This is a genomic window from Micromonospora sp. NPDC023814, from assembly GCF_040639595.1.
Classification (GTDB): Bacteria; Actinomycetota; Actinomycetes; order Mycobacteriales; family Micromonosporaceae; genus Micromonospora.
Genome location: NZ_JBFAAF010000013.1, coordinates 64,998 through 121,975, shown reverse-complemented (window position 1 = coordinate 121,975; position 56,978 = coordinate 64,998). Strand labels below are relative to the sequence as shown.

The window sequence follows — 56,978 nt, the reverse complement described above, 5'->3', positions numbered from 1 at the left end:
AGGTCATCGCCGGGGTGGACTGGGTCACCGCGAACGCGGTCCGGCCGGCGGTCGCGCTGCTGGCGCTCGGCGGCGGGGCCAGTGCGGCCCTCGACTCGGCCGTGAACCGGTCGATCTCGTCCGGCGTCACCTACGTCGTCACGGCCGGCAGCTCGAACGCCAACGCCTGCAACTACTCTCCCGCCCGGGTGCCGGCGGCGCTCACCGTGGCCGGCACCACCAGCACCGACGGCCGGATGCCGAGCGGCAACTACGGCAGTTGCCTCGACCTGTACGCCCCCGGCGCCAACATCACCTCCACCTGGCACACCAGCGACACGGCGGTGGCCACCATCAGCGGCGGGTCGATGGCCGCCGCGCACGTCGCCGGGTGCGCCGCGCTCGCCCTCTCGGCCAATCCCACCTGGACCCCCGCCCAGGTGGCCGCCTACCTGAACGGCAGGGCGACCACCGGGGTCGTCAGCGGCGTGGTCGCCGGCACCCCGAACCGCCTGCTCTACTGCGGCGCCTGACCTGGGAACGCCGGGGCCACCGGCACCGGCGCCGCCGAGCCGGCGCCGGGCGGTCATCCTGCCGGCGCTCGGCCGGGTCACCCGCATCCCGACGTCCGCCCGCGCGACCCGTCGATCCCGCGGCCGCGCGGGCGGATCGTCCGCCCGAACGGTCGACACCGGCGATCGGGCCGGGGTCGATGCGGTACCGGCACGAGGACGGTCGCACCTCCGGCATGGCGGCGGGCGGTCCGCCGGGCACCGGGTACGCCTCGCCGGCGGCGCGGCGACGGCCGCGCGCAACATCGATGCTCATCGACGGTTGTCGCTGAAGACGTCTGCGGCTACCGTCGAATCCAGTGACGATCGACTATATGGTCATCGGCGCGGGCATCGCGGGCGCCAGCGCCGGACACCACCTCGCCGCGTACGGCAGCGTGCTGCTGGCCGAGATGGAACACGTCCCCGGCCAGCACTCCACCGGCCGCTCGGCCGCCCTGTTCTCCGAGTACTACGGCGGGCCGGTGGTGCGCGGGCTGACCCGGGCCAGCCGGGGCTTTCTCAACGCCCCGCCGCCGGGGTTCGCCGACCATCCGCTGCTCACCCCGCGCGGCGTGCTCAGCCTCTGCCCGCCGGGCGCCGAGGACGAGTTCGACGCGGCGCTGCGCGACGGGGCCGACGTGGACCCGCCGGCCCGCGAGATCGACCTGGCCGAGGTGGCCGCGTACTGCCCGGTGGTGCGGCCCGGGTGGTGCCGGCGGGCGATGGTGAAGCCGGCCGCCCGGGACCTCGACGTCGCCGCGCTGCACCAGGGATACCTGCGGGGCATCCGCGCGGCCGGCGGCCGGGTGGTGTGCGGCGCCCCGGTCCGCCGGCTGCGGCGGGCGGGCGGGGCGTGGCGGGTCACCACCGACGCCGGCGAGGTCACCGCGCGGGTCGTCGTCAACGCGGCGGGCGCCTGGGCCGACGAGGTCGCCGCGGCGGCCGGCGTACGACCGGTGGGGCTGACCCCGCTGCGGCGCACCGCCTTCCTCGTGGACGCGCCGGCCGGCGTCCCGGCGACGGACTGGCCGATGGTCAACGACGTGGCCGGCACCTTCTACTTCAAGCCGGAATCGGGGCGCCTGCTGGTCTCCCCGTCCGACGCCACCCCGGCGCCGCCCGGGGACGCCCGCCCCGACGACCTCGACGTGGCGATCGGCGCCGAGCGGGTGCAGGAGGCCACCACGCTGAGCTTCCGCCGGGTCCACCGGGCCTGGGCCGGTCTGCGGACCGCCGCCCCGAACGACGTGCCGGTGATCGGCCCGGCGCCCGAGGCGCCGGACTTCCTCTGGCTGGCGGGGCTGAGCGGCTACGGCGTCCAGACGGCGCCCGCGGCGGGCGCACTGCTCGCCGCGCTGGCGGCCGGCGCCCCACCACCCGTCGACCCCGCCCCGCTCTCCCCCGCCCGCTTCCCCTGACCACCCGAGGGGTCAGTGGGGGCGTTGGCCCACCAGCGAGCGACGGGGCAGCATCGTCCACGCCGAGATGCCCGCCGACACCAGCGCCGCCAGCAGCATCACCTGGAAGACCGCCGGATAGCCGGCCGCGCTGGCGACCAGGCCGGCCAGCGGCGCCCCGGCCACCAGGCCCAGGTCCCAGAACGACGTGAACGCGCCGAGCGCCGCCCCCTGGTGCGCCGGGTCGGTCCGGTTGATCACGAGCAGGGCCAGCGCCGGGAAGAGCAGCGAGAGCCCGGCGCCGATCACCAGCCCGCCGACGACCGCGACCACGAGATTCGGCGCGACCGCGACCAGGAACAGCCCCACCGCCTCCACCAGCGCCGATGCGACCGCCACCCGGCCGGCGCCGAGCCGGTCGGGCAGCCCGCCCACGAACAGCCGGACCCCGACGTAGGTGAAGCCGAACGCGTTGAACGCGGCGATCCCGTTCTCGATGCCCCGGTCGGCCAGGTGCAGGGCGACGAACGCGGCCAGTGCGGCGTACCCGAACCCGGCCAGGGAGAGCGCGACGCCCGGGGCGACCGCGCTGCGCGGCAGGATGCCGGCCGGGCCCTTCGGTTCCGGCTGCTGCGGCCGGGGGCGGACGGCCACGAGCGCGGCCCCGGCCAGCGCCGCCAGGACCGCGAACAGCCACACGGCGGGGTAGCCGCCCGAGGTGCGCAGCAGCACCGCGCCGAGCAGCGCGCCGAGCGTGATGCCCAGCCACATGTGGATGCCGTACAGGCCGACGACGCGGCCCCGCCGGTCGGCCGGCGCGAGCGCCACCAGCCAGGCGGCGCCTGCGGTGTAGACGGCCGCCTCCCCCACACCGTGCAGGACCCGGACGCCGACCAGCACGCCGACGTTGCCGGCCACCAGGTAGGCCGCGGCGGCGGCCGCGCACACGGCCGCCCCGGCCAGCATCACCGTGCGGTACCCGTGCCGGTCGCCGAGCCGGCCGGCGATGGGCCGGGCGATCACGGCGGAGACCGCGATCGCGGCGATCACCACGCCCACCTCGACCCGGTTGCCGTCGAGTTCGTCGAGGACGTAGAAGGGCAGCACGGCCAGGGACGCGCCGACGCCGAGCAGGCAGAGGAAGATGGCGCCGAACAGCGGCACGATGGGCCGGTAGAACGAGAGTTTCCCGCCGGTCGTGGTCATGCGGTGACGCTCCTAGGCCGGTACGACGTGGAAGAAGTGGGTCGGCAGATGCACGGCCAGGCCCTCGTGGATCTCGGCGCAGACGGCCGGGCCGTCGGTGGCGAAGGTGCCCGGCGGCGGGGTCGCCACGCGGATCGCGGAGCGCCCGGCGTCGAGCAGGCGCGCCGCCATCGCGAAGTCGCCCACCACCGCCTCGCCCGGCGCCACCATCCGGGTACGGCTGATCAGGACGCCGTTGCGGTGCAGGTCCGCCAGCAGCGCGTCGCGCCCGAGCAGGTGGGTGTAGTAGTCCCTCGGGTTGACGATCATCGCGTGCGGGGTGGCGCCGGTCTGCTCGATCTCGTCGCAGGCGGCGAGCAGGCCGGTCAGCCAGTCGTGCCGGTACGGCAGTCGCCCGATCTCGGGGTGCCGCAGCAGGCCGTGCTCGCCGATGGTCAGCGCCTGGTTCTCGGCCGTGGCGAGACGGACCAGCAGCCGGTAGTCGACGAAGACGGCCAGCCCCTCCGGGTCGTCGGCGAGTTCCTCGGGGATGCGTACCCAGGCGCGGATCGGGTGCACGGCGGCCGAGGCGGTGCCGAACCGAAAGGCCGCCTCGCGGCGCAGGCCGGCCTCGTGCACTGCGGCGGCCTCCCCGGCGTCGGGCCGGCCCTCGCACCAGAACCGCACCGGGTCCATCCCCACGGACCGCTTGCGGAACAGGTTGCGGACGGTCACCCGGGGGCGTTCCTTGGTCGGCTGGAAGGCGTCCGTGATGGTGTAGTCGAAGCGCACCTCGGCACCGGCCGGGTCGGCGGCGTACGCGCGGGCGAACACCTCGCCGGGCGACATGGTCGACGACGCGGTCACGGGCGGCGCGGCGGTGGTGGTCATGAATCCTCCCCGATGGCGATGGCGTGCCGGATCAGCCGCTGGTAGAAGGGCTGGTGGTGGTCGTGGTACGAGCGAAGGGTGTCGTCGTTGTCGACCGTCACCGCGAAGGACTTGGCGACCGGCGAGAAGCCGGAGGTGTGCTCGACGTCGAGGTGCCACTTGCGGGTGCGCCGCCACTCGGCGCGCTCCCCCGGCGCCCAGTTCAGTGCCTCCGGCCGGAACGGCAGCCCCACGGCGGCGCACCAGGCCGCCACCGTGTCCGCGGGCCGGCGCAGCAGGTCCTCGGCCCGGATCACCACCGGCGGCCGGCGCGCGGTCCGGCGGACCAGGTCGAACAGCTCCCACTGGTGCTCGAAGCCGATCTCGGGGCAGGTCACCGTGGGTTTGATGGCGTAGTGCGAGCTGATCGTGCGGGCCGGTTCCCGGACGATGAAGGTGTGCGTGACGTCGGCGATCGCCTCGGGATCGTCGAAGAGGTGCCGGTACCGGTACTCGAGGGTGTCCTTGACGAAGACCGTCCGGTCCCGGCCCAGCCCGGTCAGGTGCGCGACGACGTCGGCCGGGTCGGTCACGGTGACGGTGCCGCCGTCGGCGGTGGGCAGGTCGACGTGCCCCTCGTCGACGAGGGTGACCAGCGGCTCGTGCACGACCGTCACGTCGCCGCGGGCGATCATCATGCGCAGGAACGCGGTGGAGAGCGCCCGCGGATGCGCCCACATGGCGATCACCGGCATACCGGCCCCCCGTACCGCGCGGCCCGCCGGACCGGCGTACCGCCGGGGTGGTGGACGGGCCTCACTGGGACCACCAGGTCGGCTTGCGGTCCCAGCGGTGGCCGCGCAGCCGGTCCAGCAGCCCGGCGTCCAGCGGCGCGCCGTCGCTGACGGCCAGGTTGGCGCGGACGTGCTCGACCCGGCGCATGCCGGGGATCACCGTGCTCACCGCCGGGTGGTGCAGGATGAACCGCAACGCCAGCTCCGGCATGGTCGTCCCCGGCGGCACGTCGGCGGCCAGCCGCTCGGCGCGCTCCACGCTGGGCAGCAGGTTCTCCGGGCCGAAGTACGTGCTGCGCCAGTCCTCCTCCGGCCACGTGCTGTCGGCGGTCAGCGTGCCGGTCAGCGTCCCCTCGTCGAACGGCACCCGGGCGATGATCCCGATGTCGTCGCGCTGCGCGCGGGGGAACAGCTCGTCCTCGGGCGCCTGGTCGAAGATGTTGTAGATGACCTGGACGACGTCGATCAGCCCGGTGTCGAGGGCGGCGTGGCAGTTCGTCGGTTCCCACCGGTTGACGCTGATCCCGACGCCGTCGACCAGGCCCTCGCGCTTGAGGTCCGCGACGGTCTCCTGCCAGCGGCCGTCGGCCGCCCAGCGGTCCTCCCAGACGTGGAACTGGAGCAGGTCGATCCGGTCCACCCCGAGGTTCTCCAGGCTGTGCCGGGTGTACTCGCGGATGTGGTCGGCCGGGAAGACGTCGTCCAGGGTGTCCTGCGGGCCGGGCGGCCACTCCCGGTTCTTCGGCGGGATCTTGGTGGCCAGGTAGAGCCGGCGGTCCGGGTGCCGGCGCACGAGGGCGCCGAGCAGCCGCTCGCTGACGCCCCGCCCGTAGACCCAGGCGGTGTCGAAGAAGTTGCAGCCTCGTTCCACCGCCTCGTCCAGGCAGGCCGGCGCGGTGTCGTAGTCCCAGCCGGTGAAGCCGCCCGGTCCCCCGCCGATGCCCCACATCCCGTACCCGACCTCGCTGACCTGCCAGCCGAGCCGACCCATCCTGCGGTATCGCATTCCACTCCCTCGTCCGTGCCGATCGCCGCGCCGCGCGGCTGGTCACCCTGGTCCGGCCGGCAGCAGCAGCCGGTCGGTCGCCCGTCGCTCGTGCTCGCCCAGCCACGCCCGGTAGGCGCCGACGGACGGCCCGAGCCGGTGGTCGGTGAAGCCCCGGCGCCGTTCCAGCTCCGCGCAGCCGTCGCGGCGGAACAGCCGGGGGTTGTCGGTGAGCAGCGTCGCGAAGACCGCCCGCAGCCGTTCCTCGTCGGCACCGGCCCCGGCCGGGAACAGCGCGAGCAGCACGGCGGCGGCCCGGTCGCCGTCGGTCGCCGCCTCGCGCAGCGCCGCCACGAAGCGCACGCAGCTCACCCGGGGCAGGGCGTCCGCGCCGGCCAGCGGCAGGTCGGTGAAGTCGACGCTCACCGGGTGCAGGACGTGCAGCGTGCCGCCCCACAGCCGCGGGTCGACGACGGCGGCGACGATCCGCCGCGCGGCCCAGTCCACCGGCGTCCAGTCGGAGCGGACCGGCGCTTCGGGGCGCATCCGCATCCGGTGGCAGGCGGCCAGCAGCAGGTGGGTCAGCGCCCGGGGGTTGGGCTGCCCGTCGTCGGCGGCGGGCATCACCTCCCCGAGACGCAGCACGGTGACGGTCGCGCCGCGCCGCCGGGCCTCGGCGAGATACCGCTCCGCCACCCACTTCGACCGGCTGTAGCCGCTGGTGGGCGGGACGACGAGGGCCGGGTCGCACCCTTCCGGCAGCGGGTCGGGGCGGCGGGCGGCCTCGGTGTCGAGGACGCCGAGGGTGGAGACGTGGTGCAGCGGCTTCGGCCGGCCGGTCAGCGCCAGCCGGAGCAGCTCGGCGGTGCCGAGGACGTTCGCCTGGCGGTGGGCCCGGTAGTCGAACAGGAAGTTGACCAGCGCTCCGGCGTGCAGCACGAGGTCGCAGTCGTGGGCCAGCCGGGCCCAGGTCTCCGGGTCCAGGCCGAGGGCGGGGCGGGCCAGGTCCGCGGCGTACCCGTGCAGGCGCAGGCCGTGGCCGGGCCGCCACAGGCCCCGCTCGGCCAACGCCCGGACGACGCGGGCGGTGGCCTCGGCGTCGTCGGCGGCCCGCGCGAGGCACAGCACCCGGACGTCGGTGGTGGCGAGCAGTTCGTGGACCAGCCGTGCGCCGACGAACCCGGTGGCGCCGGTGACCAGGACGGTGCGCGGAGACCGGCGCCGGGCGACGGGGCGCACCGGCAGGTCGGCCGGGACGGCCGCGTCGCGTTCCACCAGCTCGGCCTCGGTCTCGGCGGGGTCGGCCGCGCGCAGACGCGCCGCGACCACCCGGGCGAGCCGGGCGGCGGTGGGGTGGGCGAAGAGGTCCTGGACGCCGACCCGGACGCGGTGGTCGGCGCCGAGCGCGGTCACCACGTCGAGCGCCTGGAGCGAGTCGCCGCCGGCGTCGAGGAAGTCGGTGTCCGGGTCGAGGTCCGGCCGGCCGAGAACGGTCCGGAACACGGCCAGCACCCGGTCCGGCAGCGTACGCGCCTCGGCCCGTGCGGCGGTCGCCCGCGCCCGCTCGGCGAGCGTACGGTCGAGCCAGGTCTCCAGGGCCCGCCGGTCGACCTTGCCGTTGCCGGTCAGCGGCAGCGCGTCCCGCACCACGACGTGCCGGGGCACGTGGGGCCGGGGCAGCAGCCGGCGCAGGTGCGCCCGCACCGCCGGCTCGGTCACCTCCGGGTCGGCGGCGACGAAGAGGGCCAGCGACTTCCCCCGGCCCTCCCCGGCGAGGAGGACCTTCGCCTGCCGCACCCCGGGCAGCCGGGTGGCGGCGGTCTCGATCTCGCCGGCCTCGATCCGGACGCCGTTCACCTTGAGCTGGAAGTCGCGCCGGCCGACGAAGTGCAGCCGGCCGTCGGCGGCGAGCCGGCCCAGGTCCCCGGTGCGGTAGAGCCGGGTGCCGGGGATGCCGGGCAGCGGGTTGGGGACGAACACCTCGGCGGTGCGGGCCGGGTCGCCGAGGTATCCCTCGCCGAGGCAGACCCCGCCGATGACGATCTCGCCGGTCGCGCCGGGCGGCAGCGGGCGCAGCTCGGCGTCCACCACCGCCGCGTAGCAGTTGTCGATGGGCCGGCCGATGGGGATGACGTCGCCGTCGGACCGGGTGACGGTGTGGAAGACCATGCCGATGGAGGCCTCGGTCGGGCCGTACCCGTTGGTGGCCGACACTCCCGGCACCAGGTCGGCCAGGCGGTGCACCGCCCACGGGTCGATCTCCTCGCCGCCGACGATCACGTGCCGCAGCGTGGCGACGGCGCGGCGGGCCGCCGGGTCCCGGTCCAGGACCGACACCAGCGCGCCGAGCACGCTCGGCACGAAGTCGGTCATCGTGACGGCCTCGTCGGCGATGGTGCGGACGGTCCGTTCGACGTCGAGGAAGCCGCCCTCGACGGGCACCACCACCCGGCCGCCGGTGGTCAGCGGCCAGAACATCTGCCACACCGACGAGTCGAAGGTGTGCCGGCTGTTCTGCAGCACCACCTCCGCGCCGGTGGCGGCGAAGTAGCGGGTCATGAAGCGGAACCGGTTGGCGATGCCGTCGTGCCGGTTGACGGCGCACTTCGGGGCGCCGGTGGTGCCGGAGGTGAAGATGCCGTAGATCAGGTCGCCCGGGCCGACGGGCGTCCCGGGCCGGCGGCGGGTCGGGGTGATGTCGTCGAGGTCCACCGGCAGGCAGGGAACGTCCCCGGTGTCGGGACGCGGGTCACCGCCCCGGACCACCGCGAGCCGGGGCCGGATCACCGCCAGGGACGCGCGCAGCCGGTCCGCCGGCCAGCCGGGGTCGACGGGCACGAAGGCCGCGCCGAGCTTCATCAGGGCCAGGTCGACGACGGGGAGTTCGAGGCCGTCGGCGAGGAGCACGGGCACCACGTCGCCCCGCCCGATCCCCCGGCCCGCGAGGACGGCGGCGACGCCGTTGGCCAGGTCGTCCAGTTCGCGGTAGGTCAGCGAGCGCCCCCGGAACGACACCGCCCGGCGCTGCGGATGCAGGTCGACGCGGTGTTCGATCATGCGCGGCACCGCCACGAAGGGACCGTCGTCGTGCCGGCGGCCGGCCCGCTCCACCAGCGCCCGGGAGGCGGGCCCGAGGGCCGGCGCCGTCGACGTGGGCGACGCCGGGTCGGCGAGCAGGGCGGCGAGCAGTTCGGCGTACATCTCCGCCACGGCGGCGGCATCGGCCGACCACGGATCGTCGGCGGCGCAGCGGAGCACGACCGCGACCGTCGTGTCGGTGACGTCGGCGGTGAGCAGCACGGGTGGCGCGCCGGCGGACGGTGCCGGCGAGCCGCCGTCGAGGAGCACGAGGACGTGGTCGACGCCCTCGTGGTCGAGCGCGGCGGCGCACGTGCGGACCGTGGCGCGCGCCCGGTCGCCGGGCATCCGGTGCAGGTCCGCCGGCCAGACCGGCAGGTCCAGCATCTCCGCGCCGGCCCGGACCCGCACCGGTATCTGCCGGCCCAGGCGGTCGAGCAGTTCCACGGCGGCCAGGGCGGCCGTGGACACCCGGGCGCGGCTGCCGTCGGCTGCGCTGCCCAGGTCGGCCGCGGGGTGCGGCCCGGCGGCCGCCGGGCGGGTGGCGGTGTACCGGTAGGTCGACCCGTCCGAGACGGGAACCGGTGCCGCGGACCCGCTGTCGCCCGACCTCATCACGCCTCCTGTCCCGAGCCCGTGCGGCTGCCGGTCGCAGCCGCGGACGGAGCTGTGTCGGCCCGCCGCACGCCGACAGTGATCGGCGTCGGTCAATGGACGGCCGCTGGCCATGGACACTAGAGGGCTGATCGACGGTAGGGAATATGCAACTTTCTGCTACATCGATGTCTGTCACTTTCCTGCGTCGGTGCCGGTCGCCGCGCCCCGGACCCGCGACCGTCCGGGAAACCGGCCCCGCGACCAGCAGATCCTCCGGCCCCCGCCGGCCGGGCACGACGATTTCGCACCCGCCGCAGCCCGGGCGGCCGGAGCCGGGACGCAGGCACGCGGCACACTCTCGTCACCCGATCGATCAGGGCGGATCACGTCCGGTAGTCGGCGTCGCGAGGGCGGACACGCGCGGGGACCCGGCCGGACGGGCCGGCCGGGTCCCCGCACACCGTTCCCGCGACTAGCCGCCGAGGCTCGCCGCCGCCGAGGCGATCGCCGGGGCGAAGGTGCTCACCTGGGTGTAGACGCCGGGATAGTTGGGCCGGGCGCAGCCGTTGCCCCAGCTCGTGATCCCGACCTGGATCCAGGCGTTGGTCGCGTCCCGCCGGAACATCGGGCCGCCCGAGTCGCCCTGGCAGGTGTCGACCCCGCCGCTGGCGTAGCCCGCGCAGATCTCCTCGCTCGGGATGATCTGGCCGCCGTAGTAGGAGTTGCAGGTGGCGTCGCTGACGAACGGCACGGTCGCCTTGCGCAGGTAGCGCTGCTGCGCGCCGCCCTCCCGGGTGGCCCCCCACCCGGCGACCGTGAAGGTGCCGTTGTCGTACGCGGTGCTGGTGGCGATCTTGAGCGTGGACAGCGTGGTCACCGGGGTGGCCAGCCGGATCAGGGCCCAGTCCTTGCCGTTGCCGTTGTAGCCGGGCGCCCGGTAGACGTAGTCGGACCGCACCTGGATCCGGCTCGACGACTGGAGGTCCACCACGCCGAGGGTGGCGGTGATGCTGGTGTTCGCGCCGGTCCCGCCGACGCAGTGCGCGGCGGTCAGCACCAGCCGGGGGCTGTAGAGGGAGCCGCCGCAGCCCATCGAGAGCCGGACCATGAAGGGGAACTCGCCCTGCGCGGCTAGGGTGCCGCCGACGACGTACGGCGTCACGTCCGACGCGGGCCTGGCACCGGCCGGAACGGCCAGGACGAACGAGCCGGCGGTGACCGCCACCAACGCGGCGGCCAACCGGCCGATGAGTCTGCGCCAACGGACCATGGGAGCCTCCCCGAGCTTCGCGGCGCGCGGGGGTCGACGCGCCGGCATCCGATGGCGGGATCCTATGGACACATATCGATGACTGGCAATGTTCGGGCCCATCCCGCGTCGGTCATACCGCCGCGCACCGGGCGGCGACATCCCCGCGGGAGCCCGCCCGTTTTGCGTCGGGACCGCCCGGGTACCGCAGCCCCATGGACACGAACACGAAGGCACACCTGGTCGGCGGCCCCCGGGACGGCAGCACCATCGACGCGGGCGGCGACGCCCTCGTGGAGGTGGAGATCGACGGCATGATGCACCGCTACATCCGCACCACCAGGCAGCACGGCGAGGACGGCACGATCTACAACTACGACGGGATGGTCGCGCCGGACGGCGGGCAGCCCGGCGCCGAGGACCCGGCCGCCCGGGTGGCCTCCCCGAAGGCGGACGCGGAGGGCCACGGCGGCAAGCACTGACCGCCGGGTCAGGCCGGCCTGGGCGCGGATGAACCGCGACCCGCCGGGTAAGCAGCGGCCGACCTGGTGGAGTGGAGAACGACCGGGGTCGCGACACCCCGCGACCGGGCGCGCGGGCGGGCGGCGGACGCCGACCCGCCCGGGCGTGCGGCCAGTCCCGGGGTGATGCGTTTCTCCGGTCGGTCCCGGGTGCTGCCCGCTGTCCGGTCAGTTCCCGCTGATCCAGTTCCAGGCCGACACGACCCACTCGGTCTGCTGCAGGTAGGCGATGCCGAGGCCGGCCAGGAAGACCGCCGTGACCAGGTGCGCCCCGCGCGCGCTGCGGCGCACCCGGCCCAACTGCCGCTCCAGCACCACGCGGCCGAGCAGCCGGGCCAACGCGAAGAGACCGGCCGCCACCAGCAGGCTCAGCACGAAGATCAGCAGCGGCCCGGCCAGGTCGCCGCCGCCCGAGATCGCCCAGATCCCCCAGCAGACGAACGCGAAGAGCGCCCCGGCAGCGCTCCACTCGCCGCCGCGCTTGAGCTGCGCGACGTGCCAGCTCAGCGGGCGCCGCGGCGCCGGCCCGTCGGGCCAGCCCGTGCCGGTCGGCTCCTGCCCGACCACGGGGAACGGTTCGGTGCGCGGAGTCCGGGGCTGCCCGACCGAGGCCACCCCCCGCCGGTACGCGTCGCGCTGCGGCGGCACCCCGACACCGGGCTGCGGCGGCGGCACCTCGACGGTCCGCTCGGCCCACGGCTGTGTCTGGTCGGCCATCTCGTCCCTCCCCTGGACCGACGGCGACCACCGGCCACCGTCCGGCTTCGAGGGTAGCCAGCCGGCAAATCGGTCGCCGAGCCCGCACCGATCGGCTAGACACAGCGGGGTGACGAAACCCCCACTCGCGGTCGGGACCGCCCGGGCCGATGACTTCGACGAGCTGGCCCGGCTGCTCGGCCACCTCTTCCACGCCCCGCCCGACCCCGAGACGCACGAGATCGAGCGGGCGCTCTTCGAGCCCGAGCGCACGCTGCTGGTCCGGGACGGCGGCGAGGCGGTGGCGACCGCACGGGCGTTCACCCGGGAACTCACCGTGCCGGGCGCGCGGGTGCCGGCCGCCCACGTCAGCGGGGTGGGCGTCGCACCCACCCACCGACGCCGGGGACTGCTCACCCAGCTCATGGTGCGACAGTTGCGGCAGGTGCGCGACGAGGGCCGGGAACCGGTGGCGGTGCTGTGGGCCAGCGAGGGCGGCATCTACCCCCGCTTCGGCTACGGCCTGGCCGCCCAACGGCTCTCCGTCCAGTGCGCCACCGTGGCGCTGCGGATGCCGGACCCGACGCCCGCGGAGGGCCGGCTGCGCCTGGCCGCGCCTGCCGACTGCCGGGCCGAGCTGGCCGGGGTGTACGACCGGGTGCGCCCCGAGCGTCCCGGCTGGTCCAGCCGCGACGAGGCGTGGTGGCGGTACGTGCTGGGCGACCAGGCCGACCGGCGGGGCGGCGCCACCGAGCGCCGGGCGGTGCTGCACGAGGGGCCGGACGGCGTGGACGGGTACGGGCTCTTCCGTACGCGCGCGAACTGGGAGAGCACCGGGCCGAACGGGATCACCACGGTCGACGAGGTGGTGGCCGCCACCCCGGCGGCGTACGGGGCCATGTGGCGGATGCTGCTCTCGCTCGACCTGGCCGGGCAGCTCTCCTTCGGGGCGGGCGCGGTGGACGAGCCGCTGCTGCGGCTGGTCAACGAGCCGCGCCGGCTGGGCGCGCAACTGGTCGACGCGCTCTGGCTGCGGGTGGTGGACGTGCCCGCCGCGCTCGCCGCCCGCCGGTACGCGACCGGGGTCGACGTGGTGATCGAGGTCACCGACGAGTTGCTCCCGGAGAACGCCGGCCGCTGGCACCTGAGCGGCGGGCCGGAGCGGGCCGGGTGCGCGCCGACGGACCGGCCGGCCGAGCTGGCCTGCGACGTGCGCTGCCTCGGCGAGCTGTACCTGGGTGGCGCCGGGCTGGCCGCGCTCGCCGCCGCCGGCCGGGTACGCGAGCTGCGCCCCGGCGCGTTGGCCGCCGCGGGCCCGGCCTTCGGCTGGCACCGGGCCCCCGCCGGCATGGACGTGTTCTGACCACCAGGCCGCCGGCGCGGGCGGGCCGGCGGCGGTGGGCCTCGGGCGGTACGGTCGGCTGATGGGGGACGTGGAGCGACGGCGCCGCCGGCTACGGCACTCGGGCGGCGACCCGGGCGCGCCCGAGGGGCCGCAGGCCACGACCCCGGGCGTGCACGACGGCGGCGCCGAGCCCTCGCGCGGTCGCCGGGGCGGCCCGGGCGACGAGGGGGAGCGCGGCCTGCGCGGCCTGGTCGGCTCCGGCTCGTCCCAGGTGAGCGTGACGGCCGCGATGCGGGCCCGCGACGCCGCCCAGCCGACCGACGAGGACCTGGCCGCCGCCGAGGAACGCGTGGTGGTCATCCGCCGGAACTGGACGCCCCGCGAGGACCTTCCCCGCCGCTGACGCCGAACCGCAACCGACGCCGACCCACGCCGCCCGCTCCCGCCCGGCGATCCTGGTACGGAGGTGACCCCACAGGGGCCGCTCCGCACCAGGACCCGGGACAGGCGCCGTCAGGTGCGCTCGGCGGGGACGGCGCAGGGTGGGAGGCGGCGGGTCAGGGAAGGGCGGGCAGTTGGCGGGTGCGCTCGTAGTCGGCCATCTGGCCGATCCGGCGGGCGTGCCGCTCGTTGCCCGAGAACGGAGTGGTCAGGAACGCCTCGACGATGGCCGTCGCCTCGTCCAGGGTGTGCTGGCGCGCGCCGACCGCGACGATGTTCGCGTCGTTGTGCTCGCGGGCGAGCTGGGCGGTCTCGATGCTCCAGGCGAGGGCCGCCCGGACCCCGGTCACCTTGTTCGCGGCGATCTGCTCGCCGTTGCCGGAGCCGCCGATGACCACCCCGAGGCTGCCGGCGTCCGCCACCACCCGGTCACCCGTGTGCAGGCAGAAGGCCGGGTAGTCGTCGTCCGGGTCGTAGGCGTGCGGGCCGACGTCGACGACGTCGTACCCCTCCTTGGTCAGGTGGTTGACCAGGTGCACCTTCAGCTCGAAACCGGCGTGGTCGGATCCCAGGTAGACGCGCATACCGCGCAGTCTGTCAGGGCGCGCGCCCGGGACGCCGCGCGGGCGGCGCCCCGGGGCGGATTCGTCACAACTCAGCGGGACAGCTCGGCGACCACGAGGCCACCGCGCGCCTTCGGGGTGAACCAGGTGCTCTTGCGCGGCATCTTCTCCCGCGCCAGGTTGACGGCCACGAAGTCGTCCACGGTCACCGGGGCGATCAGGACGGCCAGCTCGGCCCGACCCGCGTGGACCTCTCCGGTCAGCCAGCTCGCCGGGTAGTCGCCGCCGACGTAGGTGATCCGCTTGTCGCCCGGGTCGAGCCCGAGGGCGTCGCGCAGCAGCAGCCGCTCGACCAGCGCGTGGTCCAGGTTCTCCAGCCGGCCGCCGCCCACCTGCGGCAGGGTGACGGCGTACCCCCGGTTGGGAAGGCGGAGGTGGACGGTGCCGCCGGCCGCCGGGACCTCGACCGGTCCGTCGATCGGGGTGACCTCGGCGCCGGCGGCGCGGAGCCGGTCGAGCAGCTCGTCGGCGGTGGTGGTCAGCTCGCTGACCAGCCGGTTGTAGGGCTGGATCGCCACCGACGCCGGCGTCGTGATCACCGACAGGAAGCGGGGCAGCCCGCCGGTCTGCGCGGCCAGGCTGCGGTGGTTGCCGTCGGCCACGACCAGCTCCCCGCCGCCCGCGAGCGCGGTCAGCTCGTCCTGCTGCGGGCCGGGGCCGAGCAGCCAGATGGCGTGGGTGCGCCCGGCCTGGTCGGTGTCGGTCGCCGCGGGCGCCCCGGCCGCGTCGGTCGCCGCCGCGAGCGCGGCGTGCAGCTCGTCGCCGCGCCCGGTCTGCAGCAGCAGTACGGGCGAGAGGAGGTGACCCAGCGCCTCGGCCAGCGCCACCCGCTCCCGCACCTTGGCGATGAAGACGTCCTCGTTGCGGATGACCAGACCGGGTTCGTCGGCCCGGGTGGAGATCTGGTCGGTGTCGGTCATGGCCCAGAGCCCGTACGCCGTCTCCTCCCCCGGCGCGCTGATCCGGTAGAGGACCACGACCTGCTCGGCCGGGGTGTAGCTGCCGTCGGCCTTGGCCTCGGCGAGGCGGGTCACCGCGTCCGGCAGGGCGTCGAGGAAGGACTTCCCCAGGCTCTCCGGCGCCCGGTGCGGCATCTCGATGCCGAGGGCACTGTGCGGGTTCGCCTCGATGATCGCGGTGATCTCCGCGTCGTCGGCGAACTCGTCGTAGTTCTGCGCGCCGGTGCCGCCAGTGGTGATCCAGGCCCGGGCGATCGGATGCACGACCGTCATGTGCGACCACGCTACCGGCGACGCGGCCGCCGGCGCGGCGGGACCCACGCGGCGTCCACCAGATGAAAGAGCGAGCCGTGCCGGGGCCGCCGGTTCGGGTGGTGCGGCGGCCCCGCCGCCGGCAGGCCGTGTCCCCGCCCGCCGGCGGCTACTTCGCCGGCAGGCGGTGCCGACCGGCCGACGCGGGAGCGGCCGCCGGGCGCCGGCCCGACCCGCCCGGCGCGGCGGGCACGATCGTCCGCGGCCCGGCCACCGGCGCCGGCCGCTGCTCGGCCGGGGCGTTGCGTCGCTGCTCCGCCGGGGCGTTGCGTCGCTGCTCGGCCGGGGCGTTGCGTCGCTGCTCGGCCGGCGGGCCGAGCAGGTGCTCGGCGGGCGCGTTCCGCCGGTGCTCGGCCGGCGGGGTGAGTCGGGAGGTGGCCGGCACGCGGGCGACGCCGACCACGATCGGCGGGGCGAGCAGGTCCACCATGTGTGCGGGAAGGTCGGGGCGGACCGCCGGCCAGCGGGAGTCGTCGACCGACCAGTACGCCGCCTCCGGGCCCTCGGTCACCTCCTCCCCGGTCAGCGGATCGTCACCGGAAGCACGGTGCTTGGCCATCGGGATTGCCTCCACGAGCTGCGGGGTGCGGCCCTGCGGGTCGCTGCGGCGGACACCGAAGAGAACGAGTCCGCCGGCCCCCCGGTGACGCCGGGGACCGCGCCCCGCCGGGCCGCGGCTTCGCCAGGCCGTAGCGCGCACGGCGGTACCCGGCCGCAGCGCGTGTCGGCACCCGGCGCCCGACCGGCGGCATCCGGGCCCGCGAGCCGTGCGGCCGGTCCGGCCGGTGCACGGCTCGCGGCCGCCGTGGAGGTCAGTCGAAGATGGGGCCGAGCTCGCGGGAGCGCTTGAGCTCGTAGAAGCCCGGGGTGCCGGCGACCAGCAGGACACCGTCCCAGAGCCGGCCCGCCGCCTCACCCTTCGGGCGCGGGGTGACCACCGGACCGAAGAAGGCGACCGTGCCGCCGTCCGGGCCGGGCGCGTGGATCACCGGGGTGCCGACGTCGGTGCCGACCGGGCGCATGCCGGCCTCGTGGCTGGCCCGCAGCGCCTCGTCGTAACCGGCGCTCTCGGCGGCTTCGGCCAGCTCCGGGTCGAGCCCGGCGTCGGCCAGCGCGGCCGCGAACAGCTCCGGCGAGAGCTTCTCCTGCCCGAGGTGGATCCGGGTGCCCAGCGCGGTGTAGAGCTTCCGGACGGCCTCCTGGCCGTACCGCTGCTCGGCCGCGATGCAGACCCGCACCGGCCCCCAGCCCGTGCGCATCAGCTCCTGGTACTTCTCGGGCACCTCCCGGCCCTCGTTCAGCACCGACAGGCTCATCACGTGGAAGCGGACGTCCACGTCCCGCACCTGCTCTACCTCCAGCAGCCAGCGGGAGGTGATCCACGCCCACGGGCAGATGGGGTCGAACCACATGTCTACGGCGACACGCTCGCTCACGGTGGGTCCCTTCACGACAGGTGGCGCCGGCCTCCGGCGCCTTCCCCGATCTTCACCCCGGCGGCCATCGACCGACACCGGAATGAGAGCGTGACCTCGCCCACCGCGGGGTGTTCGTGCATGGAAGACTCGAATCCGGCCGTCACGAGCGGTCGGTGACGGCGCCAACGAGGCGTACGGCGAGACGAGATGGAGACGAACAGTGCCGGGAGTGCGCAACCTGACGCAGGTCGAGGCCACCGAGCGGGCCCGCCTGCTCGACGTGACCGGGTACGACATCAGTCTGGACCTCTCGACCGCCGTCCAGGCGGCCGAGGGTCGCACCTTCCGATCCACCACCGAGATCCGGTTCCGGTGCACCGAGCCGGGGTCGAGCACCTTCATCGAGGTGGCCGCCGACTCGGTGCGGTCGGCGACGCTGAACGGCACCCCGGTCGACCTCGGCGACTGGTCGGCGGAGAAGGGTCTGACGCTGTCCGGGCTGGGCAGCGAGAACACGCTGGTGGTCGACGCGGACTTCGCGTACTCGAACAGCGGGCAGGGCCTGCACCGCACGGTCGACCCGGTCGACGGCGAGACCTACCTCTACAGCCAGTTCGAGACGGCGGACGCGCAGCGGGTCTTCGCCTGCTTCGACCAGCCCGACCTGAAGAGCGTCTACACCTGGCACGCCACGGTCCCGGACCACTGGAAGGTGGTCTCGAACATGCCGGTGGAGCGCGAGGAGCCGGCCGGCGAGGGCCTCAAGACGGTGCACTTCGCCACCTCCGTGCGGATGAGCACCTACATCACCGCGCTCTGCGCCGGGCCGTACCACGAGGTGCGGGACAGCCACGACGGCATCGACCTGGGGGCGTACTGCCGCGCCTCCATGGCGCAGTACATGGACTCGGACGACCTCTTCCTGATCACCAAGCAGGGCTTCGACTTCTTCCACGAGCAGTTCGGCGTCCGCTACCCACTGCCCAAGTACGACCAGCTCTGGGTGCCCGACTTCAACGCCGGCGCGATGGAGAACTTCGGCTGCGTCACGCACGCCGAGGCGCACTACATCTTCCGCTCTCAGGTGACCGACTTCGAGTACGAGCAGCGGGCCAACACGATCCTGCACGAGCTGGCCCACATGTGGTTCGGCGACCTGGTCACCATGCGCTGGTGGAACGACCTGTGGCTGAACGAGTCGTTCGCCGAGTGGGCCAGCCACTGGTGCAACACCCACGCGACCCGGTTCCGCGAGGCGTGGACGACCTTCCTCTCCATCCGCAAGAACTGGGGCTACCGGCAGGACCAGCTCTCCTCCACCCACCCGGTCTACTGCGAGATGCCGGACCTGGAGGCCGTCGAGGTCAACTTCGACGGGATCACCTACGCCAAGGGCGCCAGCGTGCTCAAGCAGCTGGTCGCGTACGTGGGCGAGGAGCCGTTCCTGGCCGGTCTGCGGGCGTACTTCGGCAAGCACGCGTGGGGCAACGCCACCTTCGACGACCTGCTCACCGAGCTGGAGGCCGCCTCCGGCCGGGAGCTGCGCAAGTTCGCCGCGCAGTGGTTGGAGACCGCGCAGGTCAACACGCTGCGGCCGGAGGTGACCATCGGGACGGACGGCGCCTACGAGAACGTCGTGGTGCGCCAGGAGGCGCCGGCCGGGCACCCGACGCTGCGCACGCACCGGATCGGGGTCGGCCTCTACGACCTGACCGACGGCCGGCTGGTCCGCCGCGAGCGCCTCGAGGTCGACGTGACCGGCGAGCGGACGGAGCTGGCCGAGCTGCGCGGCGTGCGCGCCGCCGACGTGCTGCTGCTCAACGACGACGACCTCACCTACACCAAGCTGCGGCTGGACGAGCGGTCGATGGCCACCGTGGTGCAGCACATCGCCGGGCTCGAGTCGTCGCTGGCCCGCGCGCTCTGCTGGACGGCCGCCTGGGACATGACCCGGGACGCCGAGCTGGCCGCCCGCGACTACGTGGCGCTGGTGCTGGCCGGGCTGCCCGCCGAGACCGACATCAACCTGGTCACCGCGACGCTGCGGCAGGCCACCACGACGCTCACCGTCTACGCCGACCCGGCCTGGGCGCCGACCGGCTGGGCGGAGCTGGCCCGCACCGCCCGCACCGCGCTGGCCGCCGCCGAGCCGGGCAGCGGCTTCCAGCTCGCCTGGGCCCGGGCGTACGCCTCGGCGGCCCGCTCCGCCGAGGACCTGGCGACCCTGCGCGGCTGGCTGGCCGGCAGCGGCGTCCCCGCCGGGCTGACCGTCGACACCGAGCTGCGCTGGACGGTGCTGGACGCGCTGGTCGCCAACGGCGCGGCCGGTCCCGTCGAGATCGAGGCCGAGCTGGCCACCGACCGGACGGCCAGCGGCGACCGGGAGGCGGCGCACGCGCACGCGCTGGTGCCGACGGCGGAGAACAAGGCCGCCGTCTGGGCGGAGCTGACCGGGCCGGAGGCGCTGCCGAACTGGCGGCACCGGGCGCTGCTGCAGGGCTTCACCCACGCGGCGCAGGTCGAGCTGACCGCGCCGTACCGGGAGAAGTACTTCGCCGCGGTGGGCCAGGTGTGGGCCAGCCGGGACAGCGAGCCGGCGCAGGAGTTCGCGCAGCTGGCGTACCCGACGTACCTGGTGGAGGAGGAGACCGTCGCGGCGACCGACGCGTGGCTGGCCGCCGACGGGCACCCGGCCCCGCTGCGCCGGCTGGTCGCCGAGGGCCGCGACGGCGTCGTCCGGGCCCTCAAGGCCCGCGCCAGGGACGCCCGGAGCGCCTGAGCAGGTCCGACGGGCCGGGGCCGGCGGGGGGAGACCCGCGCCGGCCCCGGCCTGTGTCGTTCGGGTCCCGGGTCCGCTCACGACGAAGCCCGGTCCGCACTGGCGGACCGGGCTTCGGTGTGAACGGGGGCGCTCAGCCCTTGCCGGCGTGGCTGGCGAGCTGGTCGAGGCCGTTGATGATGCCGCCGGCCAGGTCGCCGCCGCCGAAGGCCGCCACCATGGACAGGGCGGCGAGCCGGGCGTACGTGTCCGGGATGCGCTTGCGGGCGTGCCGGCCGGTGACGATCTCCAGCTGGCGCTGGTTGGGCGACACCGCGATCAGCACCGACCGGTCCGGCTCGGCGAGCTGGCGGTGCAGCCGCTCGGCGTGCTGCCGGATCGGCTCGTCGAGGCCGCCGACGAACACCGAGAAGACCAGGCCGGTGCCCTGGTCGGCCAGGCGCAGGGCCTCGTCGATGCGCAGCAGCTGGCGGGTCGTGAACGGCCCGTCCAGCACCTCGGGCGGATTCCCCGTCCCGACCTGCTTCTCACCAACGGTCACTTGCGCCTCCGGTTCCACCGGCCGGCGCCTCGATGCCGGCCTGCTCCTGCTTGCGGCTGGTCAGCGCCGGCGCCTGCGCGCCCGCTGCCAAAGCGGTGCCGGCCGAGTCGGCCAGCTGCTCCGGACGGCCCAGGAACCAGACCGGAGTGAAGTCGAAGGGCCGGCCCGGCCGGTAGCGCTTGTCGCCGCCACCGCCGCCACCACGGCTACCGGCGTACGCCAGGCCGGCGATCACCAGCACCGCGGCCGCCGGGATGCCGACGAAGACCAGCAACGTCTCGGTTACAGACAATCCCAACGCCCCCAGGCGGAAGAAGAGACCTCAAACATCCGGGTCGGGCGGACGATCATGGTGACGACCGCCCGACTCCGCTGCCATTCACGTTAGCGGAGCCGACGGCCCGCCAGATTGCGGGGTGGCGTTCCCATCCGCCACTGGAGTTCTCCAGTTGCGCAGCGGTGGCGACCAACCTCGCGTCGTCGCCGTACCGGCCGGTGAGCAGGACGCCCACGGGCAGCCCCTCGGCGGTGACGCCGACCGGCAGCGAAACCGACGGATCGCCGGTGACGTTGAACACGGCGCAGTACGGCGAGAACCGGCGTTGCCGGTCGAAATCCTCCGCCGGGTCGCCGCCCTCGGCGAACCAGCCCACCGGGGCCTGGGGCGCGGCGAGCGTCGGGCAGAGCAGCAGGTCGCACCCGGCGGTGCGCCGGACACCGAGGCGCACCTGCGCCTGGAGCTCGCCGAGCGTGGCGGTGAGGGTGCCGGCGGAGACCTCCGCGCCCCGGGCGCGCAGGTGGCGGGTCAGCGGCAGCAGGTCGCCCTCCCGCTCCGGCGGCACGGGCGCGAGCGCCAGCACGTACCAGACGATCTCGAACAGCGGCCACACCGCGGGCCCGAGCGGCGCGGGGACGTCGACCACCTCGTGGCCGGCGGCGGTGAGCAGCGCGGCGGCCCGGTCCACGGCGGCGACGCAGTCGGGGTGGACCGGTTCGTCGGCGAGCATCGGGGCGGTGAACCGGCCCACCCGCAGCCGACCGGGCTCCGCCGTCCGGGCCGCGGCGAGGAAGCCGCCGGCCGGCGGGGCGGGCGCCAGGTAGGGTTCGCCGGGCACCGGCTGGGCCAGCACGTCGAGCAGCGCCGCCACGTCGGCGACCGTCCGCCCGACCGGCCCGTTGGTCGGCAGGCCGTAGGCGCCGAACCCGACGGGGCCGCCGGGGACCAGGCCCCGGCTCGGCTTGTAGCCGACCAGCCCGCACAGCGACGCCGGGATGCGCAGCGAGCCGCCGCCGTCGGAGCCCTGGGCGACGGGCACCAGCCCGGCCGCGACGGCCGCCGCCGCCCCGCCGCTGGAGCCCCCGGCGGTGTACGCCAGGTCCCACGGGTTGCGGGCCGGCGGGGCGACCAGCCCCTCGGAGTAGAGCGAGCAGCCCAGCTCGGAGGTGGTGGTCTTGCCCAGGCTGACCAGCCCGGCCGCGCGCATGAACCGGACCACGTCGGCGTCGACGGGCGGCACGAAGTCGGCGAACGCGGCCGAGCCGAAGGTGGTGCGCACCCCGGCGGTGAGGGTGAGGTCCTTGATCGCCGTCGGTACGCCGTGCAGCGGGCCGCGTTCCCCGGCGGGCGCGGCGTCGGCGGCGCGGGCCGCCGCGCGGGCCAGTTCCGGGGTGACCGTGACGAACGCGCCGACCGTGTCGCCGAGCGCGTCGACCCGGGTGAGGTGGTGCTCGACCAGCTCGACGCTGGACAGCTCGCCGCGGGCGATCGCGGCGGCCTGCTCCAACGCGGTCAGGTCGTGCGGCTCGGCCATCCCGTCATCCTGCCTGGTCCGGCCGCCGCTTTGCCGGACGACACGACCGGCCGGCCCGGCAAGGGGCCCATGTCCCCCGGCACGACGGAACCGGCCGGTCCCTCGCCGGACGCGCCCGTGCGACGTACGGCACTCCTGCCCCGTCCCGTTACCGGCCGAGGAAGCTCAGCGCGTTGCCGCCGAGCAGCTTGGCGCGCTGGTCGTCGGTGAGGAAGTCCGCCTCGCGCACCACCCGCCCGACCGGCCGCTCCCCCAGCGGGTACGGGTAGTCGCTGCCGAGCAGCACCCGGTCGGCACCCATCGTGTCGACCAGCAGCCGCAGCGCCGGCCCGGAGAAGACGACCGAGTCGACGCGGAACCGGTCGACGTAGGAACTGGGCGGGGCGGCGGAGGATCCGCGTACCAGGTCGCCCCGGCGGTGCCAGGCGTTGTCGGCGCGGCCCAGCCAGAACGGGAAGCTGCCGCCGCCGTGGGCGAAGCAGATCCGCAGCGTGTCGGGCACCTTGTCGAAGACGCCGCCGAGGATCAGCGCCAGCACCGACAGGTGCGTCTCGGCGGGCATGCCGGTGAGCCAGCGGGCCATCCAGCGGTCCAGCCGGGGGCCGCCCGGCATGTCCCACGGGTGCACGAAGACCGGCGCGCCGACCTCGGCGCAGTGGGTCAGGAACTGCACGATCCCGGCGTCGTCGAGGTCGCGGTCGCCGACGTGGTTGCCGATCTCCACGCCCGCGTGCCCGGCCGCGAGGCAGCGGTCCAGCTCGGCGCAGGCGGCGTCCGCGTCCTGCAACGGCACCTGGCAGAACGGCACCAGCCGGTCGCCGCCGGCGGCCGTGACCTCCAGGGTGAGGTCGTTGAAGATCCGCGCGACCTTCGCGGCCTGGTCGGCGGGGCGGTCGTAGCCGAAGAAGACCGGGGTGGGCGAGACGACCTGCACGTCGACGCCGTCCGCCGCCATGTCGCCGAGCCGCGTCGGCGCGTCCCAGCACTCCGCGCCGACCGGCCGGAACTCCGTCTCCCCCACCATGATCATGGCGGCGCGCTCGGAGTCGACCCGCAGCCAGGGCCAGCCGGACCCGCCGCACGTCGCGGCGAGGTCCGGCCACCCCCTCGGTACGACGTGCGTGTGCACGTCGACCACCGGGAACCGCGCCTGCCCCGGCAGGCCCTCGGCGGGAACCGCCATCAGCCCTTGCCCGGGTGCAGCGCGCCGCAGTTGTCGCAGGTGCGCGCCTTCTCGTCGGCGTAGAACGCCTGGAAGACCGGGGGCAGGTCGGCGGCGATGTCGCGGACCTGCAACTCGACCTCGTGCACCTTGTGGCTGCACTCCGGGCAGTACCACTGGAACCTCTCCAGCGTGCCCTCCTCGCGGACCCGCTCGATGACCATCCCGATCGAGCCGGCCTCCGGCCGCTGCGGCGAGTGCGGCGTGTTGCGCGGCAGCATCCACATCTGACCCTCGCGGATGTGCACCGTCCGCGGCCCCTCCGGGGTCATCAGGTTGACGTGCATGTTGCCCTTGACCTGGTAGAAGAACTCCTCGTACGGGTCGACGTGGAAGTCGGTGCGCTGGTTGGGCCCGCCCACCACCATGACGATGAAGTCGTCGCTGCCCGGCAACAGCTCCTTGTTGCCCACCGGCGGCTTGAGCAGGTGCTGGTTCTCGGCAATCCAGCCCGGAAAGCTGAACGGCTCGGCGATCTCACTCATGACGACTGACCTCCTTGCGGGAGCACGGCCACGGCCTGGATCTCGATCAACAAATGCGGGTGGGGCAACTGGTGCACCGCCACCGTGGTGCGGGTCGGGCCGGTCGCGTCGAAGAACTCCGCCCAGACCTCGTTGTAGCCACCGAAGTCGTTCATGTTGACCAGGTAGGTGGTGACCTGCACGAGGTCGGGCAGGTCCGCGCCGACCGAGCGCAGCAGGTCCCGGATGTTCTCGATCACCGCCCGGGTCTGCACCCGGATGTCGAGGTTGGTGGTGCCGAACTCGTCCACCTCGACGCCGGCGAAGGTGTTGTCCGGCCGCCGCGACGACGTACCGGAGACGAAGACGAACCCGTTCGCCACCTTGACGTGCGGAAACGCCCCCCTCGGCACGGCCTTCCCGGCCACCACGCGCGCCTCGGTCCCGCTCACGACCCACCACCCGGCAGGGACGCGCGGACGGTGACCACGACGGGGTTCCGGGCAGCCCGCCCGGCGGAGGGATCAAGCCTGACCGCCCGGAGCCGGGTGGGCTGCCCGGAACCCCCCACCCCGATCACGACGACGCCCGCAGCGACGCCGTGCCGAGCTTCTCCACGACGGCCCGGACGTGGGCACCGGGACGCAGCGGCACGGCGGCGGTCGCCGCGCCGGCCAGGAACACCCAGCCCTCGCGGAGGCGCACCCCGTGCCGACCCGCGAGGCGGATCCCCTCGTCCAACGCCCGGCGCGGGTCACCGAGGATCGCCGCGGTCGAGCCGACCTGGGCCACCCGCCCGTCGACCTCCAGCAGCACGCCCAGGTTGTCCAGCCCGTCCGGCACCGGGCACCACGGCCCGACCACGAACGCGGCGGCCGACGCGTTGTCGGCGATGACGTCCGGCAGCGCGAAGGTGAAGTTCGCGTACCGGGAGTCGATCAGCTCGATCGCCGGGGCGACCGCCCGGACCGCGTCGGTGAAGTCGCCGACCGGCTCGCCGGGCTCGGGGAGCCGGTCCAGCAGGAACGCCACCTCCGGCTCGGCCCGGGGATGGATGTAGTCGCCGACCTCGACCGTGCCGCCGTCGGGCACCCGCATCGTGTCCGTGAGCCGGCCCCAGATCACCTCGTCCACGCCGACCTGGGCCATCTTCGCCTTGCTGGTCAGGCCCATCTTCAGCCCGACCAGCCGCTCGCCCCGGTCCAGCCGGCGCTGCAGCAGCGCGGTCTGCACCGCGTACGCGGCGTCGACGTCCAGGCCGGCCTCCGCCGCCAGTTGCGGGATCGCGGTGGCGGTGTCGGCCGCCGCGCCCAACCGCTCGGCGATCCCCGCCGTGTCCGGGCCGATCACCGTGCCACCTTCGTTCGCGACTGCGGGGCTCGCAAAACCGGCTCACTCCTCGCGCTCACAGCGATTCCTCCTTGCCGGCAAGGTCCAGCGCCACGTCCACGATCATGTCCTCCTGCCCGCCGACCATCCGGCGCCGGCCCAGCTCGACCAGGATCGACCGGACGTCCACGCCGTACTTGTCCGAGGCCCGCTCGGCGTGCCGCAGGAAGCTGGAGTAGACCCCGGCGTACCCCAGCGAGAGCGTCTCCCGGTCGACCTGCACGGGCCGGTCCTGCAGCGGCCGGACGACGTCGTCGGCGGCGTCCATCAGCGCGAAGACGTCGCAGCCGTGCTTCCAGCCGTGCAGCTCGGCGACGGCGACGAAGACCTCCAGCGGCGCGTTGCCGGCGCCGGCGCCCTGCCCGGCCAGTGACGCGTCCACACGCACCGTCCGGCCGTGCGGCGCGCCGAGCGGGCCGTCGCCGAGGATCCGCCCGTGCTCGACCGCGACCACGCTGTTGGCCACCCCGAGCGACAGGTTGTGGTGGGCGTGGATGCCGATCTGCGTCGCCGGCTCCAGCACCTGCCGGTACGCGTCGACCCGCTCGGCCACGTCGGACATCAGCAGCCGGCCACCGGAGTCGGTGACGTAGACGCAGTGCGCCCCGTACGACTCCATCAGTCTGGCCTGGGCGGCGAGCCCGGCCGGATCGTTCATGTGCGACATCATCAGGAAGCCGGAGACGTCCATGCCGTTCTCGCGGGCCCAGGAGATGTGCTGGGCGGAGATGTCGGCCTCGGTGCAGTGGGTGGCGATCCGCACGCTGGTCACCCCGAGCGCCTTCGCCGCCCTCAGGTCGGCGATGGTGCCGATGCCGGGCAGCAGCAGGGTGGTCAGCTTCGCGGTCGTCAGCACCTCGGCCGCCGCCGAGATCCACTCGGCGTCGCTGGCCGCGCCGTGGCCGTAGTTGACGCTGGAGCCGGCGAGCCCGTCGCCGTGCGCCACCTCGATGGCAGCCACCCCGGCCGCGTCGAGCGCGGCGGCGATGGTGCGCACCTGGTCGACGGTGTAGCGGTGGGCGATGGCGTGCATACCGTCGCGCAGCGTCACGTCCTGGATGTACAGGTCGGTCATGCGGTCACCTCCACGGCGGCGTCGCGGTCGGTCACCGCCGCGCGCAGGGCCACCAGCCGCTCCGCGGTGCGCAGCGCGGCCGAGGTCATGATGTCCAGGTTGCCGGCGTACGCCGGCAGGTAGTGCCCGGCGCCGGAGACCTCCAGGAAGACAGAGACCTGCAACCCGGTCAGGTGCCGACCCAGCGACGGCACGTACGTGTCGACCCGGTCGAACTGCACGTCCTGCTTGAGCCGGTAGCCGGGGACGTACTCCTGGACGGTCGCCACCATCTGCGCCACCGAGGCGGCGATCGCGGCCCGGTCGGCGTCGGCGTCCGGGCAGAGGCAGTAGACCGTGTCCCGCATCAGCAGCGGCGGGTCGGCCGGGTTGAGCACGATGATCGCCTTGCCGCGCTCGGCGCCGCCGACCACCTCGATCGCCCGGGCGGTGGTCTCGGTGAACTCGTCGATGTTCGCCCGGGTGCCCGGCCCCGCCGACTTCGAGGCGATCGAGGCGACGATCTCCCCGTACGCGACCGGGGTGACCCGGCCGACGGCGGCGACGATCGGCACGGTGGCCTGCCCGCCGCAGGTCACCATGTTGACGTTGCGTTCGTGCAGGTGCTCGTCGAGGTTGACCGGGGGCACGACGTACGGTCCGATGGCGGCGGGGGTCAGGTCGACCACGGTGCGGCCGTGCCCCCGCAGCACCGCGTCGTTGTGCCGGTGCGCGCCGGCCGAGGTGGCGTCGAAGACCAGCTCGACGTCGGCGAACTCGGGCATCGCGACCAGCCCGTCGACGCCCTCGGCGGTGGTCGCCACGCCGAGGCGCCGGGCCCGGGCCAGGCCGTCGGAGGCCGGGTCGATGCCGGCCATCGCCACCATCCGGAGGCTCCCCGGGGAGCGCGAGGAACGCAGCGAAGCGGAGTCCCGCAGTCGCGACCCATCAGGATCGCTGCTCAGCCGGCGCACCTTGATCATCAGATCGGTGCCGATGTTGCCCGACCCGATCACCGCCACCCCGACAGTCATGCCGCCCCCTCCGACGACGAGAAACACGTCCGGACCGAACCGAGGCCGGAGACCCGCGCCTCGTACGCCGCGCCGGGGGTCACCGGCACCATCGGGCCGAGCGCCCCGGAGAGCACCACGTCGCCCGCGCGCAGCGGATCGCCGGAGCGGGCCAGCGTCTGCGCCAGCCACTCCAGCGCGTGCAGCGGGTTGCCCAGGCAGGCCGCGCCCGCGCCGACCGACACCGGCTCCCCGGCATGTTCGAGGACCATCCCGCACAGCCGCAGGTCCACGTCGGCGAGGCGGCGCGGCGTGGTGCCCAGCACGAAGAGGCCGCTGGAGGCGTTGTCGGCGACGGTGTCCACGATGGAGATATCCCAGCCGGCGACCCGCGAGTCGACGATCTCGATCGCCGGCAGCACGTGGTCGACCGCCCGGACCAGGTCCGCGGTGGTGACCCGCTCGTCGGGCAGGTCCGCGCCGAGCACGAAGGCGACCTCCGCCTCCACCCGGGGCTGGAGCAGCCGGTCGATCGCCACCTCGGCCCCGTCCGGCACCGCCATCGCGTCGGTCAGCACGCCGAAGTCCGGCTGGTAGACGCCGAGGCCCTCCTGCACCGCCCGCGAGGTCAGCCCGATCTTCGCGCCGACCCGGCGGTGGCCCCGCTGCAACCACTGCCGCACCTGGAGCTGCTGGACGAGGTACGCCGAGGTGACGTCCCCCTCGGGCAGCAGCCGCCCGCGCAGCGGCGGGCAGGGTTTGCCGCTCTCCCGCGCCTCGACCAGTTCCCGGGCCGCGGCTTCATGATCCGTCATGTCAGGTCCACGCAGACGTTGGTGAGTTCGGAGTAGAAGTCGAGCGAGTGCACGCCGCCCTCGCGCCCGATCCCGGACGCCTTCACCCCGCCGAACGGGGTGCGCAGGTCGCGCAGGAACCAGGTGTTCACCCAGACGATGCCGGCGTCGAGCCGGGCCCCGGCCCGGTGCGCCCGCCCGACGTCCCGCGTCCAGACCGTCGCCGCCAGGCCGTACTCGGTGCCGTTGGCCAGCGCGTACGCCTCGTCCTCGTCGTCGAACGGGGCGACGTGCACCACCGGGCCGAAGATCTCCTCGGTGTTGGTGCGGGCGTCCGGGCCCAGCCCGGTCAGCACCGTCGGCTGCACGTACGCGCCGCCGTCGCGGGCGTCGCCGAAGGCCGGCGTGCCGCCCCCGGCCAGCACCTCGGCGCCCTCGGCGCGGGCGAGGTCGTAGTGGCCGAGCACCTTGGCGCGGTGCTGGTGCGAGATCAACGGCATGTTGACGGTGGCCTCGTCGGCCGGCCAGCCGTACGGCAGCTCCGCGGCCCGCTTCGCGAGCCGGGCGGTGAACTCCTCGAACACCGGGCGCTGCACGTAGATGCGCTCGGTGCAGAGGCAGACCTGCCCGCCGTTGGTGAAGCTGGAGCGGACGGATCCGGCCACGGCCGCGTCGAGGTCGGCGTCGGCGAAGACCAGCCCGGCGTTCTTGCCGCCCAGCTCGAAGGAGACGGCCTTCACGCCGTCGGCGGCGGCCCGCATGATCGCGCCGCCGGTGGCCGACTCGCCGGTGAAGGTGATCGCGTCGACCCCCGGGTGGCGGGTGAGGAACTCCCCGGCCGAGTCCGGGCCGAAGCCGTGCACCAGGTTGAACACCCCGTCCGGCACGCCGGCGGCGGCCATCACCTCGGCGAGCAGGGTCGCCGACGCGGGAGTCTCCTCGCTGGGCTTCACCACCACCGCGTTGCCGCAGGCCAGGGCCGGGGCGACCTTCCAGGTGAGCAGCAGCAGCGGCAGGTTCCACGGCACGATCACCGCGACCACGCCGACCGGCTTGCGGACCGCGTAGTTCAGCGCCCGGCCGCCGGTCGGGGTGACCGTGGTGAAGGACTCGGTCGGCGCGGTCGCCACGATCTCGGCGAAGGCGCGGAAGTTCGCCGCGCCGCGCGGGATGTCCAGGGTGCGGGCCTGCGAGATGGCCTTGCCGGTGTCGGCGACCTCGGCGGTGACCAGGTCATCGAAGCGGCGCTCCAGCTCGTCGGCGACCCGGCGGAGCACCTCGGCGCGCTCCCGCTCCCCCATCCGGCCCCACGGCCCGCGCAGCGCCGCCCGCGCGGCGGCGACGGCGTCGTCCACGCGCGCCCGGTCGGCCTCCACGACCTCGAAGACCGGCTCGCCGGTGACCGGGCTGCGCTTGGTGAACCGCCGCCCGGCGTCGACGAACTCGCCGCCGACGAAGTTGCGCAACAGACCCGGGCCGTCGGGCGCCCGCCCGGTCATCAGCCGGGGATCCCAGGTGACGGTCATCGACGCCTCCCTCGGTTGATCGCCACGCCGACCGCGCCGGCCAGCAGGGCCGCCGCGCCGGCGGCCACCGCACCCAGCACCCGGTGCTGACGGCGGACGCGCCGCACCACCTCGGCGTACGGGGTGGTCGAGAAGGACACCAGCTCGTACCGGGAAACGTACCGGCCCGGCAGCGCCCGTTCCAGCGCGTGTTCGACCTTCCGGCCGGCCTGGAACAGCGGGGAGGCCACCTTGTCCCGCATCTCCACGAAGTTGGCCAACGCCATCCGCGCGATGGCCTCGGCGTTGGCCTGCCGGCGCTGCTGGAACAGCGGCAGCGCCGCGGACCAGTCGTCGGCGCACTCGTCCAGGCAGCGGTCCAGCTCGACCACGTCCTCGAAGGCGCAGTTGGCGCCCTGGCCGTAGAACGGGACGATGGCGTGCGCCGCGTCGCCGAGCAGGCCGACCCGCCCGTCCGCCTGCCACGGCGTGCAGCGCACGGTGCCGAGCACGCCCACCGGGTTGTGCTGGTAGTCGTCGACGAGGTTCGGGGCGAGCGGCGGCAGATCCGGGTAGTGCTCGGCGAAGTGCCGCTCGATCGCCGCGGGGCTGCCCAGCGAGGCGAAGCTGGCGGTGCCGTGGGTGGGCCAGAAGAGCGTGCAGGTGAACGAGCGGTCCGGGTTCGGCAGGGCGATCATCATCGAGGTGCCGCGCGGCCAGATGTGCAGGGCGTCCGGGTCGAGGGCGAAGTCCCCGCCCAGCGGCGGGATCGTCAGCTCCTTGTAGCCGTAGTCGAGGAAGTCCAGGCTCTCGGTCAGCAGCCCGTACGCCAGCAACTGCCCGCGCACCGCCGAGCCGGCGCCGTCGGCGCCGAGGACGACCGACGCGGTGGCCGCGACCTTGCCCTGCGGCGTCTCGAAGGTCATCTCGCCGGTGGCCGGGTCGAGCCCGACGAGCCGGTGGTCGAAGGCGACCCGCACCCCGGGCAGGGCGGTCGCCGCGTCCAGCAGGGCGTTGTTCAGCGCGCCCCGGCTGATCGAGTTGATCGCCCGGTCGCCGGAGGCGCTGTACGACTGGAACTGCGGCTCGCCGGAGACCGGGTGGACCATCCGGCCGCGCATGGGCAGCGCGTCGGCGAGCACCTGCCCGTCGAGGCCGATGCGGCGCAGCGCGTCGAGGCCCCGCTCGGAGAGCGCCAGGTTGATCGAGCGTCCCCGCTCGACGGTGCCGGTACGCGGGTCGGGCCGCCGCTCGTAGAGCGCCACCGGGTAGCCGCGGCGGGCCAGGAAGCAGGCCAGCAGGCAGCCGGCCAGGCCGGCGCCGACGACCGCGATCTCGTCCCGCTCCTCGGTCACCGAGCCTGCCTCCGTTCGCGACTGCGGGGCTCGCAACCCCGGCTCACTCCTCGCGCTCACCGGTTCACCTCCACCGTGGTGGCCAGCGCGTCGGCGACCCGCCAGCAGTCGTGGTACGTGGAGTAGAGCGGCACCGGGGCGAACCGGATGATGTCCGGTTCCCGGGCGTCGGCGATGACGCCGTGCTCGTGCCGCAGCCGCTTGGCCAGCCCGGTGGCGCTGCCCGCGCCGATCCGCACCGAGAGCTGGCAGCCCCGCCGCTCGGGCTCGCGCGGGGTGACCACGGTCAGCGGGCGGTCCGCGGTCACCCCGTCGAGCAGCCCCGCCAGGTAGCCGGTGAGCCGGATGCTGCGCTCGCGCAGCGCCGGCATGCCGACGGAGTCGAACAGCTCCAGCGAGGTCCGCACCGGGCCCATCGCGAAGATCGGCGGGTTGGAGACCTGCCACGCCTCCACGGTGGCCGGCGGCCGGGAGACCGGGGTCATCTCGAACCGGGTCGCCGCGTCGGTGCTCCACCAGCCCTCGAAGCGCGGCAGCCCGGGGTCGCCCAGGTGCCGCTCGTGCACGAACACGCCGGCCAGCGCGCCCGGCCCGGAGTTGAGGTACTTGTAGGAGCACCAGGCGGCGAAGTCGACGTCCCAGTCGTGCAGGGCCAGCGGGACGTTGCCGGCGGCGTGCGCCAGGTCCCAGCCGACCACGGCCCCCGCCGCGCGGCCGGCGGCGGTGATCGCCGGGATGTCCATCAGCTCGCCGGTGAGGTAGTTGACCCCGCCGAGCAGCACCAGCGCCACCCGGTCGCCCTCGGCGGCCAGGTAGTCGGTCACGTCCTCGGTGCGCAGGGTGTCCTCGCCGTCGCGGGGGCGCAACCGGACGACGGTGGCGTCCGGGTCCAGGCCGTGGAAGCGGGCCTGGCTGCGCACGGCGTAGCTGTCCGAGGGGAAGGCGCTGTCCTCGATGACGATCCGGGTCCGCGCCCCGGCCGGCCGGTAGAAGCTGACCATCAGCAGGTGCAGGTTCACCGTCAGGGAGTTCATCACCACGACCTCCGCCGGGGCGGCGCCGACCAGTCGCGCGGCGGGCGCCGTCAGCAGCTCGTGGTACGGCAGCCAGGGGCGCTCCGCCTCCAGGTGGCCCTCGACCCCCAGCCGGCTCCACGCGTCCAGGTCGGCGAGCAGCTCCCCACGGGTGGCCCGCGGTTGCAGGCCGAGGGAGTTGCCGGCCAGGTACGCGGCCTCGGGGTAGCGCCCGCCGTCGGCCGCCGGCACGTGGAACAGGTGGCGGTGCCCGGGGTCGGCGGCGTCGCGGCGGTGCGCCTCGGCCTCGCCGGCGGCGAACCCGGAAGAGTCTGGTGCGAGGGTGTTCATGTGGTGTCTCGCTCTCCGGTCACATCGCGGTCCGGGCCGACCACAGCTCGGGGAAGACCACCCGGGCCATGCTGCGCTGCAACCACGCCAGTCCGGCGGAGCCGCCGCTGCCGACCTTGGCGCCCATTGTGCGCTGCACCGCCTTGACGTGGTGCTGTCGCCAGTCGCCGAACTGCTCGGCGACCTCGGTCAGCGCCTCGCCCAGCAGCCGGAGGTGGTTGTCCGGCCCGGCGTCGGCGTAGATCCGCACCCAGGCCGCCTCGACCGCGGCGTGCGGCTCGTGCTCGACGGCGACGTCCCGGTCCAGCAGGTCGGCCGGGAGGTCGTGGCCGTGCCGGGCGAGCAGCGCGAGCACGTCGTCCCAGACGCTCGGCGCGGCCAGGGTGGCCCGCAGCTCGGCGTGCACCTCGGCCTGCCGCCGGAACGGCCGGATCAGCGCCTCGTCCCGGAGCCCGAGCAGGAACTCCAGGTGCCGGTACATCGCCGACTGGAAGCCGGAGCCCTCGCCCAGCAGGTTGCGGAACCGGTTGAAGTCGGCCGGGGTCATCCAGCGCAGCCCCTTCCAGGCGGCGTTCAGCGCCTCCAGGTGCAGGGCGGCACGGCGCAGCGGGGCCAGCGCGTCCCACACCCGGTCGACGCGCAGCAGCCGCTGGGTCTCGCGCAGCTCGTGGCAGGTCAGCCCGAAGTACAGCTCCATGATCTGGCTGACCATCAGGAAGGACATCTCGCCCGGGTCGTCGCTCAGTGGCCGCTGCAACCGGTGCAGGGTGCTGGCCTGCACGTACGCGTCGTACGGCACCCGCTCGGCGAACTCCAGGGTCGGCTCCCCGCCGTTGCGGGCCGCCCGGGCGGCGCGCTGCCGCGGGGTGACCGGGCGTACCGCCGCCCGGGTGGGCGCCCGCAGGTCCGTCTGCTCCACCGGTCCTCCTCTGCTCGCTGGGGTGTGCCGGCCTGGCCGGGCCGGGTGACCGACATGATCTCGCGGTGGAACCGGCAGATGGAATGCCGGATCAACGGCTCTACCGCCCGCTGACCTGCGGCGCGGAAGGTGCGAGCGCGATTCGGCTTGGAGAAAGTAAGGTCGCCTCATGGACGACATGGACTGGGCGCTGCTGCGGGAGTTGCAGGCCGACGCGCGCCTCTCCTTCAGCGAGCTGTCCCGGCGGGTGCACCTGTCGCCGCCGGCCGTGGCCGAGCGGGTGCGCCGGCTGGAGGAGGCCGGGATCATCACCGGCTACCACGCCCACGTCGACCTGACCCGGGCCGGCCGCACGGTGGTCGCGTTCATCCGGATGTCCTGCTACGGCTCGCGGTGCATCCTGCACGACCCAGAGGTGGCGGGGTGGCCGGAGATCCTGGAGATCCACCGCATCACGGGCGACGCGTGCAGCATGCTGAAGGTGGCGGCCGGGTCGATCGGGGAGTTCGAGGCCGTCATCGACCGGCTCGCCCCGTACGGCCAGCCGTCCAGCACGATGGTCCTGTCCACCCCGCTGGACTGGCACCCCGTCACCCCGCTGTCCTCCTCCCCCCGCCACCGCTGACCGCGATCCGGGTTTGCCCCGGGGCCAGCGGGAAAGCAGGCGCTGTTGCCCGGGGAGGATTCCGGTGATCGTCACCGGAAGGGGGGATCATGCCGGTGTTCACAGCGTTCACACGTGCCCTGACCAGCGCCCTGTCCGTGTTGGGACTGGTCGGGGCGTTCGTCCTGATCACGATCGCGCCCGCGCGGGCGGGCGAGAACACCTTCGTCGAGGTGGTACCCAACAGCGCCCAGGCCGGCACCCGGGTCAGGATCCGGGCCAGTTGCGACAACGCCAACAACCGCCAGGCCACCGTACGCTCCGACGCCTTCGGGGGACCGGTGGTGCTGCGGCCCGACAACGGTTTCCTGACCGCCCAGGCCACGATCCCGGGCAACAAGCAGCCCGGGGACTTCCCGGTCGACCTGCGCTGCGACAACGGCAACACCGCGACGACCACGCTCACCGTGCTGAACATGGAGCAGCCCACGAAGGGGCCGGCGACCGGGGGCGGCGGCACCGCCGGCGGCACGGGCACCGGCTCGGTGCTGCTGGTGGGCGGCCTCGCCGCGGTGGCCCTGGCGGTGGGCTTCGGGTTCCTCGGCAACCGTCGTCGGACCGGGACCGGTTCCTGACCCGCCCGCCGCCATGGCCCGCTCTAAGAGGCGTACCAGGCGATCCGATCCGGGCCGGGTCCGGGCGACCACCCGGCGGGCGCTGCGGGCGTCCCGCCGGGCCGCGGCCGCCACCGCCCGCCGGCTGCGGCGGGTGGCCGGGGAGACGGTGTCGGCCAGCGTCGCCACCACCGACCCGGCGGTCGAGCCGCTGCCCGCCCGACCCCGGCACCGCTGGGTCGCCGCCGGCCGCCGGCTGGCGCCCGGCCGGAACCCCGGCCTCCCGGTCCTGGTGGTCGGGACGCTGATGGTGCTGATCATCGCGATGCTCGCCGTGGAGCGGGTCGCCGGCGTGAGCGTGCTGCCGGACCGGTTCATCGCGGGGCTGCGGCCACCGCCGAAGAAGTTCCCGGTGCTGCCCGCCAGCCCTCCCGTCGACATCACCATCGACACGATCGACGTCCGGGCGCCCGTACACAACGTCGGCATCGCCCCGGACGGCAGCATCGGCGTGCCGGACGCCGCCCGCGCCCAGGAGGCCGGCTGGTACGACCAGGGCCCGACCCCCGGGCAGTACGGCCCGGCCGTCATCGTCGGGCACGTCGACACCTCGACCGGGCCGGCGGTCTTCCACAAGCTGCGGGACCTGCGGGAGGGCGACCCGATCGAGGTCGCCCGCGCGGACCGCTCGGTGGCGGTCTTCGAGGTGGACACGGTCGAGCGCTTCGGCAAGGAGCGGCTGCCCGTCGACGAGGTCTTCGGCGACTTCAGCCGCCCCCGGCTACGCCTGATCACCTGCGGCGGGCGCTGGGTCGGCGGGGAGACCGGCTACGCCGACAACGTGGTGGTCTTCGCGTCCCTCGTCCGATCCCGCACCACCTGAGCAGGGTGGCCTCGCGGGTCAGGCGGCCTCGGGCTCACGCAGGTCGAGCCAGTCGGCCCAGCGGGGGTCGGGCGCCCGGTGGCCGAGGACCCGCCAGGCGGTGCCCTTCGGGGCGGCCGGCAGCGCGTGCAGCCGCCAGCCCAGCTCGGCCGGGGTCTTGTCACCTTTGGTGTGGTTGCACCGGGCACAGGCCGCGACGACGTTCTCCCAGACGTGCCGGCCGCCACGGCTGCGCGGGAAGACGTGGTCGATGGTCTCGGCGGGGCCCCGGCAGTAGGCGCAGCGCCAGCCGTCCCGGGCGAAGATCGCCCGCCGGGAGAGCCCGACGTGGGTGCGGTAGGGCACCCGCACGAAGCGGGTGAGCCGGACGACCGACGGCACCGGCAGCGCGTTGCGGGCGCTGTGCAGGACCCCGTCGCCGTCGGCGACGCAGACCGCCTTGGCGGAGAGCACGAGGATGGCGGCACGACGCACGGACACGACACACAGCGGCTCGTAGGTGGCGTTGAGGACCAGCGCACCGGAGCCCACCGTGGGTCGTATGTCAGGCATCGCGATCACCCTCCCGGTTCAGCGGCCCCGCACTCACCACCGCCGACCGGGAACGGGCACAGCGACCCACCGCGGCCGACGCCGGCCGGATCACCGACGTCCGTGCGCCCATCGTCCCTGATCGGCCCCCGGATTGCACGTACTAATCCGGGGTCCCTCCGGAAGCGTTTCCCCCGTCCGTCACAATGACCGGTTCGCCCTCGTACGGCCGGCGTGACCCGGCACCGCGCGGGGCCCCGGTCACGGCCCGGAGGGTCGGCGGGAGTGCGAGGCCCCGGGTGCGGTACGAAGACAGCGTGACCGCTGCCAGCCTCCTGCCGCTCGCCCTGCCCGCCGTCGAGGCGCCGACGCCGGACCCGTCGCCGACCTGCCTGGACGACGCGCTCTGCCGCAGCGTCTTCGACATCACCAACTCGGTGTGGTTCGCCGAGGGCAGCTACTGGATCCTGCTCAAGCCGCTGCGGATCGTCATGATCCTGCTGCTGGCGGTCGCCGCCCGGTGGCTGGTGCACCGGACGATCAGCCGGCTGGTGCGCACCACCACCGACGCGGGCGTGCCCACCATGCTGCGGCCCCTGCGCGAGCGGATCCCCACCGCTGCCGCGGAGCCGGGCGAGTTCGTCCCGGAGCGGCGCCGCCAGCGGGCCGAGGCGATCGGGTCGGTGCTGCGCAGCCTCAGCACGGCATTCATCTTCGGCATCGCGGTGCTGATGGTGCTCAAGGAGTTCAGCTTCGACCTGGCCCCGCTGCTCGCCAGCGCCGGCATCGCGGGCGTGGCGCTCGGCTTCGGCGCGCAGAGCCTGGTCAAGGACCTGCTCGCCGGCCTGTTCATGCTGATCGAGGACCAGTACGGCGTCGGCGACACGGTGGACCTCGGCGAGGCGACCGGCGTGGTGGAGTCGGTCGGGTTGCGGGTCACCACGGTCCGCGACGGGCGGGGCGTGCTCTGGTACATCCGCAACGGCGAGATCGTCCGGGTGGGCAACAAGAGCCAGGGCTGGGCCCTGGTCGTGGTGGACCTGCCGATCGGCTTCGCCGGCACCGAGCAGGCCACGGCGGTGCTGCGGACCGCGGCCGCCTCGGTGGCGGTGGACCCGGAGCTGGCGCCGGAGATCGTCGAGCCGCCCGAGGTGCTGGGCGTCGAGCAGATGACGGTCGAGGGCGCGGTGATCCGTACGGTGGTCAAGACGACCGCCGACGGGCAGTTCGCGGTCGGCCGGGAGCTGCGGCGCCGGCTGGCCGAGGCGCTGGAGAACTCGGGCATCACCGCGAAGATCGCGGCCGCCCGGCTCTATCCCGGCGTGCCGATCGCCGCCCCCGGCGAGACCGGGCAGGGCGGCGCGACCTGAGCCGGCCGAGAAGGCCATCGGCGGGGGTCGCGGTCCGGGCGGCCCCTCGGGTATCGTCCGTTCGTTCAGTCGGAGATGCGACGATCAATCCGTTCGCCCTAGCCAGTTGTCAGACGATCGGGCAGAATCCGGTGCACGCGCTCCCCCAGAGCGTGATCACGTCCTCGCTGATCCGTGAATCTGACGACGGTTCCCGGGCCCCTCCATCACGAGTGGACCGCCCCGGGAACGATGGAGGCGACGGTGCCCGACCAGCGACCATCCCCGGAAGGGCCGGCAACCTTCCGTGAGGTGTTCGCCGATCGCGAATACCGCGCCGTCTTCGCGGCGAGCGCTCTCTCCTGGATCGGCGACTACATCGCCAAGGCCGCGGTAACCCTGCTGGTCTACGAGGCGACCCGGTCGGTCGCGCTCTCCGCGGCCGCATTCGCGGTGAGCTACCTGCCCTGGCTGGTCGGCGGGCCCCTGCTCGCGACCCTCGCGGAGCGGCACCGCTACCGGCAGGTCATGGTGGTCTGCGACCTCGTCCGGATGGTGCTGATGGTCGGCATCGCCATCCCCGGCATGCCCGTCCCGCTGATCCTGGCCCTGCTCTTCGCCACCACCCTGGCCAACCCACCCAGCCAGGCCGCCAAGTCCGCGCTGATCCCCCTGATCCTCACCGGGGACCGGCTGGTGTTGGGGCTGTCGATCAACAGCAGCGTGGGCCAGGCCGCCCAGGTCGTCGGCTACCTCGCGGGCGCCGCCATCGCCGCCTTCAGCCCCACGGCCGCGCTCCTGGTGAACGCGGCGACGTTCGCCCTGTCGGCCGCGCTGGTCCGCTTCGGGGTTGCGGACCGCCCACCGGCGATGACCGCCGCGCACCGCAGCCACCTGTTGCGGGAGACCGCCGAGGGCTTCCAGATCGTGTTCGGCACCCCGGTGCTGCGGGCCATCGCCGTCCTGGTCTTCGCCGCCATGCTCTTCTCCGTGGTGCCGGAGGGCCTGGCCGCCGCCTGGGCCAGCGAGCACGCCGGTCCTCTGGACGCCGGCGCCGCCCAGGCGATCATCATGGCGGCCAGCCCCGTCGGTTTCATCGTCGGCGGCCTGGTGATGAGCCGGGCGTTCGGGCCGGACCGGCGGCTGACCATGATGCGGCCGTTGGCGGTGCTCTCCCCGCTGGCCCTGGTGCCGGCCCTGCTCGACCCGCCACCGCTGGTGGTGGCGCTGCTCGCCGCGGCCTCCGGGTTCGCGGTGGCCGGCATGCTCCCGGTGGCCAACGGCCTCTTCGTCCGGGCCCTGCCCACCGGCTTCCGGGCGCGCGCCTTCGGGGTGATGGCCACCGGCCTCCAGGTGATCCAGGGCCTGGCCGTCCTGATCACCGGGCTGCTGTCCGAGCGCTACCCGATCCCGATCGTGGTCGGGGTGTGGAGCGCGGTCGGCGTCCTGCTGATGGCGCTCACCGCCCTGCGCTGGCCGAGCCAGCCGACCATCGCCTCGGCCGTCGCGGCGGCCGAGGCGGCGGGCAGGGCGACAGCGGGCACGGCGGTCCCGCTGGCCGGCAGTGCCGGTACGGAGACGGGCCCGTCGGGGGACGGCCGGCGCGGTCCGTCGGAGCAGCTCGACGGCGACCCGGTGGGCGGCCGGCCGGGCGAGCCGGGCTACCAGCGCCACGCGGTGAGCTGACGCACAGCCGCCACCCCCCGCCACCCCGGATGGCACCTGGCAGGATGGAACGGTGAATGCCGCAGGTGAGTCCGACCGTCCCGGCGCGTCGATGACCCTCTTCGAGGCGGTGGGCGGCGAGCCCACCTTCCGCAAGCTGGTGGACGAGTTCTACGCCGGGGTCGCCACCGACCCGCTGCTGCGCCCCATGTATCCCGAGGAGGACCTCGGCCCCGCCGCGGACCGACTGGCCCTGTTCCTCATGCAGTACTGGGGCGGCCCGCACACGTACTCCGCCCAGCGCGGGCACCCCCGGCTGCGGATGCGCCACGCGCCGTTCCGGATCGGCGCCGCCGAGCGGGACGCGTGGCTGCTGCACATGCGCCGCGCCGTCGACCGGCTCGACCTGCCGCCGGAGATCGCCACCGCGCTCTGGGACTACATGGAGCGGGCCGCGTACTTCATGGTCAACATGATGGAGGACCCGGCCGGGCCCGCCTGACCGCGCGCCAGGTGGGCGCGGGGGTCGGCTCGGGGCGAGCCGCGTCAGCCGGGACGGCGTCGGCTCGGCGCACGGCCGCCTCGGCTGGGAGCAGGGCGACCTCGGCTCAGAGCAGGGCGCCCTCGTCGTGCAGCCAGTCGACGAAGCTGGTGGCGACCGCCGCGCCACAGTCGAGCATCTCGACCAGGAGCGCGTCGTGCGCCCCGGCGCCGAACGGCACCTGCAGCTCCGCGTAGATCGGCAGCTGCCCGCGCTCCGTCGGGTCGCCGATGTAGGCCTTGCAGAAGCGGCGGGTGTGGTTCCACTCGTTGACCACCCGGTAGGCCCGGTCGGCCCAGTCGGGCGGCACCGTCGCGTGTGGACGGGCCCGCATCACCAGGATCTCGTCCTCGGGGCCCTCCAGGGTGACCAGCACCGCGTGCCGCTCCCACATGGCCAGCAGGTTCCCGTCGCCGTCGGCCAGGTAGCGCACGTCGAGCAGGTCGAGCGCGTCGCAGACACGGCGCAGGGTGACCGGCTCGACGGTGGCCGGCATGTCCGCCATCACGGGCCGCTCGGCCGCCGGGCAGTCGTCTCCCGGCTGACGGGGGGCCGGTGGTCCGACCCGGACGGTGCCCTCCACTGTGATCCCGCTCCGACTGTCCGGATCGCCGCCGCCGTTGGCGGGACCGGGGCGCCATGACCACCACGGCATCGTTCGCGCACCTCACTCCCCAGCGGATCCAGCCGCCTACGGTGCGTTGGATCCGAGGATGGACGGTACCCGGACAGCCGGGTTGAAGCACCCCCCCAACGGCAGCCCCAGGACAGAAGAATGACCACGGGTCATCCGAACGGATGACCTCAGAGGGGCCGCACGGCAAGATCCGTAGCCTTCTGCGACCAGATCGCTCCGTAAGGTCCCACGAGTCCGACCCAACGGCCGACCGTGCGCACCTGGACGTCGCCCGCGCCGGCAGCGCCGGCAGCCTCCCCGGCGGTGCCCAGGAAGCCCATCCGGACCAACCCCTGGACCATCCGCTGGGTCACCTCGACCGGCTCGCCGGGCGGGTCGTCGGGGGTGACCACCACCGGCACGTGATCGAGCAGCGCGTCGCGCAACGCCCGCTGGCCGACCGCCCGGCCGGCCACGCCGTGCGCGGCGGCGTCGCGCAGGGTGCCCGCCGCCGCCGCGGCGATCCGCCGCAGCTCCCCCGCCGGCAGTGTCTCCACCCGTCGGCTGGTCGGGGGCGGCAGCGGCCAGCGCCACCGCTCGTCCCGGCGCCGGGGCAGCGCCCCGCCGCCGGCCGCCAGCTCGGCGAGCAGCTCGCCGGCCCCGACGGTGACGTCGCCGGGGCCGTCGCCGGCCACGGTGCGGACGACCAGCACCCCCCACGGCAGGTGCCCCCAGAGGGCCGTACGCCCCGCCACGCCGGTCGGCCGCAGCCGCACCGGCGCGTCCCGGTCAAGCCGCACCAGGCGGGCGAGGAAGGCCCCCGCGTCGGCCGCGTCCACGATCCCGTGCCCGCCGCCGGCCGCGCCCGCCGGCGTGGGGGCCGGTCCCCCGGCGCCCGTCACGCCGGCCCGAGCCGCGGCGCGTACGAGAGCAGGAACTCGCGCTCCTCCGGGCTGACCCGCCGGGGCGTCTGCCGGGTCAGGTCGAACGGCACCAGCACGGAGCGGGCTCGGCTGGCCAGCACGTCGCCGTCGTACAGCTCGTAGGCGACCGTGAAGGACGCGGCCCGGATCTCCTCCACCCACAGCTCGATGCGCACGGTCGGAGCCGCCTCGGCGGTGGCCCGGCCGAGGGCGTAGTCGACCGGGCGCAGGTAGTCGACCTCGTGCCGACGGATCACGACCCCGTCGGCGAGCGAGCCCACGCCCCACGCCCGGCCGCCGGCGAACATCAACGCCACCCGCGCCTCCTCGTAGAGGGTGAGGAAGCGCGAGTTGTTGACGTGGCCGTACGCGTCCAGGTCCGACCACCGCAGGGTGCAGTGGTAGACAAAGCGGTCCGCCACGTCAGTCGCGGGTGAGCTTGCGGTAGGTGACCCGGTGCGGGCGGGCCGCCTCGGCGCCGAGCCGGTCGATCTTGTTCTTCTCGTACGCCTCGAAGTTGCCCTCGAACCAGAACCACTTGGCCGGGTTCTCGTCGTCGCCCTCCCAGGCCAGGATGTGCGTGGCGACCCGGTCGAGGAACATCCGGTCGTGGGAGATGACCACGGCGCAGCCGGGGAACTCCAGCAGCGCGTTCTCCAGGCTGCCGAGCGTCTCGACGTCGAGGTCGTTGGTCGGCTCGTCGAGCAGGATCACGTTGCCGCCGATCTTCAGCGTCAGCGCCAGGTTGAGCCGGTTGCGCTCGCCGCCGGAGAGCACCTTGGTCGGCTTCTGCTGGTCCGGCCCCTTGAAGCCGAACGCGGCGATGTACGCCCGCGACGGCATCTCGACCTTGCCCACCAGGAGGTGGTCCAGCCCGTCGGAGACGGTCTCCCAGACCGTCTTGTCGCCGGCCAGGCCCGCCCGGCTCTGGTCGACGTACGACAGCGAGACGGTCTCGCCCACCCGGACCGAGCCGCCGGTCGGCTGCTCCAGCCCGACGATGGTCTTGAACAGGGTGGTCTTGCCGACGCCGTTCGGGCCGATGATGCCGACGATGCCGTTGCGCGGCAGCGAGAACGACAGGTTGTCGATCAGCACCCGGTCGCCGAAGGCCTTGGTCAGGTTGTGCGCCTCGATGACCGTGTTGCCCAGACGCGGGCCCGGCGGGATCTGGATCTCCTCGAAGTCCAGCTTGCGGGTGTTCTCCGCCGCGGTCGCCATCTCCTCGTACCGCTCGAGGCGGGCCTTGGACTTGGTCTGGCGGGCCTTGGCGTTGGAGCGGACCCACTCCAGCTCATCGTCGAGCCGCTTCTTCATCTTGGCGTCGCGGCGCCCCTCGACGGCCATCCGGGCGGCCTTCTTCTCCAGGTAGGTGGAGTAGTTGCCCTCGTAGCCGATGGCCCGGCCGCGGTCCAGCTCGAGGATCCAGCCGGCCACGTTGTCGAGGAAGTACCGGTCGTGGGTGATCGCCATGACGGTGCCCGCGTACTTGGCCAGGTGCTGCTCCAGCCACTGCACGCTCTCCGCGTCGAGGTGGTTGGTGGGCTCGTCGAGCAGCAGCAGGTCGGGCGCCTCCAGCAGCAGCTTGCAGAGCGCGACCCGCCGGCGCTCGCCACCGGAGAGCTTGGTGACGTCGGCGTCCGGCGGCGGGCAGCGCAGCGCGTCCATGGCCAGCTCGAGCTTGGAGTCGATGTCCCAGGCGTCGGCGTTGTCCAGCTCCTCCTGGAGCTTGCCCATCTCCTCCATCAGCTCGTCGGAGTAGTCGGTCGCCATCTGCTCGGCGATGGCGTTGAACCGCTCCAGCTTGGCCTTGGTCTCCGCGACCGCCTCCTCGACGTTGCCGAGGACGGTCTTGGTGTCGTTCAGCGGCGGCTCCTGGGCCAGCATGCCGACGGTGTAGCCGGGCATGAGCCGGGCCTCGCCGTTGCTCGGCTGGTCCCACCCCGCCATGATCTTGAGAAGGCTGGACTTGCCGGCGCCGTTCGGGCCGACCACACCGATCTTGGCCCCCGGGAGGAAGCTCAGCGTCACGTTGTCGAGCACGACCTTGTCGCCGTGCGCCTTGCGCGCCTTTTCCAGGACGTAGATGTACTGGGCCACGGTGCGGGCTACCTCCGTAGGTTGCGACTGGGGGCCGGCGGGCGCGGGCCCGGGCTGCGACTTCCGCCCGCCGCCGCCGGCCGCTGGCCGGCCGCACGCACGCCATCGTCAATCCTGACAGGTACGCGGCGCCGCGCCCACATCACCCCGCCCCCGACGCTCCGGACGCGCCGCGCCACCCCTGCTTCTGAACAGGGGTATCGACAAGATCACGCAAGGGGTTGGACCATCGTGGGAAGGGTAGGTGACTCCGGCACGGGGCCCCAGACGCCGCAGCTACGCTCAGTACGCTCATTCGCGGTTGACCCGTCAGCACCCGGAGGTGGCCGAACGTGACCGTCCGCAGCTCCTTTGTCGTAGTGGCGAACCGGCTACCGGTCGACGAGGTGAGCACACCCGAGGGACGGCAGTGGCGCCGCAGCCCCGGGGGGTTGGTGACCGCGCTGCACCCCGTCCTCGCCGAGCACCAGGGCACCTGGGTCGGCTGGGCCGGCGGCACCGGCGCCGCCCCCGAGCCCTTCGACCTGGAGGGCATCCGGCTGCATCCGGTGCCGCTGAGCGCGGAGGAGTTGGAGCGCTACTACGAGGGCCAGTCCAACGCGACGATCTGGCCGCTCTACCACGACGCGGTGGAGACGCCGGCCTACAAGCGCCGCTGGCGCGAGGCGTACCGCCTGGTCAACGCCCGCTTCGCGGAGGCCGCGGCGGAGGTCGCGGCCGAGGGGGCGACGGTCTGGGTCCAGGACTACCAGCTCCAGCTCGTCCCGGCGATGCTCCGCGAGCTGCGGCCCGACCTGCGGATCGGCTTCTTCCTGCACATCCCGTTCCCGCCGATCGAGCTGTTCATGCAGATGCCGTTCCGCACCGAGATCCTGCGCGGCCTGCTCGGCGCGGACCTGGTCGGGTTCCAACAGCGGCTCGCCGCGCAGAACTTCGTCCGGCTGGCCCGGCACCTGCTCGGGCTGCGCTACGAGGGCCAGATGATCCAGGTCGACGGCCGCCAGGTGAAGGCCGGCGCGTTCCCCATCTCGATCGACACCAAGGAGATGGAGCGGCTGGCCGCCGACCCGGCGATCCAGGCCCGCGCGAAGGAGATCCGCGAGGAGCTGGGCAACCCGAAGACGATCATCCTGGGCGTCGACCGGCTCGACTACACCAAGGGCATCGAGTTGCGGCTCAAGGCCTTCCGCGAGTTGCTCGCTGACGGAAAGTTGACAGTCCCGGACGCGGTTATGGTGCAGGTGGCCACGCCCAGCCGCGAGCGGGTCGAGCACTACCAGGCGCTTCGCGTCAAGGTGGAGCGGGAAGTTGGTCGGATTAATGGCGAATTCGGCAGGGTCGGCGTGCCGGCGGTGCATTATCTGCATCAGTCGTACAGTCGCACTGAACTGGCCGCGATGTACGCCGCTGCCGACGTGATGATGGTGACCCCGCTCCGGGACGGAATGAATCTGGTGGCCAAGGAGTACGTCGCATCACGCGCCGACCAGGGCGGTGCGCTCGTGCTCAGTGAGTTCGCCGGCGCGGCCACCGAGCTGCGTCAGGCGTTCCTGTGCAACCCGCACGACCCCGACGCGGTCAAGGACGCCCTGCTGCGGGCCGTGCATGTCGAGAAGCCGGAGGCCCGCCGCAGAATGCGGACTATGCAACGCCATCTACGCACCCACGACGTGGGGCACTGGGCCAAGTCCTTCCTCACCGAACTCGGTGTGCCCCAGGCGGAGGAAGCGTGAACGCCGCCAGCGACATCGTCACGCCCGCGGCGGGCACGATGGACCCGGAGCTGCGCGCCGCCATCGGCCGGATCGCCCGGGTGCCACAGCTCCTGATCGCCTGCGACTACGACGGCACCCTGGCGCCGATCGTGGAGGACCCGAGCAAGGCCGTCCCGCTGCCGGAGTCGGTGGCCGCCGTCCGGGCGCTGGCCGCCCTGCCCCAGACCACCGTGGCGGTGGTCTCCGGGCGGGCCCTGCGCGACCTGGCCGCGCTCTCCCGGCTGCCCAGCGAGGTGCACCTGGTCGGCAGCCACGGCTCCGAGTTCGACATCGGCTTCGTCGAGCGGCTCTCCCCCGAGCTGATCGCCGTGCGCACCCGGCTGCGCGACGCGCTGCGCGAGATCGCCACGGCGCACCCGGGCATCCGGCTGGAGCGCAAGCCGGCGAGCGTCGCGGTGCACACCCGCGGGGTCGACCCGCAGGTCGCCGCCGCCGCCATCGAGGCGGTCCGCACCGGCCCCGCCACCTGGGCGGACGTCACCGTCACCCAGGGCAAGGAGGTCATCGAGCTGTCGGTGGTCGCCACCCACAAGGGCACGGCCGTCGACCAGCTGCGCACCCAGCTCTCCGCCAGCGCGGTGCTCTTCATCGGCGACGACGTCACCGACGAGAACGCCTTCGGCAACCTGCACGGGCCGGACGTCGGCATCAAGATCGGCCCTGGCGACACCCAGGCCGGCTACCGGGTGGCCGACCCGATCGAGGCCGCCCGGGCTCTCGGCCTGCTGCTGGAGACCCGCCGGCACTGGCTGTTCGGCGAGCGGGCGGTGCCGATCGAGCGGCACTCGATGCTGGCCAACGGCCGCACCGTGGCGCTGCTCACCCCCGAGGCCAAGATCACCTGGCTCTGCCACCCCAAGCCGGACTCGGCGGCGATCTTCGCCGACCTGGTCGGCGGCAGCCCGGCCGGGCACTTCAGCGTCGCCCCGGAGCGCGGGGGCATCCCGCTCGGCCAGCGCTACCGCTCGGGCACGATGACCGTCGAGACCCGGTGGTCGGGCCTGACCGTCACCGACTGGCTGGACAAGCCGGCCACCGAGACCACGCCCGACGGCCCGGCCGTCATCACCGGCGACTCGACCCTCGTCCGGGTGCTCACCGGCTCCGGCCGGGTCCGGCTGGAGTTCGCGCCCCGGCCCGAGTTCGGCCAGGTCGCGGTGCAGTTGCAGCCGCTCGGCGACGGCCTGCTGGTGCTCGGCTCCAACGAGCCGGTCGCGCTCTACTCCCCCGGGGTCGAGTGGCAGGTCAGCGGCGACGGCGGCAACTACGAGACGGCCAAGGCGGTCGTCGACCTGTCCGCCGCCGGCGGGCAGGTCGTGCTGGAGCTGCGCTTCGCCACGCACAGCCTGGAACACCACCGGCTGCCGGTCCACGAGCGGCAGGCCCTCGCCGAACAGCCGTGGAAGGACTGGGTCGCCTCGCTCCGGCTGCCCACCACGGCGCGGGACATGGTGGCCCGCAGCGCGCTGACCCTGCGGGGGCTCTGCCACGAGGCCACCGGCTCGATCCTCGCCGCCGCGACCACCTCGCTGCCCGAGGAGCTGGGCGGCGTCCGCAACTGGGACTACCGCTACTGCTGGCTGCGGGACGCGGCGATGACCGCGCGGGCGCTGGTCGACCTGGGCTCGGTCGAGGAGGCCGAGGCGCTGCTGCGCTGGGTCGACGGGTGCATCGAGCGCACCGGCGGGCACCCGGAGCGGCTGCACCCGCTCTACACGGTGGACGGCTACGAACTGGGCGCCGAGGCGGTCATCGACACGTTGCCCGGCTACGCCGGCTCCCGGCCGGTCCGCGTCGGCAACCTCGCCAACCACCAGCTCCAGCTCGACGTCTTCGGCCCGGTCGCGGACCTGATCGCCGCCGTCGCCGACGCCCGGGGCTCGGTCCGCGAGGACGAGTGGCGGGTGCTGGAGAACATGGTCGAGGCGGTCCGCCGCCGCTGGCACGAGCCCGACCACGGCATCTGGGAGGCCCGCCTCCCCCCGCGGCACCACATCTTCTCCAAGGTCATGTGCTGGATGACCGTCGACCGGGCGTTGCACGTCGTACGCCAGCACGGCGGCGAGGACCGGCCGGAGTGGGTGGAGCTGCGCGACCGGATCGGCGCCAACGTGCTGGAGTACGGCTGGCACGAGACCGTCGAGGCGTACAGCGTGGCGTACGGGGACGAGGACATGGACGCCTCGTCGCTGTGGATCGGGCTGTCCGGCCTGCTCCCCGGCGACGACCCGCGCTTCCTCTCCACGGTGCTGCGGATCGAGGCGGACCTGCGTAGCGGCCCGGTCGTCTACCGCTACCACTGGGACGACGGCCTGCCGGGGCGCGAGGGCGGCTTCCACATCTGCACCGCGTGGCTGATCGAGGCGTACCTGCGCACCGGGCGGCGTACCGACGCCGAGGAGCTGTTCGCGCAGATGGTGGACACCGCCGGCCCGACCGGCCTGCTCCCCGAGCAGTACGACCCGCTGGCCGAGCGCGGGCTGGGCAACCACCCGCAGGCGTACAGCCACCTCGGCCTGATCCGCTGCGCCCTGCTGCTGGACAACATGCTCAAGCAGTGACCTGACCAGCAAAAACGGCGGCCGGAGACTACGTCTCCGGCCGCCGTCGTTCATCCCACGAGATCAGACCCGACCCGAACCGACCCGAGCCGCCCACGGACGATGCCCACCGGGGATGTCCGGGGAGCCCGCTCGCGGAGGGATCAAGCCTGACCGCCCGGAGCGGGCGGGCTCCCCGGACATCCCTCAAGCTCAGCCCCGGCGAGGGCCGAAACCACATCCCCCAGCACCACCACGGCCGGCGGCCGGAGGTCGGCGGCGACCACGTCGGCGGCCACCGCGCCGAGCGTGGAGCGGAGCACCCGCTGCGAGCCGGTCGTCGCCTCCTGCACCACCGCGGCCGGCGTCTCGGCCGGGCGGCCGTGCGCGACCAGCGTCGCGGTGATCGCGGCGAGGTTCTTCAGCCCCATCAGGACGACCAGCGTGCCGCGCAGCCCGGCCAGCGCGTCCCAGCGGACCAGGGACGCCGGCGAGTCGGGTGCGACGTGCCCGGAGACCACCGTGAACTCGTGGGCCACCGCCCGGTGGGTCACCGGGATGCCGGCCGCGGCCGGTGCCGCGATGGAGCTGGTCACGCCGGGCACCACGGTCACCGGCACGCCTGCCGCCGCGCAGGCCAGCAGCTCCTCGCCGCCCCGGCCGAAGACGTACGGGTCGCCGCCCTTGAGCCGCACCACGAACTTCCCGGCCAGCGCCCGGTCCACCAGGATCCGGTTGATCTCCTCCTGGGCCCGGGACGGCCCGTACGGGATCTTCGAGGCGTCCACGAGTTCCACGTCGGCGCGCAGCTCGTCGAGGAGCAACCCCGGCACCAGCCGGTCGGCGACCACCACGTCCGCCTCGGTGAGCAGCCGCCAACCCTTCACGGTGATCAGCTCCGGGTCGCCGGGCCCGGCACCGACGAGCGCCACCCGCCCGGCTCGGGTGTAAGGAAGGGTCCCTTCCTCTACCGCAGGCGTTAGTAGGGGGCCCTTCCTTACATCCAGCAGGTCGCGGACCGCGTCGCGGACGGCCATCGCCCGGCGCGGGTCGCCGCCGCCGAGCACCGCCACGGTCACCGGCCCGTGCCGGGTCACCGCCGGGGTCCAGGCGGTGGCGGCGGCCCGGTCGTCGGCGCGTACGCAGAAGATGCGGCGCTCGGCGGCGGCGGCGCTGACCGACGCGGCGGCGAGCGGGTCGTCGACCGCGACCTGGACCAGCCACGCGCCGTCCAGGTCGTCGGGGGCGAACCGGCGCGGCGCCCAGTGCAGCCGTCCGGCGTCGACGTGCGACCGCAGCGCCGGGGTCAGCTCCGGCGCGACGAGGAAGACGTCCGCGCCGGCGTCGAGCAGGGCGGGCACGCGGCGGGTGGCCACCGTTCCCCCACCCACCACGACCACCCGCCGGCCGGCGAGCCGCAGGCCCAGGGGGTACGGGTTGTCGCTCACGCCGCCTCCTCGCTCCGGAGCCCGGTGGTTCGGCCGCTCACTTCTCGGACACCCCCGCCGAGTCGAAGGTGGCGACCTCGTGCAGCACCCGGACCGCGCCGGTGACCACCGGCAGCGCGAGCAGCGCGCCGGTGCCCTCGCCGAGGCGCAGCCCCAGGTCGATCAGCGGCTCCAGCCCCAGCCGGCGCAGCGCGACGGTGGCGCCCGGCTCGGCGGAGCGGTGCCCGGCCACCATGGCGGCCACGGCGTGCGGGGCGAGGGCCGCCGCGGCGAGGGCCGCGGAGACCGCGATGACCCCGTCCAGCAGGACCGGGGTCCGTCGGGCGGCGGCGCCCAGGATCAGTCCGGCCAGGGCGGCGTGCTCCAGGCCGCCGACGGCGGCCAGCACGCCCAGCGGGTCGGCCGGGTCGGGGGCGTGCCGGCGCAGCGCGGCGCGCACCACGTCCACCTTGCGGGCGTACGTGGGGTCGTCGACCCCGGTGCCCCGGCCGGTCGTCTCCGCCGGGTCGATGCCGGTGAACGCGGCGATCAGGGCGGCGGCCGGCGTCGTGTTGCCGATGCCCATGTCCCCGGTGAGCAGGATGCCCGCGCCCGCGTCGACCAGCTCGCCGGCCACCCGGATGCCGGTCTCCACCGCCGCCCGGGCCTCGTCCCCGGTGAGCGCGGCCGTGACCGCCAGGTCCCGGGTGCCGGGTCGGACGTTCGCCGCGACCAGCCGGGGCACGTCCCGGGCCGGCGCGGCTCCGGTGGCGCCCGCCCCGGCGGGGTCCGCCGCCGGGGCGTCGGGGACCGGCAGCGGGGTGGCCACGCCGACGTCGACCACGGTGACGGAGGCGCCGGCCTGCCGGGCGAACGCGTTGACCACCGCCCCGCCGGCCAGGAAGTTCCCGATCATCTGCGCGGTCACCTCCTGCGGCCAGGGGGTCACCCCCTGGGCGTGCACGCCGTGGTCGCCGGCGAAGATCGCGACCGCGGCCGGCTCCGGCAGCGGCGGCGGGCAGTGCCCGGCCAGGCCGGCGAGGCGTACGGAGAGCTCCTCCAGGGCGCCGAGCGAGCCGGCCGGCTTGGTCAGGCGCCCCTGCAACTCCCGGGCGGCGGCCATCGCCGGCTCGTCCGGCGGCCGGATCGCCGCGATCGTGGTCTCCAGCATCATGCCTCCAGGATCTCCGCCAGTACCTCGGTGAACGCGTCGGTGGTGGCCGGGTCGCGCACGGCGATCCGCAGCCAGTCCGGCCCGAGACCGGGGAACGTGTCGCCCCGGCGCACCGCCCAGCCGCGCTGCCGCAGGGCGGCCCGCACCTCGGCGGCCCCGGGCAGGTGCACGAGCACGAACGCGCTGGTGGGTCGGCCGGCGACGCGTACGCCGGGCAGGGCCGACAGGCGGGCGACCAGGTGCGCGCGGTCGGCGGCGAGCCGGGCGGCGATGGCGCGCTCGGCCTCGACCGCGACGGGCGTGGCACAGGCCGACGCGGCGGCCAGGGCCGGGGTGGAGACGGCCCACAGCGGCTGGGCGGCGGCCAGCCGCTCCAGCAGCGCGGCCTCGCCGAGCAGGTAGCCGATCCGCAGGCCGGCCAGTCCCCAGGTCTTGGTGAGGCTGCGGACCACCACCAGGCCGGGCAGGTCCCGTCGGGCGGCCAGGGACTCCGGTTCGCCGGCCACCCCCGCCGCGACCGTGGTGTCGGCGAACGCCTCGTCGACCACCAGCACCCGGCCGGGCCGGGCCAGCGCGGCCAGGTCGGCGGCGGGGTGCAGCACGGAGGTGGGGTTGGTCGGGTTGCCGATCATGACGAGGTCGGCGTCGGCGGGCACCCGGGCCGGGTCGAGCCGGAAGTCGTCGCCCGCGTCGAGCAGCACCCGCTCCACCTGGTGCCCGGCCGCGCGCAGCGCCGCCTCCGGCTCGGTGAACTGGGGGTGCACCACCACCGGCCGGCGTACGCCCCGCAGCGCCCGGGCCAGCAGCACGAAGCCCTCGGCCGCGCCCGCGGTCAGCAGCACCTCGGCCGGCGGGCGCCCGTGCCGGGCGGCGACGGCGGCCCGCGCCGGCCCCGGGTCGGGGTACGCGGCGAGGTCGCCGAGGGCGGCGGTGATCGGGTCGGCCAGCCAGTCCGGCATGGCGTCCCGCCGCACGTTGACGGCGAGGTCGACCAGCCCGTCGCCCACCTCGGCGTCCCCGTGGTGGGTGAGGTCGGGCTCGTTTCCCGCGGGGTCGGGTGTGGGCCCCGCGGGATCGGGCGCGGGCCCCGCGGGATCGGATCCGGGCCCGGCGGGATCGGGTCCGGGTCCGGCGGGATCGGGTCCGGGCCCGGCGGGATCGGGTCCGGGTCCGGCGGGATCGGGTCCGGGTCCGGCGGGATCGGGTCCGGGTCCGGCGGGATCGGGTCCGGGTCCGGCGGCGGGGAGGGTCTCGGTCGGCTGACCACGCATGTCCGCGATCCTGCCGGGAAGGCGGCGCACGGGACAGCGGATCCCGGCGTGGGACGCGTCACCACACGGGCGTTTATGAATATTTCTCAGGTACGAATCGGAATTGTCATAACTTGGCCCTGTGAGCAACCGACCCCTTGCTGCCGCTGGTCGTCTCGTTCCCCTTCTCCGCGCCGGGCTGATCGCCGGCATCGTGGTCGCCGCCGTGGCGTACCCGGTGGCCGCCGCCACCGGCCTCGGCGCAAAGGTCACGGCGCACGCCATGGAGCACAAGACCAAGATCCTCACCACCGCGCTGCCGGCCGAGACGTCGTACCTCTACGCGCCCGACGGCAAGACGGTGCTGACGATGTTCTACGAGGAGTACCGGCAGTACACGAAACTGGCGGACATCTCGCCGAACATGCAGCAGGCGATCGTCGCCGCCGAGGACAACCGCTTCTACCAGCACCGGGGCGTCGACCCGAAGGGCGTCGCCCGCGCCTTCGTGGCCAACGCCCGTTCCAGCGGCGTCTCCCAGGGCGCCTCCACCCTCACCATGCAGTACGTCCGGATGGCGCTGCGCGACAGCGCGAAGACGCCGAAGGAGGTGCAGGAGGCCACCCAGCAGACCAGCCTGCGCAAGGTCCGGGAGATGCGGATGGCGCTGGACCTGGAGAAGGAGCTGAGCAAGGAGCAGATCCTCGAGCGCTACCTCAACTCCGCCTACTTCGGGCACCGGGCGTACGGCATCTACGCGGCCAGCGAGATCTTCTTCTCCAAACCCCCGAAGGACCTCACGCCGGTCGAGGCGGCCACCCTCGCCGGGCTGGTGAAGTCCCCGTCCGAGTACGACCCGGCCAGCTCGGACCAGAAGGACGCCACCGGCCGGCGCAACTACGTGCTGGACCGGATGAGCCAGCTCGGCTACCTCTCGCCCGACGACGTGGCGCAGGCCAAGACCGAGCCGATCCGGCTGAAGCTGACCTACCCGCCGAACGACTGCGCGTCGGTGCCGGAGAAGTGGAACAGCTGGGGCTTCGCCTGCGACTACCTGAAGAACTGGTGGAGCGCGCAGCCCGCGTTCGGGGAGAACCGGCTGGAACGGATGGACAAGCTGCGCCGGGGCGGCTACCGGATCGTGCTCAGCCTGGATCCGAAGATCCAGGCAGCCGCCGAGCAGAACGTCGGCAGCAAGGAGAACACCGGCAGCCCGTTCGCCAACGGCATCGTGGTCTCCGAGCCCGGCACCGGACGGGTGAAGGCGATGGCGGTGAACCGGACGTACTCGCTGAAGCTGGACGAGAACCCGCCCAGCTCCAACCCCGAGGCCGGGCCGAACGTCAAGGCGAACTACCCCAACACGGTGGCGCCCCTGCTCGGCGGCGGCGACCTGCCGGGCTACCAGGCCGGTTCGACGTTCAAGATGTTCCCCATGCTGGCCGCGCTGAACGCGGGCATGCCGCTGTCCACCTCGTTCAACGCCCCGTACCGGTACCGCTCCGAGGTCTACGACGGCTGGGCGCCGTCCAACGCCAGCGGCGCGATGTCCGGTAACCAGACCATGTGGTCCGGCTTCGGCAAGTCGGTGAACACGTACTTCGTGTGGCTGGAGGAGCAGGTCGGCGCCGACAAGGCGGTCCGCCTCGCCGAGCAGCTCGGGCTGCGCTGGCGCACCGACGTCGACCGGGAGCACGCCTCCCCGGCCAAGGCGAAGACGTGGGGCGCGTTCACCCTGGGCGTCTCCGACGCCACTCCGCTGGAGATGGCGAACGCGTACGCCGCCATCGCCGCGGACGGCCGGTACTGCGAGGCGATCCCCGTGCAGGCGATCTACAACCGGGACGGCACGCCGACCACCTGGAAGACCGCCTCCGGGATCGAACGCGAGGTCGCCAAGCCGCGCTGCCGGCAGGTGGTGAACGCCGACGCGGCCCGGGCCGCCACCGACGCCGCCCGCTGCCCGACGGGCGACACCCCCGCCCGCGGGAGCTGCGGCGGCTGGTCGACGGCGGACAGCGTACGGGGCACGGTCGGCCGGCCGGTCGCGGGCAAGACGGGCACCACCGACAGCACCCGGTCGGCCTGGTTCGTCGGCTACACCCCGGAGCTGGCGGCGGCGAGCTTCATCTCCGACCCGGACAACCCGTTCAACGCGGTCGGCGACGGCCAGTCCCAGATCCCGATCGCCGCGGTCGCGGAGACCCTCCGTGATGCGCTCAAGGGACAGCCCACCCGCCAGTTCACCCCGCCCTCGGACCGCATCGTCGGCTGACCACCGGCCCCCGCCCCCACCGTCGGCGGGGGCGGGGGCGGGGGCCGGGCGGGTCGGCGGGGGTCGGGCGGGTCAGCGGAGGTCGGCGGCGACGAAGGACCAGACCTCCAGGTCGACCCGGCCGCCCCGGACGAAGCCGGCGTTGCGCAGCAGGCCCTCGTAGCTGAACCCGGCCTTCTCGGCGACCCGGCGGGAGGCCAGGTTGCCGGGGGCGACGCGCAGCTCGACGCGCTGGAAGCCGTGTTCGAGGATCAGCGCGATGGCGAGCGCGTCGACCGCCTCGGCGGCCAGCCCGAAGCCCCGCGCGTGCGCCGCCATCGCGTAGGAGACCTCGGTGCACCGGGCGCCCCAGTCGGTGCGCCGGGTCCACAGGCAGCCGACCACCCGGTCGTCCTCGCGGCGCACCACCGCGTAGTGGTCGCCGTCGCCGCTGTCGCGCCGCTGCCGGGCCAGGTCGGTGCACCAGGCCAGCCCGTCGATCTGGCCGGACGTGTCGACCAGCGGCAGCCACCGCTGGGTCTGCCGGTCGGCGAAGACCTCGTCGGCCTCCTTCGCGTCGGCGGCGGTCAACGCACGCACCTCCGTGCGGGGCGTGGAGACCGTCAGCGCCGGGAACCGGCGCACCGCCACCTGGCCGATCACGCGGGCACCCCGCCGGGCCGGGCGGTCGCGAACTCGGCCGCCGCCGCCACCGCCGCGTCGACCAGCCGGGCGGCGAGCTGCGGGTACGCCGCCCAGTGCACGGTGAGCTGGGAGGCGTGCACGCCCCGCCAGACGAAGCCCTCCGGGGACCCGCCGTCCCAACTCCAGGCCGCACGCGCCCCGGCGCGCGGGGTGAGCACGGCGCGGTGCTCCTTGTACCCGGCCACCACCGTGCCCGCCGGCGCGACCACGCTGTCGGTCAGCGCGGTCGCCTCCCGGTAGCCGACGACCAGGCCGTCCCGGCTGGTCCCGACCGCGTCGAGCACCCCGCACATGGGCAGCCCGTCCAGCTCCCGGGCCAGCCAGAGCAGGCCGGCGCCCTCGGCGACGACCGGCCGCCCGGTGCGGGCCAGCTCGGCCACCGCAATGCAGAGCCGGCGGTTGGCGGAGAGCTGCTCCGCGTACGACTCGGGGAGCCCGCCGCCGACGACCAGCGCGCCGGTGCCGGCGGGCAGCGCCTCGTCGTGCAGCGGGTCGACCGTCACCACCTCGGCGCCGGCCGCCCGGAGCAGCTCCGTGGTCTCGGCGTGGCCGTAGCTGCCGCCCGCCGCCCCGGCGACCGCGACGACCGGGCGCGGGCCGGCGGCGGGCCGGTCGGCCCCGGGCGACCACGGCGGCGTCGGCAGCGGCGGGGCGGAGCGGGCCAGCCCCAGCAGCCGGTCCAGGTCGACCGTGGCGGCGACCGCCTCGCCGAGCCGGCGTACGGCGCGGGTGGCCTCGCCGATGCGGGCGAGCGCGGGCACCGCCCCGTGCCGGCGCGACGGCAGCACCGCCGGCAGGTCGTGGCGGCGCAGCACCCCGTAGACCGGTACGCCGATGTCGTCGAGCGCCGCGCGCAGCAGCTCCTCGTGCCGCGCCGAGGCCACCCGGTTGAGGACCACCCCGCCGAGCCAGAGCTGCTCGTCGTACGCCCGGAAGCCGTGCACCAGGGCGGCCACCGACTGCCCCATCGCGGCGACGTCGACCACCAGCACGACGGGGCTGCGCAGCGCGGTCGCCACGGCGGCCGTCGACTCGCTCTCCGGACGGCCGGCGAGGCTGTCGTACAACCCCATGCTGCCCTGCACCAGCGCGAGCCCGGCGCCCGACGCCCCGTGGGCGACCAGCGGGGCGATCCGGTCGGCGCCGACCAGCCGGGGATCGAGGGTGCGACCGGGGCGGCCCGCGGCCAGCCCGAGGTACGCGGCGTCGACGTGGTCCGGGCCGATCTTGAACCCGGCGACGTCGACGCCCCGGTCGGCGAGCGCCGCGAGCAGCCCGATCGCCAACGTGTTCTTGCCGTGGCCGGAGGACGGCGCGCTGAGCACCAGGCGCGGCACGACGGTCATCATCGACTCCCTGCGGGGCGGCGGGGGTACCCTGCGGCGGGCCGACCGCGCGGTCCGCCCGCGTGACGATAGCCGACGCGGGCGGCGGGTGGCCGCCGCCGAGCGGGCCTGTCGGGCGCGCGGCGCCGGGGGCGGACCGGGGCCGCCGAGACCGGTGGCCGGCGCGGATCGGGGCCACCGAGGTCAGTGGCCCGGAGCACAGGGGTAGCCTCGTGGTCGTGTACCGGTTCCTGCTGACGCCGCGCTGGCTGGGCATCCTCGCGCTGACCCTGGTCGCCGCGGCGGTGATGGTGCTGCTCGGCAACTGGCAGCTGGACCGCTACCACGGGCGTACGGCGATCAACGAACGGATCGACGCCGGCCTGCGGATGGACCCGCTCCCGCTGCGCGACGTGCTGCCCGCCCCGACCGGCGGCAGCGGCACGGCCGGCCCCGCGCCCGCCGAGGACAGGTCCTGGACCAAGGTCACCGTGACGGGCCGGTACGACTCCGCGAACGTCGTCCTGGTCCGGGGCCGCGCCGTGGAGCGCACGGTCGGCTTCGAGGTGGTCACCCCGCTCGTACTGGCCGACGGCACGGCGGTGCTGGTGGACCGGGGTTGGATCCCGCCGGCCCCGGGCGGTGACGCGACCGTCCAGCCGGACGTGCCGCCCGCCCCCACCGGTGAGGTCACCGTGACGGGCCGGGTGCACCTGAGCGAGAGCGGCTCGGTCGGCGTCACCCGGCGCGACGGCAAGCTGGAGACCCGGCGGATCGGCGTGCCCCGGCTGGCCCAGGAGCTGCCGTACCCGGTGCACGGGGCGTACCTGCTGCTGGACGAGCAGACCCCGGCGGCCGACCCGACCTTCAAGGACGTGCCGGTCGGGCACACCAACAACTGGCAGAACTTCGGCTACGTCGTGCAGTGGTGGATCTTCGCCGCGATGACCCTCTTCGGCTACGGCTGGGTGGCCCGCCGGGAGGCCCGCCGGCTGGCGGGCGTGGGGCAGGAGCGGCCCACCGACCGCGCCGCGGAGCCGGCGTCGCACAGCGTCGCCTGAGCGGTGCGGTCCGCCGCGCCGGTTCCGGTCGTTGGACGGACGATCCGCGATTCCTCGGCCGCGCCGGTCCCGTTGTAGGGTCCGTCAATGATCAATCTGCGTGGGGGTTCGCGGTGACCCCTGATCCCACCATGCCGCTGCCGCCCTCGGAGCCGGCGACTCAGCCGCACCCGACGACCGATCCCTGGGCACCCGCCCCGGTCTCGACCGGCCACCAGGCGCCGCCGGCAGCGCCGCACCACCTCGCACCGCCGCTCCCGGGCCCGGACTCCGCCCCACCGGCCCAGCCCTACTCCGCCCCACCGGCAGCCGCGCAGTACTCCGCCCCACCAGCCCAGCCCTACTCCGCCCCACCGGCAGCCGCGCAGTACTCCGCCCCACCAGCCCAGCCCTACTCCGCCCCACCGGCAGCCGCGCAGTACTCCGCC

50 protein-coding genes and 2 pseudogenes (1 of these 52 only partly in view) are annotated in these 56,978 nt (G+C 74.5%); 17 read left to right on the top strand and 35 right to left on the bottom strand.

The annotated features are described in order from the left end of the window. A protein-coding gene (locus tag AB0G14_RS10120; protein WP_357695702.1) for a S8 family peptidase crosses the window boundary here: on the top strand, nucleotides 1-512 show its final stretch. The gene continues 715 nt to the left of window position 1, outside the view; the window shows 512 of its 1,227 coding nt (coding positions 716-1,227); the start codon falls outside the window, past its left edge; it ends in the stop codon at nucleotides 510-512. Nucleotides 513-850: 338 nt separating this feature from the next. After that, nucleotides 851-1,951, top strand: a complete 1,101-nt coding sequence (locus tag AB0G14_RS10115) for an FAD-dependent oxidoreductase (protein WP_357695700.1) — start codon at nucleotides 851-853, stop codon at nucleotides 1,949-1,951. A gap of 12 nt (nucleotides 1,952-1,963) precedes the next feature. Here AB0G14_RS10115 and AB0G14_RS10110 read toward each other — a convergent pair whose 3' ends face one another. From AB0G14_RS10110 to AB0G14_RS10085, 6 genes are all read right to left on the bottom strand, one after another. Next, complete coding sequence (locus AB0G14_RS10110) at nucleotides 1,964-3,136, bottom strand: MFS transporter (protein ID WP_357695698.1); 1,173 nt, start codon at nucleotides 3,134-3,136, stop codon at nucleotides 1,964-1,966. 12 nt (nucleotides 3,137-3,148) lie between these two features. After that, nucleotides 3,149-4,006 carry a family 3 encapsulin nanocompartment shell protein gene (locus AB0G14_RS10105; protein ID WP_357695696.1) on the bottom strand — a complete coding sequence of 286 codons (858 nt, stop codon included), beginning with the start codon at nucleotides 4,004-4,006 and terminating at the stop codon, nucleotides 3,149-3,151. Then, nucleotides 4,003-4,740: a hypothetical protein gene (locus AB0G14_RS10100; protein WP_357695694.1), complete on the bottom strand. Its 738-nt coding sequence runs from the start codon at nucleotides 4,738-4,740 to the stop codon at nucleotides 4,003-4,005. Before AB0G14_RS10100 ends, AB0G14_RS10105 begins: the two co-directional genes overlap by 4 nt. A gap of 61 nt (nucleotides 4,741-4,801) precedes the next feature. Next, nucleotides 4,802-5,785 carry an aldo/keto reductase gene (locus AB0G14_RS10095; RefSeq protein WP_357695692.1) on the bottom strand — a complete coding sequence of 328 codons (984 nt, stop codon included), beginning with the start codon at nucleotides 5,783-5,785 and terminating at the stop codon, nucleotides 4,802-4,804. A gap of 42 nt (nucleotides 5,786-5,827) precedes the next feature. Further along, entirely contained in the window at nucleotides 5,828-9,457 is a 3,630-nt protein-coding gene (locus AB0G14_RS10090) for an amino acid adenylation domain-containing protein (protein ID WP_357695690.1), read from the bottom strand. Nucleotides 9,458-9,911: 454 nt separating this feature from the next. Further along, on the bottom strand, nucleotides 9,912-10,709 hold the full coding sequence (locus AB0G14_RS10085; protein WP_357695688.1) for a serine protease: 798 nt from the start codon (nucleotides 10,707-10,709) through the stop codon (nucleotides 9,912-9,914). 194 nt (nucleotides 10,710-10,903) lie between these two features. On the opposite strand from AB0G14_RS10085, the gene AB0G14_RS10080 reads away from it, so the two are divergent. After that, nucleotides 10,904-11,170, top strand: coding sequence for a hypothetical protein (locus AB0G14_RS10080; RefSeq protein ID WP_357695686.1), 267 nt, complete (start codon nucleotides 10,904-10,906; stop codon nucleotides 11,168-11,170). Nucleotides 11,171-11,377: 207 nt separating this feature from the next. Here AB0G14_RS10080 and AB0G14_RS10075 read toward each other — a convergent pair whose 3' ends face one another. Then, complete coding sequence (locus AB0G14_RS10075) at nucleotides 11,378-11,926, bottom strand: hypothetical protein (RefSeq protein ID WP_357695684.1); 549 nt, start codon at nucleotides 11,924-11,926, stop codon at nucleotides 11,378-11,380. Nucleotides 11,927-12,035: 109 nt separating this feature from the next. On the opposite strand from AB0G14_RS10075, the gene AB0G14_RS10070 reads away from it, so the two are divergent. Then, a complete protein-coding gene (locus tag AB0G14_RS10070; RefSeq protein ID WP_357695682.1) occupies nucleotides 12,036-13,268 on the top strand; it encodes a GNAT family N-acetyltransferase in 1,233 nt (410 codons plus the stop codon). Nucleotides 13,269-13,329: 61 nt separating this feature from the next. Then, nucleotides 13,330-13,653: a hypothetical protein gene (locus AB0G14_RS10065; protein WP_357695680.1), complete on the top strand. Its 324-nt coding sequence runs from the start codon at nucleotides 13,330-13,332 to the stop codon at nucleotides 13,651-13,653. Between the two features lie 154 nt (nucleotides 13,654-13,807). Here the strand turns inward: AB0G14_RS10065 and AB0G14_RS10060 are convergent, their stop codons facing one another. The 4 genes from AB0G14_RS10060 to AB0G14_RS10045 all read right to left on the bottom strand — a co-directional run bounded on the left by AB0G14_RS10060 (nucleotide 13,808) and on the right by AB0G14_RS10045 (nucleotide 17,021). After that, nucleotides 13,808-14,275, bottom strand: coding sequence for a ribose-5-phosphate isomerase (locus AB0G14_RS10060; protein ID WP_350708454.1), 468 nt, complete (start codon nucleotides 14,273-14,275; stop codon nucleotides 13,808-13,810). Between the two features lie 71 nt (nucleotides 14,276-14,346). After that, entirely contained in the window at nucleotides 14,347-15,546 is a 1,200-nt protein-coding gene (locus tag AB0G14_RS10055; protein WP_357695678.1) for a DUF1015 family protein, read from the bottom strand. A 148-nt stretch (nucleotides 15,547-15,694) separates the two neighbouring features. Beyond that, entirely contained in the window at nucleotides 15,695-16,144 is a 450-nt protein-coding gene (locus AB0G14_RS10050; RefSeq protein ID WP_357695675.1) for a hypothetical protein, read from the bottom strand. A gap of 253 nt (nucleotides 16,145-16,397) precedes the next feature. Next, nucleotides 16,398-17,021 carry a DsbA family protein gene (locus AB0G14_RS10045; RefSeq protein ID WP_357695673.1) on the bottom strand — a complete coding sequence of 208 codons (624 nt, stop codon included), beginning with the start codon at nucleotides 17,019-17,021 and terminating at the stop codon, nucleotides 16,398-16,400. Nucleotides 17,022-17,232: 211 nt separating this feature from the next. Here AB0G14_RS10045 and pepN point away from each other — a divergent pair, with 211 nt between their 5' ends. Next, nucleotides 17,233-19,782, top strand: coding sequence for an aminopeptidase N (gene pepN / locus AB0G14_RS10040; protein ID WP_357695670.1), 2,550 nt, complete (start codon nucleotides 17,233-17,235; stop codon nucleotides 19,780-19,782). 133 nt (nucleotides 19,783-19,915) lie between these two features. Here pepN and AB0G14_RS10035 read toward each other — a convergent pair whose 3' ends face one another. From AB0G14_RS10035 to AB0G14_RS09970, 14 genes are all read right to left on the bottom strand, one after another. Beyond that, a complete protein-coding gene (locus AB0G14_RS10035) occupies nucleotides 19,916-20,323 on the bottom strand; it encodes a DUF5130 family protein (protein ID WP_357695667.1) in 408 nt (135 codons plus the stop codon). Continuing rightward, complete coding sequence (locus tag AB0G14_RS10030; RefSeq protein WP_350684434.1) at nucleotides 20,310-20,597, bottom strand: hypothetical protein; 288 nt, start codon at nucleotides 20,595-20,597, stop codon at nucleotides 20,310-20,312. The genes AB0G14_RS10035 and AB0G14_RS10030 overlap by 14 nt, the downstream gene beginning before the upstream one ends. Nucleotides 20,598-20,670: 73 nt before the next feature. Beyond that, nucleotides 20,671-22,134, bottom strand: a complete 1,464-nt coding sequence (locus tag AB0G14_RS10025) for an amidase (protein WP_357695664.1) — start codon at nucleotides 22,132-22,134, stop codon at nucleotides 20,671-20,673. Between the two features lie 148 nt (nucleotides 22,135-22,282). After that, nucleotides 22,283-23,317 carry an amidohydrolase family protein gene (locus AB0G14_RS10020; RefSeq protein WP_357695661.1) on the bottom strand — a complete coding sequence of 345 codons (1,035 nt, stop codon included), beginning with the start codon at nucleotides 23,315-23,317 and terminating at the stop codon, nucleotides 22,283-22,285. Beyond that, a complete protein-coding gene (locus AB0G14_RS10015) occupies nucleotides 23,317-23,841 on the bottom strand; it encodes a 3-hydroxyanthranilate 3,4-dioxygenase (RefSeq protein ID WP_357695658.1) in 525 nt (174 codons plus the stop codon). Before AB0G14_RS10015 ends, AB0G14_RS10020 begins: the two co-directional genes overlap by 1 nt. Then, nucleotides 23,838-24,272, bottom strand: a complete 435-nt coding sequence (locus tag AB0G14_RS10010) for a RidA family protein (protein WP_357695655.1) — start codon at nucleotides 24,270-24,272, stop codon at nucleotides 23,838-23,840. Before AB0G14_RS10010 ends, AB0G14_RS10015 begins: the two co-directional genes overlap by 4 nt. 124 nt (nucleotides 24,273-24,396) lie before the next feature. After that, nucleotides 24,397-25,170 (bottom strand): fumarylacetoacetate hydrolase family protein, encoded by a 774-nt coding sequence (locus AB0G14_RS10005; RefSeq protein WP_357695653.1) that lies wholly within the window; start codon nucleotides 25,168-25,170, stop codon nucleotides 24,397-24,399. Between the two features lie 55 nt (nucleotides 25,171-25,225). Further along, nucleotides 25,226-26,284 carry a 4-hydroxy-2-oxovalerate aldolase gene (dmpG, locus tag AB0G14_RS10000; RefSeq protein ID WP_357695651.1) on the bottom strand — a complete coding sequence of 353 codons (1,059 nt, stop codon included), beginning with the start codon at nucleotides 26,282-26,284 and terminating at the stop codon, nucleotides 25,226-25,228. Continuing rightward, entirely contained in the window at nucleotides 26,281-27,297 is a 1,017-nt protein-coding gene (locus tag AB0G14_RS09995) for an acetaldehyde dehydrogenase (acetylating) (protein ID WP_357695649.1), read from the bottom strand. Before AB0G14_RS09995 ends, dmpG begins: the two co-directional genes overlap by 4 nt. Then, nucleotides 27,294-28,091 carry a fumarylacetoacetate hydrolase family protein gene (locus tag AB0G14_RS09990; RefSeq protein WP_357695646.1) on the bottom strand — a complete coding sequence of 266 codons (798 nt, stop codon included), beginning with the start codon at nucleotides 28,089-28,091 and terminating at the stop codon, nucleotides 27,294-27,296. Before AB0G14_RS09990 ends, AB0G14_RS09995 begins: the two co-directional genes overlap by 4 nt. Then, nucleotides 28,088-29,569, bottom strand: coding sequence for a 2-hydroxymuconic semialdehyde dehydrogenase (locus tag AB0G14_RS09985; RefSeq protein ID WP_357695733.1), 1,482 nt, complete (start codon nucleotides 29,567-29,569; stop codon nucleotides 28,088-28,090). The genes AB0G14_RS09990 and AB0G14_RS09985 overlap by 4 nt, the downstream gene beginning before the upstream one ends. A 23-nt stretch (nucleotides 29,570-29,592) precedes the next feature. Further along, nucleotides 29,593-30,930, bottom strand: a complete 1,338-nt coding sequence (locus tag AB0G14_RS09980; protein WP_357695643.1) for an NAD(P)/FAD-dependent oxidoreductase — start codon at nucleotides 30,928-30,930, stop codon at nucleotides 29,593-29,595. A gap of 56 nt (nucleotides 30,931-30,986) precedes the next feature. Further along, nucleotides 30,987-32,294 carry a kynureninase gene (gene kynU, locus AB0G14_RS09975; RefSeq protein ID WP_357695641.1) on the bottom strand — a complete coding sequence of 436 codons (1,308 nt, stop codon included), beginning with the start codon at nucleotides 32,292-32,294 and terminating at the stop codon, nucleotides 30,987-30,989. 19 nt (nucleotides 32,295-32,313) lie between these two features. Beyond that, nucleotides 32,314-33,213 carry a tryptophan 2,3-dioxygenase family protein gene (locus AB0G14_RS09970; protein ID WP_357695639.1) on the bottom strand — a complete coding sequence of 300 codons (900 nt, stop codon included), beginning with the start codon at nucleotides 33,211-33,213 and terminating at the stop codon, nucleotides 32,314-32,316. A 169-nt stretch (nucleotides 33,214-33,382) separates the two neighbouring features. Here AB0G14_RS09970 and AB0G14_RS09965 point away from each other — a divergent pair, with 169 nt between their 5' ends. The 3 genes from AB0G14_RS09965 (at nucleotide 33,383) to AB0G14_RS09955 (ending at nucleotide 35,314) form a co-directional block, all read left to right on the top strand. Beyond that, nucleotides 33,383-33,838 (top strand): Lrp/AsnC family transcriptional regulator, encoded by a 456-nt coding sequence (locus AB0G14_RS09965; RefSeq protein ID WP_357695637.1) that lies wholly within the window; start codon nucleotides 33,383-33,385, stop codon nucleotides 33,836-33,838. A 137-nt stretch (nucleotides 33,839-33,975) separates the two neighbouring features. Then, entirely contained in the window at nucleotides 33,976-34,452 is a 477-nt protein-coding gene (locus tag AB0G14_RS09960) for a hypothetical protein (protein WP_357695731.1), read from the top strand. A gap of 13 nt (nucleotides 34,453-34,465) precedes the next feature. Continuing rightward, nucleotides 34,466-35,314 (top strand): class F sortase, encoded by an 849-nt coding sequence (locus AB0G14_RS09955; protein WP_357695635.1) that lies wholly within the window; start codon nucleotides 34,466-34,468, stop codon nucleotides 35,312-35,314. A gap of 18 nt (nucleotides 35,315-35,332) precedes the next feature. Here the strand turns inward: AB0G14_RS09955 and AB0G14_RS09950 are convergent, their stop codons facing one another. Continuing rightward, entirely contained in the window at nucleotides 35,333-35,866 is a 534-nt protein-coding gene (locus AB0G14_RS09950; RefSeq protein WP_357695633.1) for an HNH endonuclease, read from the bottom strand. Nucleotides 35,867-36,162: 296 nt separating this feature from the next. Here AB0G14_RS09950 and AB0G14_RS09945 point away from each other — a divergent pair, with 296 nt between their 5' ends. From AB0G14_RS09945 to AB0G14_RS09935, 3 genes are all read left to right on the top strand, one after another. Next, on the top strand, nucleotides 36,163-37,215 hold the full coding sequence (locus AB0G14_RS09945; RefSeq protein ID WP_357695631.1) for a mechanosensitive ion channel family protein: 1,053 nt from the start codon (nucleotides 36,163-36,165) through the stop codon (nucleotides 37,213-37,215). A gap of 231 nt (nucleotides 37,216-37,446) precedes the next feature. After that, entirely contained in the window at nucleotides 37,447-38,880 is a 1,434-nt protein-coding gene (locus AB0G14_RS09940; RefSeq protein ID WP_357695629.1) for an MFS transporter, read from the top strand. 91 nt (nucleotides 38,881-38,971) lie between these two features. Further along, complete coding sequence (locus AB0G14_RS09935; RefSeq protein WP_357695729.1) at nucleotides 38,972-39,361, top strand: globin; 390 nt, start codon at nucleotides 38,972-38,974, stop codon at nucleotides 39,359-39,361. Nucleotides 39,362-39,467: 106 nt separating this feature from the next. Here the strand turns inward: AB0G14_RS09935 and AB0G14_RS09930 are convergent, their stop codons facing one another. The 4 genes from AB0G14_RS09930 to ettA form a co-directional block, all read right to left on the bottom strand. Continuing rightward, on the bottom strand, nucleotides 39,468-40,055 hold the full coding sequence (locus tag AB0G14_RS09930) for a YbjN domain-containing protein (protein WP_350708519.1): 588 nt from the start codon (nucleotides 40,053-40,055) through the stop codon (nucleotides 39,468-39,470). A gap of 149 nt (nucleotides 40,056-40,204) precedes the next feature. Continuing rightward, complete coding sequence (locus AB0G14_RS09925; protein ID WP_357695625.1) at nucleotides 40,205-40,918, bottom strand: hypothetical protein; 714 nt, start codon at nucleotides 40,916-40,918, stop codon at nucleotides 40,205-40,207. Further along, complete coding sequence (locus AB0G14_RS09920; protein WP_357695622.1) at nucleotides 40,915-41,361, bottom strand: thioesterase family protein; 447 nt, start codon at nucleotides 41,359-41,361, stop codon at nucleotides 40,915-40,917. Before AB0G14_RS09920 ends, AB0G14_RS09925 begins: the two co-directional genes overlap by 4 nt. Nucleotide 41,362: 1 nt before the next feature. Beyond that, the gene (ettA, locus tag AB0G14_RS09915; protein ID WP_357695620.1) at nucleotides 41,363-43,039 is read right to left on the bottom strand and encodes an energy-dependent translational throttle protein EttA; all 1,677 of its coding nucleotides are present in this window, start codon (nucleotides 43,037-43,039) and stop codon (nucleotides 41,363-41,365) included. A gap of 332 nt (nucleotides 43,040-43,371) precedes the next feature. Between ettA and AB0G14_RS09910 the strand changes: the two genes are divergently transcribed. Together AB0G14_RS09910 and otsB are read left to right on the top strand one after the other, a co-directional pair. Continuing rightward, nucleotides 43,372-44,772 carry a trehalose-6-phosphate synthase gene (locus tag AB0G14_RS09910; RefSeq protein WP_357695616.1) on the top strand — a complete coding sequence of 467 codons (1,401 nt, stop codon included), beginning with the start codon at nucleotides 43,372-43,374 and terminating at the stop codon, nucleotides 44,770-44,772. Then, nucleotides 44,769-47,375, top strand: a complete 2,607-nt coding sequence (gene otsB / locus AB0G14_RS09905) for a trehalose-phosphatase (protein WP_357695614.1) — start codon at nucleotides 44,769-44,771, stop codon at nucleotides 47,373-47,375. Before AB0G14_RS09910 ends, otsB begins: the two co-directional genes overlap by 4 nt. 143 nt (nucleotides 47,376-47,518) lie before the next feature. Here otsB and cobA read toward each other — a convergent pair whose 3' ends face one another. From cobA to cobC, 3 genes and pseudogenes are all read right to left on the bottom strand, one after another. Continuing rightward, nucleotides 47,519-48,802: a uroporphyrinogen-III C-methyltransferase gene (gene cobA, locus AB0G14_RS09900; protein WP_357695612.1), complete on the bottom strand. Its 1,284-nt coding sequence runs from the start codon at nucleotides 48,800-48,802 to the stop codon at nucleotides 47,519-47,521. Between the two features lie 37 nt (nucleotides 48,803-48,839). Beyond that, nucleotides 48,840-49,952 carry a nicotinate-nucleotide--dimethylbenzimidazole phosphoribosyltransferase gene (gene cobT / locus AB0G14_RS09895; RefSeq protein ID WP_357695727.1) on the bottom strand — a complete coding sequence of 371 codons (1,113 nt, stop codon included), beginning with the start codon at nucleotides 49,950-49,952 and terminating at the stop codon, nucleotides 48,840-48,842. Continuing rightward, a pseudogene (gene cobC, locus AB0G14_RS09890) lies at nucleotides 49,952-51,007 on the bottom strand (Rv2231c family pyridoxal phosphate-dependent protein CobC); the annotation flags it as partial. The gene cobT and the pseudogene cobC, both read right to left, overlap by 1 nt. Before the next feature lie 340 nt (nucleotides 51,008-51,347). On the opposite strand from cobC, the gene AB0G14_RS09885 reads away from it, so the two are divergent. Further along, on the top strand, nucleotides 51,348-53,480 hold the full coding sequence (locus AB0G14_RS09885; RefSeq protein ID WP_357695610.1) for a transglycosylase domain-containing protein: 2,133 nt from the start codon (nucleotides 51,348-51,350) through the stop codon (nucleotides 53,478-53,480). A 72-nt stretch (nucleotides 53,481-53,552) separates the two neighbouring features. Here the strand turns inward: AB0G14_RS09885 and AB0G14_RS09880 are convergent, their stop codons facing one another. Together AB0G14_RS09880 and AB0G14_RS09875 are read right to left on the bottom strand one after the other, a co-directional pair. Further along, nucleotides 53,553-54,122, bottom strand: a complete 570-nt coding sequence (locus AB0G14_RS09880; RefSeq protein ID WP_357695608.1) for a GNAT family protein — start codon at nucleotides 54,120-54,122, stop codon at nucleotides 53,553-53,555. Continuing rightward, complete coding sequence (locus tag AB0G14_RS09875) at nucleotides 54,119-55,510, bottom strand: cobyrinate a,c-diamide synthase (RefSeq protein WP_357695606.1); 1,392 nt, start codon at nucleotides 55,508-55,510, stop codon at nucleotides 54,119-54,121. The genes AB0G14_RS09880 and AB0G14_RS09875 overlap by 4 nt, the downstream gene beginning before the upstream one ends. A gap of 212 nt (nucleotides 55,511-55,722) precedes the next feature. On the opposite strand from AB0G14_RS09875, the gene AB0G14_RS09870 reads away from it, so the two are divergent. Further along, entirely contained in the window at nucleotides 55,723-56,550 is an 828-nt protein-coding gene (locus AB0G14_RS09870; RefSeq protein WP_357695603.1) for an SURF1 family protein, read from the top strand. A 113-nt stretch (nucleotides 56,551-56,663) separates the two neighbouring features. After that, nucleotides 56,664-56,978: pseudogene (locus AB0G14_RS09865) on the top strand (hypothetical protein); the annotation flags it as partial.

Coding starts and splice junctions, on each gene's coding strand:
- AB0G14_RS10110 (WP_357695698.1), bottom strand. CDS start 3,136: ATGACCACGACCGGCGGGAAACTCTCGTTCTACCGGCCCATCGTGCCG.
- AB0G14_RS09965 (WP_357695637.1), top strand. CDS start 33,383: ATGGACGACATGGACTGGGCGCTGCTGCGGGAGTTGCAGGCCGACGCG.
- AB0G14_RS10090 (WP_357695690.1), bottom strand. CDS start 9,457: ATGAGGTCGGGCGACAGCGGGTCCGCGGCACCGGTTCCCGTCTCGGAC.
- AB0G14_RS10085 (WP_357695688.1), bottom strand. CDS start 10,709: ATGGTCCGTTGGCGCAGACTCATCGGCCGGTTGGCCGCCGCGTTGGTG.
- AB0G14_RS10050 (WP_357695675.1), bottom strand. CDS start 16,144: ATGGCCAAGCACCGTGCTTCCGGTGACGATCCGCTGACCGGGGAGGAG.
- dmpG (WP_357695651.1), bottom strand. CDS start 26,284: ATGACCGACCTGTACATCCAGGACGTGACGCTGCGCGACGGTATGCAC.
- AB0G14_RS10055 (WP_357695678.1), bottom strand. CDS start 15,546: ATGACGGTCGTGCATCCGATCGCCCGGGCCTGGATCACCACTGGCGGC.
- AB0G14_RS10095 (WP_357695692.1), bottom strand. CDS start 5,785: ATGCGATACCGCAGGATGGGTCGGCTCGGCTGGCAGGTCAGCGAGGTC.
- AB0G14_RS10065 (WP_357695680.1), top strand. CDS start 13,330: ATGGGGGACGTGGAGCGACGGCGCCGCCGGCTACGGCACTCGGGCGGC.
- AB0G14_RS10105 (WP_357695696.1), bottom strand. CDS start 4,006: ATGACCACCACCGCCGCGCCGCCCGTGACCGCGTCGTCGACCATGTCG.
- AB0G14_RS10080 (WP_357695686.1), top strand. CDS start 10,904: ATGGACACGAACACGAAGGCACACCTGGTCGGCGGCCCCCGGGACGGC.
- AB0G14_RS09990 (WP_357695646.1), bottom strand. CDS start 28,091: ATGACGGATCATGAAGCCGCGGCCCGGGAACTGGTCGAGGCGCGGGAG.
- AB0G14_RS09995 (WP_357695649.1), bottom strand. CDS start 27,297: ATGACTGTCGGGGTGGCGGTGATCGGGTCGGGCAACATCGGCACCGAT.
- AB0G14_RS10075 (WP_357695684.1), bottom strand. CDS start 11,926: ATGGCCGACCAGACACAGCCGTGGGCCGAGCGGACCGTCGAGGTGCCG.
- cobT (WP_357695727.1), bottom strand. CDS start 49,952: ATGCTGGAGACCACGATCGCGGCGATCCGGCCGCCGGACGAGCCGGCG.
- AB0G14_RS10020 (WP_357695661.1), bottom strand. CDS start 23,317: ATGGCGGTTCCCGCCGAGGGCCTGCCGGGGCAGGCGCGGTTCCCGGTG.
- AB0G14_RS10060 (WP_350708454.1), bottom strand. CDS start 14,275: ATGCGCGTCTACCTGGGATCCGACCACGCCGGTTTCGAGCTGAAGGTG.
- AB0G14_RS09985 (WP_357695733.1), bottom strand. CDS start 29,569: ATGACCGGGCGGGCGCCCGACGGCCCGGGTCTGTTGCGCAACTTCGTC.
- AB0G14_RS09875 (WP_357695606.1), bottom strand. CDS start 55,510: ATGACCGTCGTGCCGCGCCTGGTGCTCAGCGCGCCGTCCTCCGGCCAC.
- AB0G14_RS09940 (WP_357695629.1), top strand. CDS start 37,447: ATGGAGGCGACGGTGCCCGACCAGCGACCATCCCCGGAAGGGCCGGCA.
- AB0G14_RS10100 (WP_357695694.1), bottom strand. CDS start 4,740: ATGCCGGTGATCGCCATGTGGGCGCATCCGCGGGCGCTCTCCACCGCG.
- AB0G14_RS09955 (WP_357695635.1), top strand. CDS start 34,466: ATGGCCCGCTCTAAGAGGCGTACCAGGCGATCCGATCCGGGCCGGGTC.
- AB0G14_RS09950 (WP_357695633.1), bottom strand. CDS start 35,866: ATGCCTGACATACGACCCACGGTGGGCTCCGGTGCGCTGGTCCTCAAC.
- AB0G14_RS10015 (WP_357695658.1), bottom strand. CDS start 23,841: ATGAGTGAGATCGCCGAGCCGTTCAGCTTTCCGGGCTGGATTGCCGAG.
- AB0G14_RS09930 (WP_350708519.1), bottom strand. CDS start 40,055: ATGCCGTGGTGGTCATGGCGCCCCGGTCCCGCCAACGGCGGCGGCGAT.
- AB0G14_RS09935 (WP_357695729.1), top strand. CDS start 38,972: ATGACCCTCTTCGAGGCGGTGGGCGGCGAGCCCACCTTCCGCAAGCTG.
- kynU (WP_357695641.1), bottom strand. CDS start 32,294: ATGAACACCCTCGCACCAGACTCTTCCGGGTTCGCCGCCGGCGAGGCC.
- AB0G14_RS10025 (WP_357695664.1), bottom strand. CDS start 22,134: ATGGCCGAGCCGCACGACCTGACCGCGTTGGAGCAGGCCGCCGCGATC.